60 protein-coding genes (1 of these 60 running past the window's edge) are annotated in these 54,549 nt (G+C 72.0%); 24 read left to right on the top strand and 36 right to left on the bottom strand.

The window, feature by feature from the left end; translation table 11 throughout:
• The 4 genes from ABTY04_RS05850 to ABTY04_RS05865 all read left to right on the top strand — a co-directional run.
• A protein-coding gene (locus ABTY04_RS05850) for an alpha/beta fold hydrolase (protein ID WP_352212066.1) crosses the window boundary here: on the top strand, positions 1–289 show its final stretch. 563 nt of this gene lie to the left of the window's left edge; the window shows 289 of its 852 coding nt (coding positions 564–852); its start codon lies beyond the left edge, outside the window; the stop codon is at positions 287–289.
• 115 nt (positions 290–404) lie between these two features.
• Positions 405–1,991, top strand: a complete 1,587-nt coding sequence (locus tag ABTY04_RS05855; protein ID WP_352212067.1) for an alkaline phosphatase D family protein — start codon at positions 405–407, stop codon at positions 1,989–1,991.
• Between the two features lie 189 nt (positions 1,992–2,180).
• A complete protein-coding gene (locus tag ABTY04_RS05860; protein WP_352212068.1) occupies positions 2,181–3,623 on the top strand; it encodes a GNAT family N-acetyltransferase in 1,443 nt (480 codons plus the stop codon).
• A 159-nt stretch (positions 3,624–3,782) separates the two neighbouring features.
• Positions 3,783–5,492, top strand: a complete 1,710-nt coding sequence (locus tag ABTY04_RS05865) for a DUF885 domain-containing protein (RefSeq protein ID WP_352212069.1) — start codon at positions 3,783–3,785, stop codon at positions 5,490–5,492.
• Between the two features lie 75 nt (positions 5,493–5,567).
• Here ABTY04_RS05865 and ABTY04_RS05870 read toward each other — a convergent pair whose 3' ends face one another.
• Complete coding sequence (locus tag ABTY04_RS05870; RefSeq protein ID WP_352212070.1) at positions 5,568–6,086, bottom strand: rhodanese-like domain-containing protein; 519 nt, start codon at positions 6,084–6,086, stop codon at positions 5,568–5,570.
• A gap of 94 nt (positions 6,087–6,180) precedes the next feature.
• On the opposite strand from ABTY04_RS05870, the gene ABTY04_RS05875 reads away from it, so the two are divergent.
• Positions 6,181–6,627, top strand: a complete 447-nt coding sequence (locus ABTY04_RS05875) for an Lrp/AsnC family transcriptional regulator (protein WP_352212071.1) — start codon at positions 6,181–6,183, stop codon at positions 6,625–6,627.
• On the opposite strand, the gene ABTY04_RS05880 is transcribed toward ABTY04_RS05875, so the two are convergent.
• The 3 genes from ABTY04_RS05880 to ABTY04_RS05890 all read right to left on the bottom strand — a co-directional run bounded on the left by ABTY04_RS05880 (position 6,617) and on the right by ABTY04_RS05890 (position 11,527).
• The gene (locus ABTY04_RS05880; protein WP_352212072.1) at positions 6,617–9,628 is read right to left on the bottom strand and encodes an AAA family ATPase; all 3,012 of its coding nucleotides are present in this window, start codon (positions 9,626–9,628) and stop codon (positions 6,617–6,619) included. The two genes, ABTY04_RS05875 and ABTY04_RS05880, sit on opposite strands and share 11 nt — an antisense overlap.
• Positions 9,625–10,788, bottom strand: a complete 1,164-nt coding sequence (locus ABTY04_RS05885) for an exonuclease SbcCD subunit D (protein ID WP_352212073.1) — start codon at positions 10,786–10,788, stop codon at positions 9,625–9,627. Before ABTY04_RS05885 ends, ABTY04_RS05880 begins: the two co-directional genes overlap by 4 nt.
• Positions 10,789–10,900: 112 nt before the next feature.
• Positions 10,901–11,527 (bottom strand): YigZ family protein, encoded by a 627-nt coding sequence (locus ABTY04_RS05890; RefSeq protein ID WP_352212074.1) that lies wholly within the window; start codon positions 11,525–11,527, stop codon positions 10,901–10,903.
• A gap of 84 nt (positions 11,528–11,611) precedes the next feature.
• On the opposite strand from ABTY04_RS05890, the gene ABTY04_RS05895 reads away from it, so the two are divergent.
• On the top strand, positions 11,612–12,019 hold the full coding sequence (locus ABTY04_RS05895) for a CoA-binding protein (RefSeq protein WP_352212075.1): 408 nt from the start codon (positions 11,612–11,614) through the stop codon (positions 12,017–12,019).
• A gap of 50 nt (positions 12,020–12,069) precedes the next feature.
• Here the strand turns inward: ABTY04_RS05895 and ABTY04_RS05900 are convergent, their stop codons facing one another.
• On the bottom strand, positions 12,070–12,666 hold the full coding sequence (locus ABTY04_RS05900) for a helix-turn-helix domain-containing protein (RefSeq protein ID WP_352212160.1): 597 nt from the start codon (positions 12,664–12,666) through the stop codon (positions 12,070–12,072).
• A gap of 129 nt (positions 12,667–12,795) precedes the next feature.
• Here ABTY04_RS05900 and ABTY04_RS05905 point away from each other — a divergent pair, with 129 nt between their 5' ends.
• Positions 12,796–13,662: an EamA family transporter gene (locus ABTY04_RS05905; protein WP_352212076.1), complete on the top strand. Its 867-nt coding sequence runs from the start codon at positions 12,796–12,798 to the stop codon at positions 13,660–13,662.
• 40 nt (positions 13,663–13,702) lie between these two features.
• On the opposite strand, the gene ABTY04_RS05910 is transcribed toward ABTY04_RS05905, so the two are convergent.
• Complete coding sequence (locus ABTY04_RS05910) at positions 13,703–14,503, bottom strand: acyltransferase (RefSeq protein WP_352212077.1); 801 nt, start codon at positions 14,501–14,503, stop codon at positions 13,703–13,705.
• 147 nt (positions 14,504–14,650) lie between these two features.
• Between ABTY04_RS05910 and ABTY04_RS05915 the strand changes: the two genes are divergently transcribed.
• Positions 14,651–15,202 carry a gamma carbonic anhydrase family protein gene (locus ABTY04_RS05915; RefSeq protein WP_352212078.1) on the top strand — a complete coding sequence of 184 codons (552 nt, stop codon included), beginning with the start codon at positions 14,651–14,653 and terminating at the stop codon, positions 15,200–15,202.
• Positions 15,203–15,247: 45 nt separating this feature from the next.
• Here ABTY04_RS05915 and ABTY04_RS05920 read toward each other — a convergent pair whose 3' ends face one another.
• From ABTY04_RS05920 to ABTY04_RS05935, 4 genes are all read right to left on the bottom strand, one after another.
• Positions 15,248–15,874 carry a DedA family protein gene (locus ABTY04_RS05920; protein ID WP_352212079.1) on the bottom strand — a complete coding sequence of 209 codons (627 nt, stop codon included), beginning with the start codon at positions 15,872–15,874 and terminating at the stop codon, positions 15,248–15,250.
• A 57-nt stretch (positions 15,875–15,931) separates the two neighbouring features.
• Positions 15,932–16,159 carry a hypothetical protein gene (locus tag ABTY04_RS05925; RefSeq protein ID WP_352212080.1) on the bottom strand — a complete coding sequence of 76 codons (228 nt, stop codon included), beginning with the start codon at positions 16,157–16,159 and terminating at the stop codon, positions 15,932–15,934.
• Between the two features lie 96 nt (positions 16,160–16,255).
• Entirely contained in the window at positions 16,256–16,456 is a 201-nt protein-coding gene (locus ABTY04_RS05930) for a DUF2191 domain-containing protein (protein ID WP_352212081.1), read from the bottom strand.
• Between the two features lie 217 nt (positions 16,457–16,673).
• Positions 16,674–17,126, bottom strand: coding sequence for a DUF4442 domain-containing protein (locus ABTY04_RS05935; protein WP_189973593.1), 453 nt, complete (start codon positions 17,124–17,126; stop codon positions 16,674–16,676).
• Positions 17,127–17,222: 96 nt separating this feature from the next.
• Between ABTY04_RS05935 and ABTY04_RS05940 the strand changes: the two genes are divergently transcribed.
• Together ABTY04_RS05940 and ABTY04_RS05945 are read left to right on the top strand one after the other, a co-directional pair.
• A complete protein-coding gene (locus ABTY04_RS05940; RefSeq protein WP_352212082.1) occupies positions 17,223–18,260 on the top strand; it encodes a DUF8017 domain-containing protein in 1,038 nt (345 codons plus the stop codon).
• A gap of 96 nt (positions 18,261–18,356) precedes the next feature.
• Complete coding sequence (locus ABTY04_RS05945) at positions 18,357–19,694, top strand: MFS transporter (protein WP_352212083.1); 1,338 nt, start codon at positions 18,357–18,359, stop codon at positions 19,692–19,694.
• On the opposite strand, the gene ABTY04_RS05950 is transcribed toward ABTY04_RS05945, so the two are convergent.
• From ABTY04_RS05950 to ABTY04_RS05970, 5 genes are all read right to left on the bottom strand, one after another.
• Complete coding sequence (locus ABTY04_RS05950) at positions 19,681–20,472, bottom strand: spermidine synthase (protein ID WP_352212161.1); 792 nt, start codon at positions 20,470–20,472, stop codon at positions 19,681–19,683. The two genes, ABTY04_RS05945 and ABTY04_RS05950, sit on opposite strands and share 14 nt — an antisense overlap.
• Before the next feature lie 91 nt (positions 20,473–20,563).
• Positions 20,564–21,409: a patatin-like phospholipase family protein gene (locus tag ABTY04_RS05955; RefSeq protein ID WP_352212084.1), complete on the bottom strand. Its 846-nt coding sequence runs from the start codon at positions 21,407–21,409 to the stop codon at positions 20,564–20,566.
• Between the two features lie 95 nt (positions 21,410–21,504).
• Entirely contained in the window at positions 21,505–22,686 is a 1,182-nt protein-coding gene (gene tuf / locus ABTY04_RS05960; RefSeq protein WP_352212085.1) for an elongation factor Tu, read from the bottom strand.
• A gap of 101 nt (positions 22,687–22,787) precedes the next feature.
• The gene (locus ABTY04_RS05965) at positions 22,788–22,919 is read right to left on the bottom strand and encodes a hypothetical protein (protein ID WP_352212086.1); all 132 of its coding nucleotides are present in this window, start codon (positions 22,917–22,919) and stop codon (positions 22,788–22,790) included.
• Between the two features lie 52 nt (positions 22,920–22,971).
• Positions 22,972–23,688: a DNA alkylation repair protein gene (locus ABTY04_RS05970; RefSeq protein ID WP_352212087.1), complete on the bottom strand. Its 717-nt coding sequence runs from the start codon at positions 23,686–23,688 to the stop codon at positions 22,972–22,974.
• A gap of 49 nt (positions 23,689–23,737) precedes the next feature.
• Here ABTY04_RS05970 and ABTY04_RS05975 point away from each other — a divergent pair, with 49 nt between their 5' ends.
• From ABTY04_RS05975 to lnt, 5 genes are all read left to right on the top strand, one after another.
• Entirely contained in the window at positions 23,738–24,463 is a 726-nt protein-coding gene (locus ABTY04_RS05975) for a TVP38/TMEM64 family protein (protein ID WP_352212088.1), read from the top strand.
• 48 nt (positions 24,464–24,511) lie between these two features.
• On the top strand, positions 24,512–25,390 hold the full coding sequence (locus ABTY04_RS05980; RefSeq protein ID WP_352212089.1) for an undecaprenyl-diphosphate phosphatase: 879 nt from the start codon (positions 24,512–24,514) through the stop codon (positions 25,388–25,390).
• 114 nt (positions 25,391–25,504) lie between these two features.
• Positions 25,505–25,681 (top strand): DUF8839 family protein, encoded by a 177-nt coding sequence (locus ABTY04_RS05985; protein ID WP_099893904.1) that lies wholly within the window; start codon positions 25,505–25,507, stop codon positions 25,679–25,681.
• 71 nt (positions 25,682–25,752) lie between these two features.
• Entirely contained in the window at positions 25,753–26,223 is a 471-nt protein-coding gene (locus tag ABTY04_RS05990) for a nuclear transport factor 2 family protein (RefSeq protein ID WP_352212090.1), read from the top strand.
• Between the two features lie 71 nt (positions 26,224–26,294).
• The gene (lnt, locus tag ABTY04_RS05995) at positions 26,295–27,899 is read left to right on the top strand and encodes an apolipoprotein N-acyltransferase (RefSeq protein WP_352212091.1); all 1,605 of its coding nucleotides are present in this window, start codon (positions 26,295–26,297) and stop codon (positions 27,897–27,899) included.
• Here the strand turns inward: lnt and ABTY04_RS06000 are convergent.
• Positions 27,844–28,749 carry a Gfo/Idh/MocA family protein gene (locus tag ABTY04_RS06000; protein ID WP_352212092.1) on the bottom strand — a complete coding sequence of 302 codons (906 nt, stop codon included), beginning with the start codon at positions 28,747–28,749 and terminating at the stop codon, positions 27,844–27,846. The genes lnt and ABTY04_RS06000 overlap by 56 nt on opposite strands.
• 83 nt (positions 28,750–28,832) lie before the next feature.
• Here ABTY04_RS06000 and ABTY04_RS06005 point away from each other — a divergent pair, with 83 nt between their 5' ends.
• Entirely contained in the window at positions 28,833–29,357 is a 525-nt protein-coding gene (locus tag ABTY04_RS06005) for a DinB family protein (protein ID WP_352212093.1), read from the top strand.
• A gap of 117 nt (positions 29,358–29,474) precedes the next feature.
• On the top strand, positions 29,475–30,020 hold the full coding sequence (locus ABTY04_RS06010; RefSeq protein ID WP_352212094.1) for a hypothetical protein: 546 nt from the start codon (positions 29,475–29,477) through the stop codon (positions 30,018–30,020).
• 5 nt (positions 30,021–30,025) lie between these two features.
• Here ABTY04_RS06010 and ABTY04_RS06015 read toward each other — a convergent pair whose 3' ends face one another.
• From ABTY04_RS06015 to ABTY04_RS06045, 7 genes are all read right to left on the bottom strand, one after another.
• A complete protein-coding gene (locus ABTY04_RS06015; protein WP_352212162.1) occupies positions 30,026–30,550 on the bottom strand; it encodes a hypothetical protein in 525 nt (174 codons plus the stop codon).
• 95 nt (positions 30,551–30,645) lie between these two features.
• Positions 30,646–31,314: a uracil-DNA glycosylase gene (locus ABTY04_RS06020; RefSeq protein WP_352212163.1), complete on the bottom strand. Its 669-nt coding sequence runs from the start codon at positions 31,312–31,314 to the stop codon at positions 30,646–30,648.
• Between the two features lie 123 nt (positions 31,315–31,437).
• On the bottom strand, positions 31,438–33,021 hold the full coding sequence (locus tag ABTY04_RS06025; protein WP_352212095.1) for an ABC transporter substrate-binding protein: 1,584 nt from the start codon (positions 33,019–33,021) through the stop codon (positions 31,438–31,440).
• 152 nt (positions 33,022–33,173) lie between these two features.
• Positions 33,174–33,944 carry an SDR family oxidoreductase gene (locus ABTY04_RS06030; protein ID WP_352212096.1) on the bottom strand — a complete coding sequence of 257 codons (771 nt, stop codon included), beginning with the start codon at positions 33,942–33,944 and terminating at the stop codon, positions 33,174–33,176.
• Between the two features lie 19 nt (positions 33,945–33,963).
• Entirely contained in the window at positions 33,964–34,725 is a 762-nt protein-coding gene (gene fabG, locus ABTY04_RS06035; RefSeq protein WP_053789712.1) for a 3-oxoacyl-ACP reductase FabG, read from the bottom strand.
• A gap of 168 nt (positions 34,726–34,893) precedes the next feature.
• Positions 34,894–35,277 (bottom strand): DUF3037 domain-containing protein, encoded by a 384-nt coding sequence (locus ABTY04_RS06040; RefSeq protein ID WP_352212097.1) that lies wholly within the window; start codon positions 35,275–35,277, stop codon positions 34,894–34,896.
• Positions 35,274–36,119 carry a HipA family kinase gene (locus tag ABTY04_RS06045; RefSeq protein WP_352212098.1) on the bottom strand — a complete coding sequence of 282 codons (846 nt, stop codon included), beginning with the start codon at positions 36,117–36,119 and terminating at the stop codon, positions 35,274–35,276. The genes ABTY04_RS06040 and ABTY04_RS06045 overlap by 4 nt, the downstream gene beginning before the upstream one ends.
• 369 nt (positions 36,120–36,488) lie before the next feature.
• Here ABTY04_RS06045 and ABTY04_RS06050 point away from each other — a divergent pair, with 369 nt between their 5' ends.
• The 4 genes from ABTY04_RS06050 (at position 36,489) to ABTY04_RS06065 (ending at position 37,525) form a co-directional block, all read left to right on the top strand.
• Entirely contained in the window at positions 36,489–36,668 is a 180-nt protein-coding gene (locus tag ABTY04_RS06050) for a hypothetical protein (RefSeq protein ID WP_352212099.1), read from the top strand.
• Positions 36,669–36,774: 106 nt separating this feature from the next.
• Positions 36,775–37,158: an ATP-binding protein gene (locus ABTY04_RS06055; protein WP_352212100.1), complete on the top strand. Its 384-nt coding sequence runs from the start codon at positions 36,775–36,777 to the stop codon at positions 37,156–37,158.
• A 26-nt stretch (positions 37,159–37,184) separates the two neighbouring features.
• Positions 37,185–37,370 carry a hypothetical protein gene (locus ABTY04_RS06060; RefSeq protein ID WP_352212101.1) on the top strand — a complete coding sequence of 62 codons (186 nt, stop codon included), beginning with the start codon at positions 37,185–37,187 and terminating at the stop codon, positions 37,368–37,370.
• Positions 37,367–37,525 carry a DUF6126 family protein gene (locus ABTY04_RS06065; protein WP_352212102.1) on the top strand — a complete coding sequence of 53 codons (159 nt, stop codon included), beginning with the start codon at positions 37,367–37,369 and terminating at the stop codon, positions 37,523–37,525. Before ABTY04_RS06060 ends, ABTY04_RS06065 begins: the two co-directional genes overlap by 4 nt.
• Before the next feature lie 260 nt (positions 37,526–37,785).
• On the opposite strand, the gene ABTY04_RS06070 is transcribed toward ABTY04_RS06065, so the two are convergent.
• From ABTY04_RS06070 to ABTY04_RS06100, 7 genes are all read right to left on the bottom strand, one after another.
• Entirely contained in the window at positions 37,786–38,166 is a 381-nt protein-coding gene (locus ABTY04_RS06070; RefSeq protein WP_352212103.1) for an ArsR/SmtB family transcription factor, read from the bottom strand.
• Between the two features lie 187 nt (positions 38,167–38,353).
• Entirely contained in the window at positions 38,354–38,800 is a 447-nt protein-coding gene (locus ABTY04_RS06075; protein WP_352212104.1) for an STAS domain-containing protein, read from the bottom strand.
• Positions 38,801–38,816: 16 nt separating this feature from the next.
• Entirely contained in the window at positions 38,817–39,245 is a 429-nt protein-coding gene (locus tag ABTY04_RS06080) for an ATP-binding protein (protein WP_352212105.1), read from the bottom strand.
• The gene (locus ABTY04_RS06085; RefSeq protein ID WP_352212106.1) at positions 39,242–39,664 is read right to left on the bottom strand and encodes a pyridoxamine 5'-phosphate oxidase family protein; all 423 of its coding nucleotides are present in this window, start codon (positions 39,662–39,664) and stop codon (positions 39,242–39,244) included. The genes ABTY04_RS06080 and ABTY04_RS06085 overlap by 4 nt, the downstream gene beginning before the upstream one ends.
• Positions 39,661–41,316: a SulP family inorganic anion transporter gene (locus ABTY04_RS06090; RefSeq protein WP_352212164.1), complete on the bottom strand. Its 1,656-nt coding sequence runs from the start codon at positions 41,314–41,316 to the stop codon at positions 39,661–39,663. The genes ABTY04_RS06085 and ABTY04_RS06090 overlap by 4 nt, the downstream gene beginning before the upstream one ends.
• 74 nt (positions 41,317–41,390) lie before the next feature.
• Positions 41,391–41,732 (bottom strand): ArsR/SmtB family transcription factor, encoded by a 342-nt coding sequence (locus tag ABTY04_RS06095; protein ID WP_352212107.1) that lies wholly within the window; start codon positions 41,730–41,732, stop codon positions 41,391–41,393.
• Between the two features lie 306 nt (positions 41,733–42,038).
• Positions 42,039–42,938 (bottom strand): S1 family peptidase, encoded by a 900-nt coding sequence (locus tag ABTY04_RS06100; protein WP_352212108.1) that lies wholly within the window; start codon positions 42,936–42,938, stop codon positions 42,039–42,041.
• A gap of 413 nt (positions 42,939–43,351) precedes the next feature.
• Between ABTY04_RS06100 and ABTY04_RS06105 the strand changes: the two genes are divergently transcribed.
• Complete coding sequence (locus ABTY04_RS06105; RefSeq protein WP_352212109.1) at positions 43,352–43,558, top strand: hypothetical protein; 207 nt, start codon at positions 43,352–43,354, stop codon at positions 43,556–43,558.
• A gap of 34 nt (positions 43,559–43,592) precedes the next feature.
• Complete coding sequence (locus tag ABTY04_RS06110) at positions 43,593–45,254, top strand: DUF6895 family protein (RefSeq protein ID WP_502996562.1); 1,662 nt, start codon at positions 43,593–43,595, stop codon at positions 45,252–45,254.
• Positions 45,255–45,357: 103 nt separating this feature from the next.
• Here ABTY04_RS06110 and ABTY04_RS06115 read toward each other — a convergent pair whose 3' ends face one another.
• Entirely contained in the window at positions 45,358–46,644 is a 1,287-nt protein-coding gene (locus ABTY04_RS06115; protein ID WP_352212111.1) for a phthiocerol/phthiodiolone dimycocerosyl transferase family protein, read from the bottom strand.
• 190 nt (positions 46,645–46,834) lie between these two features.
• Here ABTY04_RS06115 and ABTY04_RS06120 point away from each other — a divergent pair, with 190 nt between their 5' ends.
• Positions 46,835–48,031, top strand: a complete 1,197-nt coding sequence (locus tag ABTY04_RS06120; RefSeq protein WP_352212112.1) for a cytochrome P450 family protein — start codon at positions 46,835–46,837, stop codon at positions 48,029–48,031.
• A gap of 45 nt (positions 48,032–48,076) precedes the next feature.
• Here ABTY04_RS06120 and ABTY04_RS06125 read toward each other — a convergent pair whose 3' ends face one another.
• From ABTY04_RS06125 to ABTY04_RS06145, 5 genes are all read right to left on the bottom strand, one after another.
• Positions 48,077–49,435, bottom strand: coding sequence for a cytochrome P450 (locus ABTY04_RS06125; RefSeq protein WP_352212113.1), 1,359 nt, complete (start codon positions 49,433–49,435; stop codon positions 48,077–48,079).
• A 117-nt stretch (positions 49,436–49,552) separates the two neighbouring features.
• Positions 49,553–50,971 (bottom strand): cytochrome P450, encoded by a 1,419-nt coding sequence (locus ABTY04_RS06130; RefSeq protein WP_352212114.1) that lies wholly within the window; start codon positions 50,969–50,971, stop codon positions 49,553–49,555.
• Positions 50,972–50,985: 14 nt separating this feature from the next.
• Positions 50,986–51,927, bottom strand: coding sequence for a terpene synthase family protein (locus ABTY04_RS06135; protein ID WP_352212115.1), 942 nt, complete (start codon positions 51,925–51,927; stop codon positions 50,986–50,988).
• Positions 51,924–52,988 (bottom strand): polyprenyl synthetase family protein, encoded by a 1,065-nt coding sequence (locus tag ABTY04_RS06140; RefSeq protein ID WP_352212116.1) that lies wholly within the window; start codon positions 52,986–52,988, stop codon positions 51,924–51,926. The genes ABTY04_RS06135 and ABTY04_RS06140 overlap by 4 nt, the downstream gene beginning before the upstream one ends.
• Positions 52,989–53,230: 242 nt before the next feature.
• A complete protein-coding gene (locus ABTY04_RS06145; protein WP_352212117.1) occupies positions 53,231–54,445 on the bottom strand; it encodes a cytochrome P450 in 1,215 nt (404 codons plus the stop codon).
• Between the last annotated feature and the right edge of the window lie 104 nt (positions 54,446–54,549).

Consider the following 54,549-nt stretch of genomic DNA (forward strand, 5'->3'; position numbering starts at 1 on the left):
CGCCGAGACCGTGGCCCTGCGCGAGGCCACCGGATTCGAGGAGACCCTGGCCGCGGGCCGCTCCGTACGTTTCACCTCGGACGTGCCCGGCCTGCCGGTCACCATCGCGTGGGGCTCCCGCGACCGGCTGCTCCTGCCCCGGCAGGGTGTACGCGCCAAGCACGCCGTCCCCGACGCCCGGCTGATCCGGCTCCGGGGATGCGGTCACGTCCCGATGAACGACGACCCGGCGCTGGTATCCCGTGTGGTTCTGGACACCGTACGGGCCACAACCGGCCAGAGTTGCTGAGCGGCTGACGGCTGTTCATCCACGGTTCCCTTGCGCGACGCGGGCGGGCCGGTGTACGGCGGCACACTGGTCCGACCCGTCCCCGCCGGCCCCTGGAGACGCTCCGATGACACCGATGCCGCACACCCGACGGTCCCTGCTCGGCGGTTCACTCGCCGTTCCGGTGGGCCTTGCCCTGTCCGGCGCAATCGCCGGACCCGCGATCGCCGCGCCCGCCACCGCCCCGGCGTTCACCCGCTCCGGCCGCCCCGGCGCGCCCTGGGGGCCCCAGTCCGGTGAGATCACCGCGCACTCGGCCACCATCTGGACGCGCTCCGACCGGCCGGCGCGGATGTACGTCGAGACCTCCCCGAGCGAATCGTTCCGCTACGGCGTCCGGCGCCACGGCGGCCCGTTCCTCGGCCCCGCCACCGACTTCACGGGCACCACCACCCTGCGCGACCTCCCGCCCGGGCAGCAGATCCACTACCGGGTGGTCCTGTCCGACCCGGACGACCCGCGCCGCACCGGCGAACCGGTCCACGGCACCTTCCGGACCACCCCCGTGTCCCGCCGCCACACCGTGCGCTTCCTGTGGTCGGGAGACCTCGCGGGCCAGGGCTGGGGCATCAACCCGGATCTCGGCGGCTACCGCGTCTTCGACGAGATGCGCCGGCTCGACCCCGACTTCTTCCTCTTCAGCGGGGACACGATCTACGCCGACGGGCCGATCCAGGCCTCGGTCCCGCTGCGCGACGGCAGCATCTGGCGCAATGTCACCACCGAGGAGAAGGCCAAGGTCGCCGAGACCCTCGACGAGTTCCGCGGGAACTTCCGCTACAACCTGCTCGATCGCAACCTGCGCGACTTCAACGCCCAGGTGCCGGTCCTCGCCCAGTGGGACGACCACGAGGTGCGCAACAACTGGTACCCCGGCCAGGTGATCGAGGACCCTCGCTACACCGTGCGGGACATCGACACCCTCGCCGCCCACGCCCGCCAGGCCTTCGGCGAGTACTTCCCCGTCACCGACCTCCGGGGCGGCCGCGCCGAGGGCCGGATGTACCGGGTGATGCGGTACGGGCCACTCCTCGACGTCTTCGTCCTCGACATGCGCACCTACCGGAACGTCAACTCCCCCGACCGCCAGACCGTGGACCCCATCGGCATCCTCGGGCAGGAACAGCTGGCCTGGCTCAAGCGCGAGCTGTCGCGCTCGCGCGCCACGTGGAAGGTCATCGCCTCCGACATGCCGCTGGGCATCGTCGTGGCCGACGGCACCGCGAACTTCGAGGCCGTGGCCCAGGGCGACCCGGGCGCGCCGCTCGGCCGCGAGCTGCAGATCGCCGAACTCCTGCGCCACATCAAGCACCAGCGCATCACGGGCACCCTCTGGCTCACCGCAGACGTGCACTACACGGCCGCGAACCACTACGCCCCCGAGCGGGCCGCCTTCACCGACTTCGCACCGTTCTGGGAGTTCGTCTCCGGTCCCGTCGGCGCGGGCGGGTTCCCGGCCGGCAAGCTCGACGCCACCTTCGGCCCCGAGACCGCGTACGTCCAGTCGGCCCCGCTGGCCAACATGTCACCGTCCGAGAACCCTCCGTACTACGGAGAGGTCGAGATCGACGGCGAGCGCGGGGAGCTCACCGTCCGGTTGCGACGCCAGGGAGGCGGCGTACTCTTCACCACGACGCTCCAGCCCGGGCGCGTGGGCCAGTAGGGACACCCCGGCACCCCGGCACCCCAGGACCCCGGGGCCGCACGGCTCCGGGCCGCACGGCTCTGGGGCCGCAGCACCCACACCCGCACCCGCACCGGAAAACAGGGCGAAATCGGCCAGACGGACACTTAACCAGTCGGTCACAGATCGTTCGTGATCACGCAACACCCCTGCGTCACAGTGGCATGCATGACTGAACGCAACCACGCCCCCGCACCCCGCCACCACCGCCACCACTGGCGCCGCGACATCGTCGAACTGGCCGCGCTGTTCTGCGCCGTCGCGGTCGCCGACGGCATCGCCAATCTCGTCGCGCACGGACCCAAGGGCCCGGTCCTGCTCATCGCCTCCGCCGTCGCACTCCTGGTCACGGCGGCGTTCCACACCTGGTGGGCACGCCGCCACAGCCATGCACCCCCGCCGCCGCCCGGCGCAGCGCCCTCCGATCCGGCCCCGGGCGCTGCGCCGGCCGAGTCCTCCTCGGAGACCGCGTCCGCCACCACCACCTCCCTGTGGCGGATGAGGACGACCGTACGGGACGAGCCCGGCAGCCTGGCCGCGATCTGCACCGCGCTGGCCCACCACGCCGTGGACATCCTGACCCTCCAGACCCACCCGCTCCCCGAGGGCGGCACCGTCGACGAGTTCCTGCTGCGCTCCCCGCAGAAGCTGCCCTCCGCCGACCTCGCCCGAGCCATCGCCGGAGCGGGCGGCCGCAGCACCTGGATCGAGCGTGCCGACGCGCACGACCTGGTCGACACTCCGACCCGCGTGCTGGGCCTGGCCACCCGCACCGCCCTGGACGCCGCCGAACTGCCCCTCGCGCTGCGCCAGCTGCTCGGCCGCTGCACCATCCACTCGATCCCGGCAACCACACTCTCCGGCCGCCCCAACGCGGGCGCCGACGCCCCGGTCGAGGGCGTCCTGGAGGCAACGGTGATGCGGCTGCGCGACCCCTCGGGCGGTGCCATCACCGTGGAGCGCCCCTATCTGCCCTTCACCCCGACCGAGTTCGCCCGGGCCCGCGCCCTCGTCGAGCTCGACGCCCGGCTCGGGCCGCGCGTCCCGCGCAGCCAGGACGTGCTGACCCTGCCCGAGGGCAACGAGATCACCGTGCGCCGCGCCGACGGCTCCGACCTCGCGGCCGCCCGCGCCATGCACGACCGCTGCTCCGAGCGCACCCTCGGCCTGCGCTACCACGGGCCCGTCGCCGACGCCGACCGCTACCTCGCCCATCTGCTGAGCCCCCGGTTCGGCCGCACCCTCGCCGCCACCACCGCGTCCGGCAAGCTCGTCGCCCTCGGCCACCTGCTGTGGGACGGGGACGAGACCGAGGTCGCGCTCCTGATCGAGGACGACTGGCAGCGCCGCGGAATAGGCTCCGAGCTGCTGGGCCGCCTGATCGCGATGGCCGTCGAGGCCGGCTGCGACAGCGTGTACGCCGTCACCCAGGCCGCCAACACCGGCATGGTCGCGGCCATGCGCGGCCTCGGCCTCCCCCTCGACTACCAGATCGAGGAGGGCACCTTGGTGATCACGGCCCGGCTGGACGCCACACCGGTCGTCTCCCGGGTTCCGTACGAGCTGCCCCGCGCGCAGCACCCGTACGGGCCGCAGCAGCACCGGCGCTGAGCCGGGCGCACCGGAATCCGGCCGGGGCGGCGGGAAGTCGCCCCGGCCGGACCGGTGATGGTGCCGGTGCGGGAGCCCGGTCCGCCGCTCCCCTGCACGTCAGGAGGCTGACAGCGAACGGTGATGACGCGGGGGCGTCCCCCGTACGAAGATGGCCGCATGTCAGAGACCCTTCGCAGCGACAGTGCTTCCCGGCTGCCCCGCCAGGTCGCCGACGCATACGTCGACGACCTCATCGCCATCGACCCGATCACGGGCACCTATCTCGGTGTCGCCGCGAGCTCCAGCCGGCTCCCGGACTTCTCCCCGGCCGGCCGCGCGGCCGCCGCCGACCTGTCCCGCTCCACCCTCGCCCGCCTCGACGCCGCCGAGCGGCTGCCCGGCGCGGACAGCGACGCCGAGCGCCGCTGCGCCCGCCTGCTGCGTGAGCGCCTCACCGCCGAACTCGCGGTGTACGAGGCGGACGAGGACCTGCGGGCCGTCAGCAACATCCACTCGCCCGCGCACGCCGTCCGCGACGTCTTCACCCTGACCCCGGCCGACACGGACGAGGAATGGGCCGCGATCGCCGAGCGGCTGCGCGTGGTACCCGCCGCCCTCGCCGGCTACCGCGAGAGCCTCGCACTCGGTCTGGACCGCGGCCTGTACGGAGGTCCGCGCGCCACCGCCACCTTCATCGGCCAGCTCACCACCTGGGCGGGCGAGGACGACGACAGCGACGGCCAGGGCTTCTTCGGCGAATTCGCGTCCCGCGGCCCGGATGCGCAGCGCGCCGGGCTGGAGGAGGCGGCCGCCGGTGCGACGGCGGCCGTGGCCGGGCTCCGCGACTGGATGCGCGACGTGTACGCGCCCGCCGTGGCCGACGCTCCGGACCCGGTGGGCCGCGAGCGCTACGCCCGCTGGTCGCGGTACTTCAACGGCACGGACCTGGACCTGGACGAGGCGTACGCCTACGGCTGGTCGGAGTACCACCGGCTGCTCTCCGAGATGAAGACCGAGGCGGCCAAGATCCTGCCGGGCGCGGGCCCTTGGGAGGCGCTGGGGCACCTCGACCAGCACGGCACCCACATCGAGGGCGTCGAGGAGGTCCAGGCCTGGCTGCAGGGGATCATGGACGAGGCCATCGAGAACCTGGACGGCACCCACTTCGAGCTCGCCGAGCGTGTGAAGCGGGTGGAGTCCATGATCGCCCCGCCGGGCGGCGCGGCGGCCCCGTACTACACCAACCCCTCGGAGGACTTCTCCCGCCCGGGGCGCACCTGGCTGCCGACGATGGGCCAGACCCGCTTCCCGGTGTACGACCTGGTCTCCACCTGGTACCACGAGGGCGTTCCGGGCCACCACCTGCAGCTCGCGCAGTGGGCTCACGTCGCGGACCAGCTCTCCCGCTACCAGGCCAGCGTCGGCCTCGTCAGCGCCAACGTCGAGGGCTGGGCGCTGTACGCTGAGCGCCTGATGGACGAGCTGGGCTACCTCAAGGACGCCGAGCAGCGCCTGGGTTACCTGGACTGCCAGATGATGCGTGCCGCGCGGGTCATCGTGGACATCGGCATGCACCTGGGGCTGGAGATCCCGGCGGACTCGCCGTTCCACCCGGGCGAGCGCTGGACGGTGGACCTGGCGCAGGAATTCTTCGGCCTGCACAGCGGCCGGCCGGCGGACTTCATCGAGAGCGAGCTGACCCGCTACCTGTCGATGCCGGGACAGGCGATCGGCTACAAGCTGGGCGAGCGGGCCTGGCTGCTCGGGCGGGACAACGCCCGCGCCGCGCACGGCGACTCCTTCGATCTGAAGGCGTGGCACATGGCGGCGCTGTCGCAGGGCTCGCTGGGCCTGGACGACCTGGTGGACGAGCTGTCGAAGCTCTGATCAGGGGCAGCCATGCGTACGGGCCGCTCGTCTCCTGCGCGGAGCGAGCGGCCCGTACGGTGTTCCGGCGCGGCTTCAGCAGCCGCAGTCGTCGGAGTCGGTCGGCGCGGTCAGCGGGTCCGCCTCGGCGCGCTGCCGGCCGCCCTGCCAGGTCTCGACCTCGAAGCCCTCGCGGATCCAGTACTCGATGCCGCCGAGCATCTCCTTGACCTGGAATCCGAGCTGGGCCAGGGCGAGGGCGGAGCGGGTGCCTCCGTTGCAGCCGGGACCCCAGCAGTACGTGACGACCGGAACGGCCTTGTCGAGGAGCCGCTCGGCCTGCTCCGGGATGAGGGCCGTCGGGAGGTGGATCGCGCCGGGTACGTGGGCCTGGTCCCAGGCCGGGGTCGAGCGGGAGTCGATCAGCTGGAAGCCGAGTTCGGCGCCCTGCTCGCGGTGGGCCTTGAAGGCGGCGGCGACATCGGAGACATCCGCGTGGAAGGCGAGGCTCGCGGCGAAGTAGGCGGCGGCCGCGGCCGGGGTGGCCGGGGGGACCCGGAGTACCGGGTTGGCGGTGGCAGCGGCCTGGGCGGCGGTGTTCTGTGTCGTCGTCATGGCTCAGAATCTACGAGCCACTGATCATCTCCGGAAGTGCCTTTCCCCGGCCTTCCTCTTGTTCGGCCGGGGATTCCCCTGCTACATCTGCACCATGACCGATTATTCCCCTGACGCCACCGACTGGCGCATCCTGACGGCCCTCCAGGAGGACGGCCGGGCCAGCTTCGCCGAACTCGCGCGCGCCGTCTCCATGTCCGCGAGCGCGGTCACCGAGCGGGTGCGCCGCCTGGAGGAGGCGGGCGTGATCACCGGGTACACCGCCGTGGTGGATCCGGAGAAACTGGGCAAGTCCATCCTGGCGCTGGTCCGGCTGCGCTATCCGCACGGCAACTACAAGCCGTTCCACGACCTGCTGGAGGCCACCCCGGAGATCCTGGAGGCCCATCACGTCACGGGCGACGACTGCTTCGTGCTCAAGGTCGCCGCCCGCTCGATGAAGCACCTGGAGGAGGTCGCCGGCCGGATAGCCGGCCTCGGCGCCGTCACCACCAGCATCGTGTACTCCTCGCCGCTGTCCCGCCGCCCGCTCAGTCCCTGAGGGCAGCGGTGCGGTGGCGCACCACCGAGCCGCCGCGCTGCTTGACGATCTCCAACTGGGCCTGGACGCGGGTCCGCAGGTCGGCGACGTGGCTCACGATGCCGACGCTGCGGTCCCGTTCGCGCAGCGAGTCCAGTACGTCGAGCACCTCGTCGAGCGCCTGGTCGTCGAGGCTGCCGAAGCCCTCGTCGATGAACAGGGTGTCGAGGCGCATGCCGCCCGCCTCGTCGGTGACCACGTCGGCCAGGCCGAGGGCCAGGGCGAGCGAGGCGAAGAAGGTCTCGCCGCCCGACAGGGTGGCCGTGTCCCGCTCGCTGCCGGTCCATGCGTCCACCACGTGCAGCCCGAGGCCGGAACGCCCGCGTCCACCGGCCCTGGCGTCGGAGTGCACGAGCGTGTAGCGGCCGCCCGACATCCGCAGCAGCCGAACCGTCGCGGCAGCTGCGACCTGCTCCAGGCGGGCGGCCAGGACGTACGCCTCCAGCCGCATCTTGCGCTCGTTGTCCGCGGAGGTGCCCGCGGTGAGCCCGGCCAGCCGGGCCACCCGGTCGTACGCCTCGCGCAGCGGGCCCAGCGCCCGCAGCTCCTGCTCCGCCTGCCGGGACAGCCGGTCCAGCTCCGCGCAGCGCACCCGGGCGGCGTCGAAGGCCGATCCCGCCGTGCGCAGCCGGGCCGCGGCCCGCTCGGCGCCGGCTTCGGCGGTGTCCGGGGCGGCAGGGGGCAGGGCCGCCGCGGCGGCGGTGTCGCGTTCGCCGCGCCGGTCGGCGAGCATGGCCTCCTCGGCCTGCCAGGCGTCCAGCCGGTGCTGGAGCGCGCTGCGCTCGTAGTCCGGGAGGACCGCGTCGGCGGCGGCCTCGGTGGTGTCGAAGCCGGCCTTGAAGGCGGCGTCGGCGAGCTGGTCGTCGGCCTCCTTGAGCCGGGCGGCGGTGACCTCGGCCCGGCGCAGCGCCGCGGCGGCGCCGGTGACCATCCGGACCCGGTCCTCCAGGATCCGGGCGCGGGCCGCGACCGTGGGCGCGTCGCCCCGTACGAGGGCCAGCTCGGCCTCCAGAGAGGCCTGCTCCTGGTCCAGGGCCTCGCGCCGGGAGGCCCTGCCCGCGGCCCGGCGCTCCGCGTCGAGCCGGTCGGAGCTGCGTACGGCGTGCTCCCGTTCGGCGCGGGCGAGGTGCTCCCGGGCCGCGTGCAGCCCGGCGGCCGCGGCGTGGGCGGCGGCGTGCCGGGAGCTCAGGTCCGAGGTCAACGCGAGGAGTTCCGCGGTGGTGGCCTCCCCGGCGGCGGCCGCGGCCTCGGCCCGGGCCTCCTGGACGGCGGCGCGTTTGCGCTCGACGGCGGCCCTGCGCTCCTCGGCCTGCTCGTAGCGGGCGTGGGCGGCGTCCTCGGCGGCCCGGTCCACGTGCCCGGGCGCCGGGCGCGCCGGAGCAGGGTGCTCCGCCGATCCGCACACCGTGCACGCCTCCCCCGCCACCAGCGCCTCGGCGAGCTCGGCGGCGATCCCGCGCAGCCGGGCTTCCTTGAGCTCCAGCCAGCGCTCCCGGGCGGCGGTCGACTCCTCGCGTACGGAGAGCAGTTCGCCCTCGGCCCGCTGCGCGTCGGCATCCAGCGCATCCCGGCGGCGGGCCGCATTCAGGTGCAGGCGGGCCGGCTCCAGCCGCCCCGCGAGCTGTTCGGCCAGTGTCGCGGCCTGCTGGGCGGCGTCCACCCGCTCGGCCAGTGCGGTCCGGGTGGCCTCCCAGCGGGCGAGCCAGTCGGCGGACTCCCGCAGCTGCTCCTCGGCGTCGCGGGCCTCGCGCTCCAGGGTGGCCCGCTCGCGGCCGATCTCGGCGCTGCGCTGCTCGGACCGCTGGGCGGCGCCGAGCGCGCCGAGGTCCTCGCGCAGCCGCTGCTCCACGGCGGACAGCTGCTCGGTGCCCGCCTCGGCGAGGGCCGGCGGGAGCTGCGAGCGGGCGGCGGCCTCGGCGTGGGCTGCGGACAGGTGGGCTGCGGACGCGGCACCGCGCAGTTCCAGTGCGGGGGCCACCAGCGCGCCCCGGCGGGCCCCGTCGAGCAGGGCGCGGACCCGCTCCTGTTCGGGCTCCGCCTCGGCGAGCAGGGCGGCCCGCCGGAGCGTCTCGGCGTGCCGGCGCTGGAGGCGGTCGAGCTCGCGCGCCTCCTCGGCGGCCCGCCGGGCGGCTGCGTGCCGGCTCTCGACGGCCGCCAGCGCGTACTCGGCGACCGTCAGCTGCTCCCGGGCCGCACAGCGTGCGACGGCGGCCCAGGCCCGGATCGCCCCGGCCAGCCCGGGATCGCCCGGCTGGTGCCCGGGCAGCGGCCAGGCCCGCAGGTCGGCGCTGTCCCCGGCGGCCTGGGCGAGCCGCTGGGCCGTGCCGAGCACCTTCTCGTCGCCGGCCCGGACCTTGGCCTCGGCGGCGCGGCGGCGCTCGGCGAGGAGCGCTTCGACGGCGGCGAAGCGGCGGGTGTCGAAGAGCCGGCCCAGCAGCCGGCCCCGCGCTGCCTCGTCGGCCCGCAGGAACCGGGCGAACTCGCCCTGTGGCAGGAGCACGACCTGGCAGAACTGCTCGCGGCTCATGCCGAGCAGCTGCTCGATCTCCTCGCCGATCTCCTGATGGGAACGGCTGAGCGCGAGCCAGCGTTCCCCGTCGTACTCGCGCAGCCAGCTCTGCGCCTTGTCCTTGGTGGTGCCGGTGCCGCGCTTCTTCGGCCGGTCCTGCTCGGGGCGCCGGGTGATCTCCAGGCGCCGCCCGCCCGCGGTGAGTTCGAGGGTGACCTCGGTCGGGGTCCCGGCATCGGCGTGGTCGCTGCGCAGCGTGGTGCCCGGGGCCTGGCGGGAGCCGGGCACCGATCCGTACAGGGCGTAGCAGACGGCGTCGAGGACGGACGTCTTGCCCGCGCCGGTGGGGCCGTGGAGCAGGAAGATCCCGGCGCCGGACAGTGCGTCGAAGTCGATCTGCTGGGGTTCGGCGAAGGGCCCGAAGGCGGTGATCCTGAGCCGGTGCAGCCTCATCGGCGGGCCTCCTGCCGGCTGTCGTCCGCCCGTACGTCCTCGAAGGCGCCCCGAAGCACGGCTCGTTCGGCCTCGTCCGCGACGCCGCCGCGCACGTGCGCGACGAAGTCCTCGGCGATCTCCTGGTCGCTGCGCCCCTTGAGGCGCTGGGCGTACGACGCTCCGCCGTCCTCCTCGCGGCCCTCGGGGTCGAAGGCGAGGCTGAGGGTGTGCGGGAAGCGGGCGGTGAGCCGGGCCATTGGATCCTCGGGCCGGACCGGGTCGGTGAGGGTGGCCTCGATCCAGGAGTTCTCGTACACGGCGTACGAGGACTCCTCCAGCAGCGCTTCGAGGCGCCCCCGGAGCCGGGCGAGCGGACGCGGCACGGGGGTGTCGACGCGCTCGGCGGTGATCTCACCGGCCGCGCCGAGTTCGATCAGCCACATGCTCTTGCGGTGGTCGGCCTCGGAGAAGGAGTAGGCGAGCGGGGAACCGGAGTAGCGGACCCGTTCGTTGATCGTCTGACAGCCGTGGAGGTGGCCGAGGGCAGCGTAGTCCACCCCGTCGAAGACGGAGGCGGGCACGGCCTCGACCCCGCCGACGGCGATGTCGCGCTCGCTGTCGCTGGCCTGCCCGCCGGTGACGAAGGCGTGGGCGAGGACGACGGAGCGGGTGCCGGGGGCCCGGTCGGCGAGATCGGCCCGGACGAGGTCCATGGCCGCGCCCAGCACGGCCTCGTGGCTCGCCTTCTCCGCGCCGAACCGGTCCTTGACCAGGGCGGGCTCGAGGTACGGCAGTCCGTACAGGGCCACGTCGCCGTGTACGTCGGCCAGCACCACGGGGTCGGCGCAGCCCTCGGGGTCGGTCCGCAGGTGGATCCCGGCCCGGCCGATCAGCCCGGCGCCGACGCCGAGCCGGCGGGCGGAGTCGTGGTTCCCGGAGATCATCACGGTGGGGACGCCGAGGTCGGCGAGCCGGTGCAGGGCCCGGTCGTACAGTTCGACGGCGGGCAGCGGGGGCACGGCCCGGTCGTAGACGTCGCCTGCGACGAGGACGGCGTCGACCTCGTGCTCGCGGACGGTCTCGACCAGGTGGTCGACGAAGGCGGCCTGGGCCCCGAGCAGGTTCACGCGGTGGAAGGACCGGCCGAGATGCCAGTCGGAGGTGTGCAGGAGCCTCACTCGCCGGCCCCGCCGGACGTCTCTCCGCACATGTTCTTCCGTCCCCCTGGTGGTCTCCCGCTCGCTGAACCCCTCTACGCTAACGCGTCGCCGGGAGCCGCAGGTCTCGTCCTCAGGACGCGTAGGTCTCCCCGCCGAGGGTGAGGGTGGCACTGCCGGCCGTGCTGTCGGCGAGCCAGGCCTCGAAGGCGGGCAGGTCCGCCTCCGGCAGGGCGACCTCGATCTCGACGGCGGCCCCGTAGCGCAGGTCCACCACGGTCCGGCCGGTGGAGCGCAGGTCGTTCTGGGTCTTGCCGGCCCGCTGGTGGTCCACGGTGACGGTGGCCAGCCGGTAGCGGCGACGGGTGAGGGTGCCGAGCGCGTCGAGGGCCTCGCCGACGACACCGCCGTAGGCCCGGATCAGGCCGCCGGCACCGAGCTTCACGCCGCCGTAGTAGCGGGTGACGACCGCCACCGCGTACCGGATGTCGCGGCGCATCAGCATCTGGAGCATGGGCACCCCGGCGGTGCCGCCGGGCTCGCCGTCGTCGCTGGCCTTCTGGACGGAGGCGTCGGCCCCGATGACGTACGCGAAGCAGTTGTGCGTGGCGGTGGGGTGCTCCTTGCGGATGCGCGCGATGAACTCCTGCGCCTCCTGCTCGGTCGCGGCGGGCGCGAGCGAGCACAGGAAGCGCGAGCGGTTGATCTCGGACTCGTGCGCACCTTCGCGGGCCACCGTCACGTACTGGTCTGACTTCACCGCTCCACCCTACGGGGAATCGGACATGCGTCCTTTCGGTTGATCCCGGGTGGAAGGCAGCGAAGGCAACAGGAGGCGGCACCCGTGTACGGCGACCCGGCAACCATCCGCAAGATCCTCACCGAGCTCGGCGACACCTGGGCCGTGGTCGGCCTGTCCAACAACCGGGACCGCGCGGCCTACGGCGTGGCCCGCACGCTCCAGAGGTTCGGCAAGCGGGTGGTCCCCGTCCACCCGAAGGCGGAGACGGTGCACGGCGAGCAGGGGTACGCCTCGCTCGCGGAGATCCCGTTCAAGGTGGACGTGGTGGACGTCTTCGTGAACGAGACCCTCGCCGGGGCGGTCGCCGACGAGGCCGTGGCCGCGGGGGCGGACGCCGTCTGGTTCCAGCTGGATGTGATCGACGAGGCCGCCTTCGCCCGGACCCGCGAGGCGGGCCTGGAGATGGTGATGGACCGCTGCCCCGCCATCGAGATCCCGGCGCTGCGGTAGTCGGCGGCGCCGCGGGCCGCCGTCCCGGCGTCGGCCCGCGGCGCCGTCCGTCAGTGCTGTACCGGTGCCTCGCGCCCGGTCATCGGCGGGACCGACACCGCGAGGGTCATCTCCATCGGCACGGAGCCGTCGTTGCGGTAGGCGTGCGCGAGGTTCGCCTCGAAGGTGGCGGCGGCCCCGGCGGGCACCCGGAACTCCTCGGAACCCACGACCAGCGTCAGCTCACCCGCCGTGACGTGCAGCATCTCGATGGTGCCGGAGGGGTGCGGGGCGGACTCCGTGGCTTCTCCGGGCACGAGGTACCAGGTCCACAGTTCCATCGGGCCGCGTTCGTCCGTGCCGATCAGCAGCGTCGTGGAACTGCCGGCGTCGGTGGACCAGATCCGGGCGGATTCCGCCGGGAGCACGATCCTGACCTGCGAGCCGCGGTCGTAGTCGAGGAGCGTGGAGATGCTGACGCCGAGTGCGTCGGCCAGCCGCACGGTGGTGCCCACGCTGGGGTTGGTCCGGGCCTGCTCGATCTGGACGATCATGCCGCGGCTGACACCGGACCGTGCCGCCAGCCCGTCCAGTGTGAAACCGCGCTCACCGCGCCAGCGCTTGAGGTTCGCTGCCAGCGACTGTGTGAGCTTTTCCAGGTCCGCCACGGAGTCCGGCTCCCTTCGCTTCGACATTCAGTCCAATATTCTGACTGGCTTGGTTAAAGATATTGAACTAACGTACAGGATAGCCAACTACACTTCACCGTTCACTGCACTGTACTGCGAGGCCCCGTCATGACCGCCCTCTTCGCCCTGGCCACAGCCGCGCTATGGGGCCTCGCCGACTTCGGCGGCGGGCTGCTGACCCGCCGGCTGCCGGCACTCACGGTGGTCGTCGTCTCCCAGATCCTCGCCGTCGTCGCACTCGGTGCGGTCGTCCTGGGCACCGGGGCCTGGCGGGAGGCCGGACCGCAGCTGTGGTTCGCGGTCGCCGCCGGCCTGGTCGGGCCGGTCGCCATGCTCAGCTTCTACAAGGCACTGGCCCTCGGGCCGATGGGCGTGGTCTCGCCGCTGGGCTCGCTGGGGGTGGTCGTGCCCGTCGCGGCGGGGCTGGCACTGGGCGAACGGCCCGGACTCGGCCAGTTCGCGGGGATCGCGGTGGCCGTCGTGGGCATCGTCCTCGCGGGCGGCCCGGAGCTGCGCGGTGCGCCCGTACAGCGGCGGGCCGTGATGCTCACCCTGACCGCCGCCTTCGGGTTCGGCGCGGTGATGGCCCTGATCGCGCACGCCTCCGACAGCATCACCGGGCTCTTCCTCGCCCTGTTCGTCCAGCGGGTCACCAACGTGGCCGCGGGCGGCGCGGCCCTGTGGGCCGGGACCCGGCGCGGCACCCCCGCGCTGCCGGCGGGGACGAGCCCCCGGATCCTGTGGGGGCTCCTGCCCGCGCTGGCCTTCGTCGGCCTGGCCGACGTCGCGGCGAACGGCACGTACTCCATCGCCGCCCAGAACGGTCCTGTGACCGTGGCCGCCGTGCTGTCCTCGCTCTACCCGGTCATCACCGCGCTCGCCGCCTTCGTCGTGCTCAAGGAGCGGCTGCGGACCGTCCAGGCGGCCGGCGCCGGCCTGGCCCTCGCGGGTACGGTCCTGCTCGCGGCGGGCTAGCCGGTCCGGCAGTCCGGGCGGGTCAAGCGGTCCGGGCGGGCTACGCCCGCTCTACGGCCGAGACCGTCCCGGCCGCCCCGGGAGTACGCCGCTCCGCCTCCGCCTCGGCTTCGGCCAGCTGTGCCACCGCGCGCAGCTGCTCCGGCGTCACCCCCTCCGGGATCGGCACCGGCGCCGGGGTCCGCAGCGGCGGCTGCCAGCCCGTCTCCGGCTGCCAGCGCCGGACGATCCGCGCGGGAGCCCCGGCGACCACGGCGTGGTCCGGTACCTCGCCCCGTACGACGGCCCCCGCCGCCACCACCACGTTGCGGCCCAGCCGGGCCCCCGGCAGGATCACCGAGCCCGTGCCGAGCCAGCAGCCCGGGCCTATCTCCACCGGGGCGCTGCGCGGCCACTGCCTGCCGACCGGCTCGTGCGGATCGTCGTAGCTGTGGTTCGTGGAGGTGATGTACACCCCGGGCCCGCAGAAGGTGTCGTTCCCGATGGTGATCCGGGTGTCGGCTATGACATGGGTGTCCCGGCCGAGCACGACGCCGTTGCCGAGGATCAGCACCGGCTCGGTCCCGAGGTCGAGGCCGGGCATCATCCCGGCGGTCAGCGTGACCTGCTCGGCGATGATGCAGTGGTCGCCGAGGCGTATCCACGGCTCGCCGAAGACCGTGCCCTGGGGGAAGGCGAGGCGGGTGCCGTGCCCGATCGCGCCGAAGCGCAGCCGCCCGGGGGTCTGCGCGGTGAGCGCACCCGCCTGCTGCATCCAGCGCCAGCCGGCGTGCACCGCGCGGTTGGCGAGCCTGCGGCGCAGGGCCGTCAGGGATGAGAACGTGTTCTGGTTCTTCGGCACCGGGCCACCGTAACGCGCCGGGCGCCCCGAGCGCGCCGTGATCTTCACCCCATCGCCGGTCGCAGGGGGTGCGTGCCCTACCGTGCCGGTAGCGCGGCACGACACGACATGGCACGGCACGGCAGACACAGGACTGAGGAACAGAACATGACGTATCACGCGGCCCAGGGCCAGGCACTCGTCGCGGGCGTGGGCGGCAAGAGCCCGCAGATCGACCCCACGGCCTTCACCGCGCCGACCTCGGTCGTGGTCGGCGACGTCACGATGGCCCCGGGCGCGAGCATCTGGTACTCGGCGGTGCTGCGCGCCGACTGCGGCCCGATCTCGCTCGGCGCGGACAGCAACGTGCAGGACAACTGCACGCTGCACGTCGACCCCGGGTTCCCGGTCTCCATCGGCGAGCGCGTCTCCATCGGCCACAACGCGGTGGTGCACGGCTGCACGGTCGAGGACGACTGCCTGATCGGGATGGGCGCCACCGTCCTCAACGGCGCAGTGATCGGTGCCGGCTCGCTGGTCGCCGCGCAAGCGCTGGTCCCGCAGGGCATGGTGGTCCCGCCCGGTTCGCTGGTCGCGGGCGTGCCGGCCAAGGTGCGGCGCGAGCTGACCGACGAAGAGCGCGAGGGCATCAAGGTGAACGCCCTCATGTACGCGGACCTGGCCCAGCAGCACCGCGCCGCCGTCCAGCCCCCGCAGTAGCCGTACGGCCCGCGGCCGGAGGGGATCCGGCCGCGCGGCGGCCGGCTACTCGGCCGCGGCCGCGGCTGCGGCCGCCTTCTTCATGCGGCTGCGCAGGACCATCGTCACCGTGAGGCCGATCAGCAGGGCCACCACGAGGGCGACCCAGGAGAATCCCTTCAGCCACGGCTCCGCGACGATGCCGATGGAGTAGATGACGGCCGTGGTGCCGCCGGCCCAGACGATTCCGCCGAGGACGTTCGCGATCAGGAACCGCCAGTACGGCATGTGCAGCACGCCCGCCAGGGGACCGGCGAAGATCCGCAGCAGGGCCACGAACCGCCCGAAGAAGACGGCCCACATGCCCCACTTCTCGAAGGAGCGTTCCGCCTGGGCGACGTGCTCCGGCCCGAAGTGCCGGGGGAAGCGCCGGCCCAGCCGCTCCAGCAGCGGCTTGCCGCCCCTGCGTCCGATCGCGTAGCCGATCGAATCGCCGACGATCGCCCCGGTGGACGCGCAGATCCCCAGGACCACGGGGTCGATCTCGCCGTGCTGCGAGGCCAGCAGCGCCGCGCTGACCAGGATGATCTCTCCCGGCAGTGGGATGCCGAGGCTCTCCAGCCCGATGACCAGACCCACCAGGAGATAGATGCTGACCGCCGGAATCGTCTCCAGCCATTCCTGGATGTGCACCGGTACGTCCTCCCGAATCACGGCGGCGCGTCCCCTGTGACACGCCGAACGGGCAGCCTATCTGCTCTTCACCACAGCCTTTGCCCTCAGGTGGAGTTCACGGGAGGAACGGCCCGCGAACACTTCACGACGGCCTGAACCCAGCACCCAGGCGTGCCGTTCCACGCCCCCGATGGGGATGCCGGCGGTGGCCGCCGCGCCCTCCTGGCCCGGGCAGTACACCTGGAGGACCGCTCCGGTACGGGAGAGCCACGGCATGGTCGTACCGGAGGAGGTGTCGGGCACGACCGGCAGGAGCGGCCCGCGCCGGACCGCTCCCGCACCCACTGTGCGCCGCCGGCCGGACGGGCCCGCTCGGACGCGCCACCGCTGCACGGAGGTTCAGCCCTGCGGCGGCGGCTCCAGGGCGTCGGCGTCGCGGCGGGGCCCGTACTGCGCCTGCACGCGCGCCTCGGTGCGGTGCCCGCGCGCGATGTAGTCCCGTACGACGGCCTCCACCGCGTCCTGGGGCGAACCGATCCCGGCGAGGACCATCACTTCCACCACGAGCTCGGCGTCGAGACTGATGTCGACCTTGGCCACAGCCACCTCCTGTCCGTCGCCCGGGGACTCTAGCCGTCCGCCGCACCCGGCGGCACCGGTATGCAACTCCCCATGCCCCGGCGCGCATCGCCGCGGCACGCCCGGCGCGGCCCGGCACCCGTCTGCATCCGCGTCCGGCGCCGGCAGAAAACACGGAACCCGCCCGGGACGGCGGTTTCCCTCGTCCTCGGGCGGGTTCTCGGCCTGCGGCGGCCAGCTACGCGTTGGGGCGCAGCGTCCACACAACGGTCATCTCGCCCGTCACGGCCTCGTCCTCGCGCTGGATGGCGATGGTGACGGGGAACTCGGGGCGGCCGCCCGCGTCGAGTTCGGCGACGACCTCGGCGGCCGGGCGGCCGAGGGTGGCGGTGGCCGTCACGACGCCCTTGGCGAGCTTCTTGTAACCGATCTCGGCCTTGACGGCGAGGGGCACCGCGCGCGAGAGCTGGTCGCCGAAGGCGGCCAGGACGATCGCGCCGCTCGCGGACTCGGCGAGGGTGAACATGGCGCCGGCGTGCGGGCCGCCCACGTGGTTGTGGTAGTCGGGCTGGTCCGGCAGCCGTACGACCGCGCGCTCGGGGGTGGTCTCCAGGAACTGGAGATTCAGGGTCCGGGCCATCGGCACCGTCGCGGCGAGCAGTTCGCCCACGTTCATCTGATCTGCGCTCATGAAACGCGATGTTACCCGTGAGTAGATGCGCTTGGCCAGACCTCGCACGGGGGCGGCCGTGGCCCCTTGCAACCGCTCCCACTATCGTTACCGGCCATGTGGCCAGGACAGCAGCAGCCGCCCGGGGGAGAACAGAACCCTCAGGACGCGCATCAGAACCCCTACCAGCAGCAGCCGGGACAGCCGGGGCAGCCGAACCCGTACCAGCAGCAGCCCGGCTACGGATACCCGCAGGCGGGCTACCAGACGCCCCCGCCCGTCCAGCCGTGGGGCCAGCCCCAGCAGGCCGTACAGCCGCAGCCGCAGGGCGGCGGCGGGAGCCCGTACGCGACGAAGACCGTGGCCATCGTCGCGGCGGCCGCGGTCGTCGTGGTCGCCGCCGCCGCCGGCGCGTTCGTACTGACCCGGGACGACAAGAAGAAGGACGAGGCCGACAACAAGCCGGCCGCCTCCTCTTCGGCGCCCTCCTCCGCCGCGCCGGCCGCGCCCGCCTCGCCCGGCGCCAACCCGCGCGCCGGCGGCGACCTCAAGCCGGTGATCCCGGGCTGGAAGGTCGTCGTCAACCCGAAGTACGGCACCGCCTTCGACGTCCCGCCGGAGTGGAACGTCGCGGGTGCCGGCACCATCGCCGGGTTCTCGGACCACTCCAAGAACGACGGCATGCCCATGATCAGTTTCACCGCGCCGGCCTTCCTCAAGGAGGACTGGTGCAAGGTGGACAGCAACAAGGACGGCCGCGAGGAGTCGACCGAGCTCGCCGGCACCGGCACCAAGGGCGGCCAGGGAGCCAAGGACACCGCCGAGGCCGTCAAGAACGAGGCCGGCAACTGGGCGTTCGCCGCGTACGCGCAGACGGCGCCGAAGGGGACCGTCAAGGTCTCCGACCCCAAGGAGTACACCACCTCCTCAGGGCTCAAGGGGCACATGGCGACCGCCACCGCGATCGGCGTGCCCAAGGAGAACAAGTGCTCCACCGACGGCAAGTCCATCGCGTTCAGCTTCAAGACCGCCAACGGTGACTTCTCCACCTGGGTCCTCTACAGCGTCGCGGGCGTGCCCGGCGAGGTCCCGCAGGAGACCATGGACAAGGTCCTCAGCTCGGTGCGCCTCAACGGCACCGGCAGCAGCAGCTGACCCAGCGGTCCGCCCTGTTCGCACCGATCCGTCCGGCTCCGCGCCCCGGTCCGTAATCCGTTTGGATTCTCGGCCCGGGGCGTGGATAGTCCGGGGGTGAGCTCTCCCCCCGCCGCCCCGTCCGGTACCACCGTGCACCGCCGCAGGCCCGCCTGGGCCGGCCGCAACTACACCCTGCTGACGGGTGCCGCGGTCGTGACGAACCTCGGCAGCCACGGAGCGCTCATCGCGTCGGCCTTCGCCGTCCTGGAGGCGGGCGGGTCCGGCGGCGACGTCGGCCTGGTGGCCGCAGCCCGCACCCTCCCGCTCGTCCTCTTCCTGCTCATCGGCGGCGCCCTCGCCGACCGGCTGCCGCGGCACCGTGTGATGGTCGCGGCCAACGCCCTCAACTGCGTCTCGCAGGCAGCCTTCGCCGCCCTTGTCCTCACCGGGCACCCGCAGCTGTGGCAGATGATGCTGCTCACCGCGCTCTGCGGGACCGGCACTGCCTTCTTCAACCCGGCCGCCGAGGGCATGCTGCTCTCCACCGTCTCCGGCGAGCACGCCAACCGCGCCTTCGCCCTCTTCCGGATGGCCATGAACGGCGCCGGCATCGGTGGTGCGGCCCTCGGCGGAGCCATGATCGCCGCGATCGGCCCGGGCTGGGTCCTGGCCGTGGACGCCGCCGCGTTCGCACTCGCCGGCGTCCTGCGCGCCTTCCTGGACGTCGGCCACGTCGCCGACCGGGCTCCCGGCGGCGGGCTGCTGGCGGACCTGCGCGAGGGCTGGGTGGAGTTCCGGACCAGGCCCTGGCTGTGGAGCATCGTGCTCCAGTTCTCCGTGGTCGTCGCCGTCGTCGGTGCGGCCGAGGCGGTCTACGGTCCGCTCGTCGCCCGCGACCAGCTGGGCGGGCCCGCCCCCTGGGGCCTGGCGCTGGCCTTCTTCGGGATCGGCACCATCGCCGGGGCGGTCCTGATGATGGTGTGGAATCCGCGCCGACTGCTGCTGGTCGGCACCCTGTGCGTGTTCCCGCTGGCGTTGCCCTCGGCGGGTCTGGCAGTCCCGCTGCCGGTGTGGGGCCTGTGCGCGGTGATGTTCGTCAGCGGCACGGCCATCGAGGTGTTCGGCGTGAACTGGATGACGACCATGCACCAGGAGATCCCGGAGGAGAAGTTCTCCCGGGTCTCCGCGTACGACTGGTTCGGCTCGGTGTCGATGCTCCCGCTGGCCACCGCCGTGGCCGGCTCGGTCGAGTCGGCCTTCGGCCGCACCTCGGCCCTGTGGGGCTGCGCCGCGCTGGTCGTGCTGGGCACCGGGGCGGTCCTCCTCGTCCCGGACGTCCGCCGGCTGACCCGCAGGCCCGCTCCCCCGAAGGCCTCTTCGATCCCGGCGGCCACGCCCGCCCCGGCCACCGCTCCCGACCCGACCGTGGCCGCCGGGGTCAGCCCAGGCTGAACGCACCCTCCGGCGGCTCCGGCGAGGCCACGGCATCCGTGTCCCCTACCGGCACGGCTCCCCTCATGAACCGGGCCAGGGCCGCCCCCTCCTCGACCCGCGCCGGAAACGCGTCCGCCGCGCACCGCCGCGACAGCGCGGCCACCGGCAGCTCGGCGTCCGAGGCGAGCAGCACCGCGTTCCCGAACCGCCGCCCGCGCAGCACACCCGGCTCCGCGACGAGCGCGAGTTCCCCGAACACCGCACCGAAATTGGCGAGCTGGGCCCGCAGGAAGCCGAACGGCGCCCCGTCGGCCAGGTTCGCCGCGTACACGCCTCCCGGCCGCAGCACCCGCGCCGCCTCCCGCGCATACTCGACGGAGGTGAGCTGCGCCGGCACCCGCGAGCCGCCGAACACGTCGGCGACCAGGACGTCCGCGCTGTCGGCGGCGGCGCACTCCAGCCAGGCCCGCGCATCTGCGGCGTGCACCGTGACGTCCGCACCGGCCGGCAGCGGCAGGTGCTCCGCCACCAGCTCCACCAGAGCGGCGTCGAACTCCACCACCGCCTGCCGGGAGCCCGGCCGGGTCGCCGCCGCGTAGCGGGGCAGCGTCAGCGCGCCGCCGCCGAGGTGCAGCAGGTCCAGGGCGGTCCCGGGCTGCGCCACGCAGTCCAGGACGTGTGCGAGCCGGCGTACGTACTCGAACTCCAGGTGCCCGGGATCGTCGAGGTCGACGTACGACTGCGGGGCGCCGTCGACGGTCAGCAGCCACGCCCGCTCCCTGTCCACGTCCGGCATCAGCTTGGCGGTGCCCTGGCCCACGTCCCGGACGACCGGGATCTGTTCGTCGCTCACCGCACCATTGTCCGGCAGCCGGGCACCCCGGCCGTCAGGCCGCCCAGACGGCGGCCGTCTCGGCCGCGTGCTCCGCGGCCTGCGCGAGCCCGGCACGCGCCGCCGGGTCCCGCCGGGCCGGGTCCAGGACGTTGCGCCCGAAGGCCTTGCGGGCCTGCGCGGACGGCGTGATCAGCAGGACCCGCGCCCCCGCCTCCCGCAGCCGCGCCGCCTGGGCGGCCGGCGAGGGGACGAGCCCGGATCCGAGCGCCATCGGCGCGAGGATCACCACCCGCTCGCAGCCGGAGGCCAGGTCGGCGTTGGCCACGGACCGGATCCCGCCGTCGATGAACCGGCGCCCGCCCACGGTGACCGGCGGCCACACCCCGGGCACCGCGCAGCTCGCCGCGACCGCGTCGACCAGTCCGGCCCCGCTCTCCCGGTCGAAGGCGGCCAGCTCGCCCGTGAGCGCGTCGACGGCGGTGACGACGAGCCTGCGATCGGGCCACGCGTGCGAGACCAGCCGGGCCTCCAGCACCTTGCGCCGCTCCGCCTCCCTGCCGGTGTCGGCGGCGAGCGCGAGGGCGCCGACCCGCCTGCGGTAGCTCTCCGGGGCCCGTGAGCGCATCATCGCCGCGGCGTACCGGGCGACGAGCCCGGCGCCGAACCGGGCCGCCGCCTCCCCCGCGGGGTCGCCGAGCTGGCGCTCGTAGAGCTCCTGCGGGGTGAGCAGCCCGGAGGTGAGCTGGGCGCCCACCACCGAGCCGGCCGAGGTGCCGACGACGAGGTCGGCGGCGGCCAGGTCCACGCCCGCCTGCGCGAGCCCGTACAGGATCCCGGACTCCCAGCCGATGCCCGTCAGTCCCCCGCCGCCCAGCACCAGCGCCGTACCGCTGCTCATCCCGGCCCACCCCGTTTCTCACGCCCTTGGTGACGGCAGTCTGGCGCAGCCGGACCGCCGCCACCACGGCGGGGTGGCGCCCCCGCCGACGGGGTTCAGCCGAGCACGGCCGTGACCGTCCCCGCGCCGACGGTCCGCCCGCCCTCGCGGATCGCGAAGCCGAGCCCCGCCTCCAGCGGAACGTCCCGCCCGAGCTCGACGGTCATCGCGACCGTCTCCCCCGGCCGGGCCACCCCGGCCCCGCCCAGGTCCACGTCCCCGACCACGTCGGCGGTGCGGATGTAGAACTGAGGCCGGTACCCGGACGCCAGCGTGGTCGTACGCCCGCCCTCCCGCGCGGAGAGCACGTACACCTGCGCGGTGAAGCGGCGTCGCGGCACGACGCTCCCGGGCGCGGCGACCACCTGCCCGCGGCGTACGCCGTCGCGCGGCACGCCGCGCAGCAGCAGCGCGACGTTGTCCCCGGCCTCCGCGGACTCCATCGGCTTGCCGAAGGTCTCCAGGCCGGTCACCACCGTCTCGACGGGCTCGCCGTCCCCGCCGAGCACGCTGACGCGGTCGCCCGTGCGGACGCTCCCGCGCTCGACGGCGCCGGTCACGACCGTGCCGCGCCCGGTGATGGTCAGCACGTTCTCCACCGGCAGCAGGAACGGCGCGTCCGTGTACCGCACCGGCATCGGCACGTACGTGTCCACGGCGTCGAGCAGTGCCTCGATCGCCCCGGTCCAGCGCGGGTCGCCCTCCAGCGCCCCGAGTCCCGAGACCCGTACGACCGGCGCCTCGTCCCCGCCGTATCCGTTGGCGGTGAGCAGCTCGCGGACCTCCAGCTCGACCAGGTCGGTGAGCTCGGGGTCCCCGGCGTCGGCCTTGTTGAGCGCGACGACGATGTGGTCCACGCCGACCTGCCGGGCGAGGAGCACGTGCTCGGCGGTCTGCGGCATGACCCCGTCGAGCGCGGAGACGACGAGGATCGCCCCGTCGAGCTGGGCGGCGCCGGTGACCATGTTCTTGACGTAGTCGGCGTGTCCGGGCATGTCCACGTGGGCGTAGTGCCGGGTGTCGGTCTCGTACTCGACGTGCGTGAGGTTGATGGTGATGCCGCGCCGGGCCTCCTCCGGAGCCCGGTCGATGCGGTCGAACGGCACGAAGGAGGCGCCGCCGCGCTCGGCGAGGACCTTGGTGATGGCGGCGGTGAGGGTGGTCTTGCCGTGGTCGACGTGACCCATGGTGCCGATGTTGAGGTGCGGCTTGGTGCGCACGAAGGCCGTCTTGGCCATGATGTCTTTTCCCGTTGATTCGATGATCCGAAGCTGCGACGGGACCCCTGGGACCGAGCCGACCCTCCCCCTGCGGGGTCCGCCGGACTGTCCGGGAAGGGTCAGCTTCGTGCGCCGTCGAATGCGGCGGAGGCGAATGCCTCGAACGCCGCGAATGCCTCGGAGAGGAGAACGGCAGCCTTCGGCGCGTCCGCGACTGCGGACGGCGCTGCGGGGAAGGCGTACCGGGACATGCCCCTGATCCTGCCGGACGGCCCGCGGCGCGTCGAATGAATTTCCTTGCGGTCAGAGGTTCTTGAGCGCCTCGCGCACGGACAGCGGGGACAGGGCGTCCCCTTCCGCGGCGACGAACGCCCGGACCGCCTCCGGGTCCGTCTTGGCGTATTCGCGCAGCGCCCACCCGATGGCCTTGCGCACGAAGAAGTCCGGGTGGCCGCCCTGACGGCGGCAGTAGGCGAAGAGGCGCCCGGCGTCCGTCGCGGACTTGTAGCGCAGCTGGTGGAGGAGGGCGGTGCGGGCGAGCCAGAGGTCCTCGTCCCCGATCCACTCGTCCGTCACGGCGGTGAGCGCCGGGTCGGCGGCCACGAGCGGGCCGACCGCGTGGGCCGCGAGATGGTCGACGGTGTCCCACCAGGGGACGGTCACGATCAGGTGCCGGACCACCGGCAGGAAGCCGGAGGAACAGGCCCGGACGTGGCCGCGCAGGTAGTCCACCGCGAAGTAGTGGTACTCGCGCTCCGGGAGCTCCCAGCACCGCAGCACGAGGGCCGCCAGGTCCGCCTCCGCGGGCTTCGGGGTACGCGCGGTCACGGCTTTCGTCAGCTCGCGCCGCAGCGGGGTGCGGATGCCGAGGAAGGGCGCGACGTCCTTCATGTACGCGGCCATGGACCGGGCCTGCACCGGGTCGGCGGCCGCTCCGTACGCCGTCGTGAGGCGCTCCAGGAGGGTGTCCGCGAGGGCGCTGCGCGGGGTCTTCACAGGACGCCGGTCGTTCGGCCGCATGAGGCCCAGATTACGGCGCGACGCCGTATTCGTCGGCTAGTCTCCCCGGATGTCCCTCCTCCTCGCGCCGTGGACCCGGCTGTCGCTGCTCGTCGTGCTGCTGGTCGCGGCCGGCGTGTGCGTCGTGCTGTACGAGCCCCAGCGCATCCTGTCGGAGGGCCGGCCCCCGGGTCTCCCGGTGGGCTCGGCGGCCCTGCTGTTCGCCGCCGCGTACGGGGTGGGCACGGCGGCCCTGGTCCCGCGCCCGCTGCTCAACCTGGCGGCGGGGGCCGTCTTCGGCATCCCCTTGGGCTTGGCCGCGGCGGTCGGCGGCTCGGTCATCGGGGCCGGGATCTCCTTCGGGCTGGGCCGGATGATGGGCCGCGACGCCGTACGGCCGCTGCTGCGCGGACGCTGGCTCCAGGCGGCCGACGACCAGCTGGCCCGGCACGGTTTCCGTTCGATGCTCGCGGTCCGGATCTTCCCGGGCCTGCCCTTCGCGGTCGCCAACTACTGTGCCTCGGTGTCCCGCTGCGGATGGGGCCCTTTCCTCCTCGCGACGGCCGTCGGGGTCGTCCCGAACACCGCTGCGTACGTGGTCGCGGGCGCGAGCGCCTCCTCTCCGGACTCTCCCGCCTTCCTCGTCTCCTTCGCCTTCATCGCCCTCTCCGCGGTGGCGGCCGCAATCGTCGGGTGGCGCAAGCGGCACCGGCTGATGTCCGTACCGGCGTGCGAAACGCACGATCCTGCGCCCGGGCACCCCCCTGTGGTCGGCGCCGCTTCCCACGGGCCCTAGCATCGGACCCGAACTGCCCGACGATCACAAGGACGAGCGCACCCCGACATGAGCTGGTTCGAATCCCTAATCCTCGGTCTCGTCCAGGGGCTTACGGAGTTCCTCCCGATCTCCTCCAGCGCCCACCTCCGGCTGACCGCGGCATTCGCCGGCTGGCAGGACCCGGGCGCGGCCTTCACCGCGATCACGCAGATCGGCACCGAGGCCGCCGTGCTGATCTACTTCCGCAAGGACATCGCGCGGATCATCTCGACCTGGTTCCGCTCACTGTTCGCCAAGGCGCTGCGCTCGGAGCAGGACGCCAAAATGGGCTGGCTGGTGATCGTCGGGTCGATCCCGATCGGTGTCCTCGGCATCGCGTTCAAGGACCAGATCACGGGCCCGGCCCGTGATCTTCGCCTGACCGCCACCACCCTGATCGTGATGGGCGTCATTCTCGGCATCGCGGACCGGCTGGCCGCCCGTGACGAGGAGGGGGGCCGGCACCGCGCCATCCGCGAGCGCAAGACGCTCAAGGAACTGGGCGTCAAGGACGGCCTGATCTTCGGTCTCTGCCAGGCGATGGCCCTGATCCCGGGCGTCTCCCGCTCCGGTGCCACGATCTCCGGCGGTCTGCTGCTGGGCTTCACGCGTGAGGCCGCCGCCCGTTACTCGTTCCTCCTCGCCATCCCGGCCGTACTGGCCTCGGGTGCGTTCGAGATCAAGGACGTGGTCGAGAGCCCGGGCCACATCTCCTGGGGCCCGACGATCTTCGCCACGGTCATCGCCTTCATCGTGGGCTACGTCGTCATTGCGTGGTTCATGAAATTCATCTCCAGCAAGAGCTTCATGCCCTTCGTGGTCTACCGGATCGCCCTGGGCATCGCGCTGTTCGTGCTGATCGGCATGGGTGCGCTCAGCCCCTACGCCGCCCAGTCGGCCGGCTGACACCGCTGCCGCTCACCGCTTCGCGTGAACCGGAGGCCGCTCGGGAACGTTCCCGGGCGGCCTCTGCGTCGTTGTGCCTGAAGAGACCGGAAGGCAAGCAGCAGGGGGTGTCCGATGGGTCGAGTAGTGCTGGAGCGGTTTCCGGCCGGAAGTCCGAGGGGAAGCTGGCCCGCCGAGGAGTACGCCGCCGAGCGGATGCGCGAGGGCGTGCCGGCCGAGGTGGTGATGGACCTGGCCACCGACGCGTTCCTCGTCGTGGTCAGGCAGCGGGAGGCGCATTCCGGTCATTGATCCACCGTGCGGGGATCCCCGTGCGCGCACGCCCCTTGGCCTCGCCACCCCGCGCCCCCCACACTGACCCGATGACGCAGCGTGTGGACCTCGCCACGGTCATGGACCGGCTGGCGATCGACGAGGTGGTCACGGGGTACGCGGTGGCCGTGGACGACGGCGACTGGGCGGCGTACCGCGCGCTGTTCACGCCGGGCGGGCGGGCCGACTACAGCTCGGCGGGCGGGATCGAGGGCCCGGCCGCCGAGGTCGCGGACTGGCTCGCGGAGACCATGGGGCTGTTCCCGGTCCGCCAGCACCTCATCGTCAACCGGCTGATCCGGCTGGAGGACCGGGGCGGCTGGCCCGGCGACCGGGCCGAGGTGCTGGCGGACTTCCTCAATCCGATGCGGCTCGCCGGGCCGGGGTCCGACGGGGCGGTGACCGCGCCGAACTTCGTCGCCGCCGGCCGCTACACCTTCGCCGTCGCCCGTACCGCCCGCGACGGCTGGCGGCTCACCCGCGTCACCGTTCACGAGAAATGGCGGCACGTGTCCGCCTAGACCCCACGCCGGACCTTGCCCGGACGGCCGTCCGGACGGCCCTGTTCCACACTGGAAGCGGAGGGCGCGTCATGGTCTCGAAGCGGACCCGGTACATGCGTGCGGCGGCCGCGGCCGCCGCCGGAGCGCTGCCGTGCCTCGCGTTCCCCGCACCCGCGCTCTGGTGGTTCGCGTACGTCGCCCTCGTGCCCTGGATGCTGCTGCTGAGGTCGGCGCCGACGGGACGGCGCGCGGCCCTGGAGGGCTGGCTCGGCGGCGCCGGTTTCATCGTCGCCGTCCACCACTGGCTGCTGCCCAGCCTGCACGTGTTCCTGCTGCCGCTGGCAGCCCTGCTGGGGCTGCTCTGGATCCCCTGGGCCCTGCTCGTGCGGGAATTCCTCGGCGGAGCCCCCGATCCGGGCCGGGCGGCGGCCGCGATGCTCCTCGTACCGGCGGGCTGGCTGCTGTCCGAACTGGTCCGGTCGTGGCAGGGGCTGGGCGGGCCGTGGGGGCTGCTGGGGGCGAGCCAGTGGCAGGTGCCGCCCGCGCTGCGGCTGGCCTCGGTGGGCGGGGTGTGGCTGGTGAGTCTGCTGGTGGTGGCGGTGAACTGCGCGGTGGTGCTGCTGATCGCGGTCCCGGGGGCCCGGGTTCCGGCAGTGGCCGGGGTGACGGGGTGCGCGCTGCTGATCGGCGTGGTGTGGCTGTGGGTGCCGCGGCCCGCGGTGTCGGGCGCGCTGCGCGTCGCCGTCGTACAGCCGGGCCTGGTGGCGGACGGCCCGGACAGCACGGACGTCCGGTTCGCCGCCGGGGAGCGGCTGACCCGGACGCTGGCCGGGCAGCGGGTGGACCTCGTGGTGTGGGGCGAGAGCAGCGTCGGCGCTGATCTGGCCGCGCGCCCCGACCTGGCCGGGCGCCTGGCTTCGCTGTCCGCCGAGGTCGGGGCTCCGCTGCTGGTCAACGTCGACGCCCGGCGGCCGGCGGGCCCGGCTGCGGCGACTGCCGCCGCGCCCGCCGCCGTACCGGGCGCCACGCCCGGGGGCGGCATCTACAAGAGCTCCGTCCTCGTCGGCCCCCGCGGGCCGACCGGCGACCGGTACGACAAGATGCGCCTGGTCCCGTTCGGCGAGTACGTACCGGCCCGGTCCCTGCTCGGCTGGGCCTCCTCGGTCGGCAAGGCCGCGGGCGAGGACCGCCGGCGCGGCGTGAACCCGGTGCTGATGAGCCTGCCGGGGCGGCCCGGTGTCCGGATCGGCCCGCTGGTCTGCTTCGAGTCGGCCTTCCCCGACATGAGCCGCCGCCTGACCCGCGACGGGGCCGCCCTGCTGATCGCCCAGTCGGCCACCTCCAGCTTCCAGCACAGCTGGGCCCCGGCGCAGCACGCCTCGCTCGGCGCCCTGCGTGCCGCGGAGGACGGCCGCCCCATGGTGCACGCCACCCTCACCGGGATCAGCACGGTGTACGGCCCGTCGGGCGAGCGGATCGGCCCGGCCCTGCCCACCTCCGCGCGTACGGCGCAGGTGTACGAGGTCCCGCTCGCCCGCGGCACGACCTTCTACGTCCGCTTCGGGAGCTGGCCCGTCGGGGCCTGCCTCGCGCTGCTGGCGGTGTACTGCACCGTCGAGGGGGCCCGGTCGCTCGGCCTCAGGAAGCCTGTTCCAGAGCCGACGACACCACCCGCTCGCACAGCTCGTGGGTGAGCAGCGCGTCGCGGGCGCTGACGGTCCTGCCGGCCGCGACGGACTCCAGGAAGGCGTCCACGACCTGCTCGATGCCGCGCTGACGGGCGACCGGCACCCAGTCCCCGCGGCGGCGTACCGTCGGCTGGCCGCGGTGGTCGATGATCTCGGCGAGGTTGACGACCTGCCGCTTGGAGTCCTGCCCGGACACCTCCAGGATCTCCTCGGTGGAACCGGACAGCCGGTTCATGATGCCGAGCGCGGTGAATCCGGCGCCCGACATCTGGAGCACGACCTGGTGCATCAGCCCGTCGCGCACCCGGGCCCGTACGTCGATGTGGTCGGCCTCGCCGGGCAGCAGGAAGCGCAGGGTGTCCACGACGTGGATGAAGTCGTCGAGGACCAGGGTCCGCGGGTCCTCGGGGAGCCCGACCCGGTTCTTCTGCATGACGATCAGGTCGCGCGGGTGCTCGGCGCACTGCGTGTAGCCGGGCGCGTGGCGGCGGTTGAAGCCGACGGCGAGCGAGACCCCGCGCTCCTCGGCCAGTTCCACCAGCCGCCGGGAATCGTCGAGCGCGTAGGCGAGCGGCTTGTCCACGTACGTCGGCACGCCCGCTTCGAGCAGCCGGGTCACGATCTCGGGGTGAACTGCCGTCGGGGCGTGGACGAATGCCGCGTCGAGGCCCTGGGCCAGCAGCCCGTCGAGGCCGGTGTGCCGGCGCGCGGCAGGGATGTGGTGGATCTCCCCGATCCGCTCCAGCGTGGCAGAGGTACGGGTCTGCAGGTGCAGCTCCACGCCCGGGCGGGCGGTGAGGACGGGCAGGTACGCCTTCTGGGCGATGTCGCCGAGTCCGATGACGCCGACCTTCACCGGGAACCTCCAGGTTGATCCTTGCGGGACGTGCGCAGCTTAATCCCTGGTGGCGGGGGCCGTTTTCGCCGAGGATGGCGGCCATGACCACCACCTCCGGATCCCACCGCGCCGAGCCCTCCACCACCGCGAACGAGCGGGAGATGCTGGACGGCTGGCTCGACTACCACCGCGCCACCCTCGTCTGGAAGTGCGAGGGGCTCGGGGAGGAGGAGCTGGGCCGCGCCGTGCTCGCCCCGTCCGAACTGAGCCTGCTGGGGCTCGTACGGCACATGGCGGAGGTGGAGCGCTACTGGTTCCGGGAGGTCATGCTGGGCGAGGAGCTGCCCGAGCTGTACTGCACGCGGGAGGACCCGGACGGGGACTTCCACTTCGGCGCCGGGGACACCTGGGCCGAGGCCGAGCGGACCTGGCGGACCGAGGTCGGGCTGGCGCGGCAGGCCGCGGCGGGCCGTTCGCTGGATCTGCTGTCGGACCCGGCGAGCCACCACCGGGGCGAGACGTTCAGCCTGCGGTGGGTCTACACGCACATGATCGAGGAGTACGCGCGCCACAACGGGCACGCGGACCTGCTGCGCGAGCAGATCGACGGCGCCACGGGCGACTGACGCCGGCCGCTGCGAGCGGGTGTCCGGGCGGTGTCTGGCGGATGCCCGTCACCCGTGCGGGGTCAATATCGGCTCCGGGTTTTCACAACGGGGTGCTCGCACAGCAGAGTTGCGCGAGTGCATCCCACCCGAACCACGACGAAGCTGCTGCTCGGAGTCGCCTGCGCCGTCTCGGCCGTCTCCGGCTGCGTGAATGTGACCCCCGCCCCGATGCAGTCGGCGGCAGGCACCGGCACCACGGCGCCGCCGCCGCAGCACGGGCCGCGCGGCGGACCGGGGGCCGCGCCCGTACAGGTCCGGGCGCCCGCCCTGGAGGCGCTGAAGACGGTACCGGGGCAGTCAGCGCATCCGGCGGCCTCCGCCGGGGACCGGTCGCCCGCACGGCGCGGTGCGGCGGCTCCGGCGGGCGCGGCGGCCGGAGGGCCCTCACAGGCCGTTCCGCCGGTGCCGGACATCCCGGAGCCGCGCCGGCCCGCCGCCCGCGCCTCAGCGGGCAGGGGCGGCCGGACGGACCCGCCGGGGCCGGACGCGAAGCTGCCGCGCGAAGTGATGAACGAACTGCCGGTCCGGCCCGCCGACGTGTGCGCGCTGGGCCGCCGGCACGGCCGCTGGCCCCCGGACAGTCCGGAGGCCCGCATCTGCGCGGGCTTCCACGGCGACTGAGCCGCCTACGCGTGCTGCTCCGGGAACGGCCGGGACCCGCTGCCCGGTTCTGCGGCCAGCCGCCGCTCCAGCCGGGCGATGGCGGCCCGTACGCCGTTCCCGTACCCGTCGTCGGACAGGGCCCCGGTGGCGGCCCGGGCCCGGGCCAGGTGCACCCGCGCCGCCTCGGGCCGCCGGAGCTTCACGTAGTCGGCGGCCAGGTTGAGGTGCAGGGACGGGTAGAACACGCGCACGGCCGGGTGCGGCTCGTGCCGCGCGGGCCGCCCTTCCCTCTGCCCCCTCCCCGGCCCGTCCGCGGCGGTCAGGGCGCGCAGGTCCCAGGCCAGTTCGTCGGCGGGATCGTCCTGGGCGTCGGCCATGTAGTGCGCGAGCGTGCACCGGTGGAGGGAGTCGCCGTCCTCGCCGATCTCGGTCCAGATCTCGCCGAGGCGGTTGCGGGCCTCCTCCCGGTCACCGGCGTGCAGCAGGATGACGGCCTGGCCGATCCTCGTCATGACGGCGTCCTCCGACGCCTCCTGCTGCTCCGTCACTGCGGCCTCCGGCTTGCTCTGCCAGACCTGCTCCGGTCTGCTCGTCACGACGCTAACCGCAGGCACGGGCAATGGCGCCGAGGCGCGGTGGGACGTCAGCCCAGGTCCGGGATCCGCCAGTCGATCGGCTCATGGCCCTGCGCCGCGACGGCCTCGTTGATCTGGGTGAAGGGCCGGGAGCCGAAGAACTTCTTGGCCGACAGCGGGGAGGGGTGGGCGCCCTTGACGACCACGTGCCGCTCCTCGTCGATCAGCGGGAGCTTCTTCTGGGCGTAGGCGCCCCACAGCACGAAGACGGCAGGGTCGGGGCGCTCGGCCACCGCGCGGATCACCGCGTCGGTGAACTTCTCCCAGCCCTTGCCCTTGTGCGAGTTGGGCTCGGCCTCGCGGACGGTGAGGACCGCGTTGAGCAGCAGGACGCCCTGCTCGGCCCACGGCATCAGGTATCCGTTGTCCGGGATCGGCGTGCCCAGCTCCGCGTGCATCTCCTTGTAGATGTTGCGCAGCGAGGGCGGGGTCTTGACCCCGGGCCGCACGGAGAAGCACAGGCCGTGGCCCTGGCCGGCGCCGTGGTAGGGGTCCTGGCCGAGGACCAGGACCTTCACCTTGTCGAACGGCGTGGCCTCCAGGGCCGCGAAGACCTGCTCGCGGGGCGGGTAGACCGGCCCGTTCGCCCGCTCCTTCTCGACGAACTCGGTGAGCTCTTTGAAGTAGGGCTGGTCCAGCTCGTCGCCGAGGACGGGGAGCCAGGACTCGGGCAGCATCTGGGTCACGTCTACAACCTCCGGTACAAGTTCGTGCAACTGCTTGGTGCAACAGCTCCAGAACCTACCGGGGGCCACTGACAACGCCTCACCGCGGGCGCCCGTGGGCGCCCGCGGCAGGGGCTACCAGCTGGTCTTGCGGTACAGCTCCCACATCTGGAAGACGGTCTGCGGGTCGAGCGCCCGCTCGGAGCCGGCGATGTCCTCGCGGGCGGCGACGTACAGCTTGCCCTGCCACAGCGGCAGCAGCCGGACGTCGTCGGCGAAGATCTGCTGGGCCTCCTCGAACTCGCGGACGCCGGCCGACCGGTCGCTCTCCCGGCGGGACTTGGGCAGCAGGTCGGTGAGGATCTCGGCGGGCTCGTACGGGGTGCCGACCGCGTTCTCCTTGCCGACGAACGGCGCGATGAAGTTGTCCGGGTCCGGGAAGTCGGGGAACCAGCCGCGGCCGAAGACCGGGTACTCGCCGTTCTTGTAGCCGACCTGGAACACCTTCCAGGGCTGGCCGCGCAGGGTGATCTTGAAGAGCTGGCTCTCGTCCAGCTGGCGCTTGAGCTCGGTGAACTCGTCGGCGGTGGAGGCGCCGTAGCGGTCGGTGGTGTACCAGAAGGTCAGCTCGACCGGCTGGGTGATCCCGGCGTCCTTGAGGATCTTCTTGGCCTTCTCGACGTTGGCCTGGCCGTACTTGTCGTAGAAGGGCGTCTTGTGGCCCACCACGCCCTTGGGGACCATCGAGTACAGCGGTTCGGCGGTGCCCTGGTAGACCTTGGAGACGATCGCGCCGCGGTCGACGATCTGGGCGATGGCCTGGCGCACCGCGGGCTTGGCGACCTGGGGGTCCTTGGGGTTGAAGACCAGGTAGCGGATCTCGGCGCCGACGTTCTCGACGACCTGGACGCCCGCCGCGTGCGCCGCGGGGGTCTGCAGGTCCTTGATTTCGGGAGCCGACAGACCGCGGTAGGTGGCGTCGATCTCCTTGCCCTTGAGCGCGGCGATCATCTTGGTGGAGTCCGCGAAGTAGCGGATGGTCACCCCGTCGTTACGCCGGTTCGCGAAGCCGTTGTAGGTCCCGTTCTTGTTGAGGACCGCCTCGCTGCCCTCCTTGTAGGAGTCGAGCACGAACGGGCCGGAGCCGGTGACCTTGCCGTCCTCCCGCACCTTGTCGGCCGGGTAGTCCTTGGGCGCGACCAGCGAGGCGGCCGGCGAGCCGAGGACGAAGGGGAACGTGGCGTCCGGGGTCTTCAGGTGGAAGACGACCGTCAGCGCGTCCGGGGTCTCGATCTTGTCCAGGCTGCCGAAGAGGCCCTGCGGACCGGTCTGGGAGTTGATCGTCCGGATCCGGTCGAGCGAGTGCTTGACGGCCTTGGAGTCGAGCGGCTCCCCGTTGGAGAACTTCAGGCCCTTCTTCAGGGTGCACCGGTAGGACTCGTTCGCCGAGTCGGTGAACTCGCAGTTCTGGGCCGCGTCGGGCTGGGGCTTGGTGGAGCCCGTCGGGAACGCCAGGAGGGTCTGGTAGACGTTCCTGTACAGCTCCCAGGAGCCGTCCCAGGCCGCGGCGGGATCGAGGGTGCTCGGGGCGCTCGTCGTGCCGACGACGATTCTCTTCGCGGCGTCGCTGCTGTCGTCCGAAAGCAGACCGCATCCGGCGAGCAGGGATATGGACGCAAGGGCCGCAGTGAACTGCAGGCATCTGGTCCGGATGAACACGTGCACGCTCCTCGATCAGCCAGGGGTGCGGCAGACCCTACCGCAGTGCCTCACAAATCCAATGGGCAGGTTTCATGTGAGGCTTGACCGATTTCGTGCAGATTAGGTACGCATTTGCCTCCCCTCGGGAGGCAAATGCGTCCGGTTATCGATCAGTGCACTCCGGCATTCAGGAACATTCCTCCGTCAACGACAAGAGTTTGACCCGTGATCCATTCCGCTTGTGCAGATGTAAGAAAAGCCGCCGCCCCGCCGATGTCCTCCGGGAGCCCGAGGCGCCCGAGCGGATAGGCGGCCGCGGCCTCCTGCTCCCGGCCCTCGTAGAGCGCCTGGGCGAACTTCGTCTTGACCACCGCGGGGGCGATCGCGTTCACCCGGACCCCCGGCGCCATCTCGTGGGCGAGCTGCAGGGTGAGGTTGACCATGGCGGCCTTGCTCATCCCGTAGGCCCCGATGAAGGGCGAGGCGGAGACGCCGGCGATGGACGCGATGTTCACGATCGCACCGCCGTTGTCCTTCTGCCACGCGTGCCAGGTCCGCTGGGCGAACCCGAGCGCCGAGATCACGTTCGTCTCGAAGACCTTGCGCGCGACACCGAGGTCCAGGTCCGCGATCGGACCGAAGACCGGGTTGGTGCCCGCATTGTTGATCAGGAAGTCGACCCGCCCGAAGGCCTCCATCGTCCGCTCGACGGCGACGGCCTGGTGGGCCTCGTCGTGCGCCTTGCCGGCGACCCCGATCACCCGGTCCGCCCCGAGCGCCTCGACGGCCTCCTTGAGGGCGTCCTCGTTGCGCCCGGTGATGCACACCCGGTCGCCGCGGGCGACGAGCGCCTCGGCGATGCCGTAGCCGATGCCCCGGCTCGCTCCGGTGATCAGCGCGACCCTGCCGCTGTCCGTGCCGTTCCTGCTGCTGTTCGCCATGACGTGCGCCTGCCTCTCGTCAGTTGAGCGGGCCGCCGGCCACGTACATGACCTGGCCGGAGACGAAGCCGGCGGCCTCGCCCGTGAAGAAGGCGATCGCGTTGGCGATGTCGTCCGGGCGGCCTACGCGCTGGACGGGGATCTGGGTGGCCGCGGCGGCCTGGAAGTCCTCGAAGCCCATCCCCACGCGTGCGGCCGTCTGGGCGGTCATCTCCGTGACGATGAAGCCGGGGGCGACGGCGTTGGCGGTGACGCCGAACTTGCCGAGCTCGATGGCCAGGGTCTTGGTGAAGCCCTGCAAGCCGGCCTTGGCCGCGGAGTAGTTGACCTGGCCGCGGTTGCCCAGCGCCGAGCTGCTGGAGAGGTTGACGATACGGCCGAACTTGGCCTCCACCATGTACTTCTGACAGGCCTTCGACATCAGGAACGCACCGCGCAGGTGGACGTTCATGACGGTGTCCCAGTCGTTCTCGCTCATCTTGAAGAGCAGGTTGTCGCGCAGCACGCCCGCGTTGTTGACCAGGATGGTGGGGGCGCCCAGGGTGCTCGCGACGCGCTCGACGGCCGCCTCCACCTGCGCCGCGTCGGAGACGTCGCAGCCGACCGCCAGGGCCTTCCCGCCGGCCGCCGTGATCGCCTCGACGGTGTCCTTGCAGGCCGCCTCGTCGAGATCGAGTACGGCGACGGCCCGGCCCTCGGCGGCCAGGCGCACGGCGGTGGCCGCGCCGATGCCCCGGGCCGCCCCGGTCACGATCGCGACGCGCTGCTCGGTGGTGGACATGGTGGATCTCCTCGCCCTCGGAATCCTCGACAGCGGCTCCTCATTGGTGAGCAACCGCTTAGTAGCTTCAGCTGAGGAGACGCTAGGAGCCCTGGCACCCGGTGTCAACGGCACTGGGTGCCAGGGCTTCTCACGTCGTGGCGACCGCCGTGCGGATCGTCGTACGGATCAGCGGACCAGCAGGTCGAGCAGCCGTTCCACCTCGGCCTCGGGGTCGGCCGTCAGGCCGGTGTGCACAGGCCCGGGCTGCACGACCGTGCTGCGCGGGGCGATCAGCCAGCGGAACCGGCGGCCCGCGTCGTCGCCCGCCGCCTGGCCGGCCCGTTCGCCGCCGGTGCACACGCCCTCGACCCCGTGCAGGGCGGCGCGTACGCCGGCCACGTCGGCCCCGGGGTCCAGGGCGAGGAGCTTGGCCTCGTCCAGGTGGGTGCGCGCGGCCACGTACGCACGCGCCCGGCAGTAGACGATCACGCCGGCGTTGAAGCACTCGCCGCGCTCCATCCGGGGCACCACGCGCACCAGCGCGTACTCGAACACGTCCCGCTTGGTCACTCGCCGTCGCTCTTCTTCTTGGTCTTGTGGGGCCATTCGGTCAGGTGGTCGGTCAGCCACCCGGGCGGCTTCGAGGGAGCCTTCACCTCGGGCGCCATCGAGATCCTGTCGTGGATCGTGGCCGCGCGCGGCAGTAGCGCCTCCACATAGGCGCGACGCACCCCGTCGGCCGAGTCGAAGCCGGGCTCGTCGACGAGCCACTCGTCGGGCACGTCGGCGACGACGTCTTCGAGCAGCTCCCGTGTCACCAGGGGCGCGAGCGCGGCGGCGGCGGCCGCGATGTCCGGGCCGACCGGGGCCAGGACATGGTCGGAGGCGTTGTACGGCTTGGCCGCGGCGCTCTCGGCGGTGGGCCAGTTGTGGTGCCAGATCATGGTGGCGCCGTGGTCGATGAGCCAGAGGTCCCCGTGCCAGACCAGCATGTTCGGGTTGCGCCACGACCGGTCGACGTTGTTGATCAGTGCGTCGAACCAGACCACGCGCCCCGCCTCGGCGGGGTCCACCTGGTACGCGAGCGGGTCGAAGCCGATCGACCCGGGCAGGTAGTCCATCCCGAGGTTGAGTCCGCCGCTGGCCTTCAGCAGCTCCTGGACCTCCTGGTCGGGCTCGCCGAGCCCGATCACGGGATCGAGCTGCATCTGCACCAGCCGGGGGACCCGCAGGCCCAGCCGCTGCGCCAGGCGTCCGCAGACGACCTCGGCGACAAGGGTCTTGCGACCCTGGCCGGCTCCGGTGAATTTCATGACGTAGGTCCCGAGGTCGTCGGCCTCGACGATCCCGGGGAGTGAACCGCCCTCACGCAAGGGCGTCACATAGCGGGTCGCGATCACTTCTGTGAGCATTTTCCCAGGGTATCCATTCACCAAGCCTTGCAATCAAAGGGACACTCTCCTCCTGCATGTCCCTCCGGCCTGACAGCCTGGGGCCCTGGGGAGAATCTGGGGAGTCAGCCGGCGCCCCGCTCCCCGACGGGTGTCGAGGAGCTCCCCCGCCAGGGTAGGCGTCGTGATCGTCACGCCCTACCGGGATTCCGGAGGCGCGACGTGCCAGGTCCGGGAGGGGGACAAACCAGAGACGGGACAGGTTGACCAGCCGGCGGATCCACTGACTGCAGGCAGGCCCGTATACGGCTTTCCCGGAGGGCGGCGAACAGGGCTAGACTTGCAGAGTTATGCAATTTACTAGTTCTGGATATGGGCGGGGGTTGTGGTGTGGCCGGGTTCGCGGAGGCGGCGTTGGAACGGGTCCGGGTGGCGCGGGCTCGCCTGGCGGCTGCGCATGAGGCCGGCGACGCCTTCGAGGAGGCGCAGGCCGCCGAGGAACTGGAGGACGCTCTCCGCGTGGCCCACGATCACGGCGTGGACACCGACGTCCCGACGGAAGGACCGTGACCCGTATGACGACCCCCTGCCGGCCGGGCGTGAGGTAGTGGACCGGCATCCCAGCGGGCAGCCGCGAACCCGCCCGGCACTGCAGGAACGTCGGCACACCTGGACGGTGCCGCTGGTGCCGGGCTCGGTGCGGGCCGCGCGCGAGCGTACGGAACGGTCGCTCGCGCTGTTCGGCCTCACGGCCGGCTCCTCGCTGTCCGGGGCCGTCCTTCTGGTGGTCAGCGAGCTGGTCGCCAATGCCGTACGCCACGCCCACGAATCCCCGGACGCGGAGGTCACCCTCACGATGACCGATCACCTGCTGGTGGTCGGCGTCGGCGACCTGGACCCCCGCCCGGTGACGCTCCCGCACCGCTGCGCGGGCGAGGGCCTGCGGACGGTCGCCGAGCTCGCGCGGGTCTTCGGCGGCGATGTGCGGGTGGAGCCCGCGGCCGGCGGGCGGGGCAAGACGGTCGTGGTCCGTTTCATCCTTCCGGAGGGAACGCCGTGACCCGCAGCGACCAAGAGGAGGACCGGATGTACGAAATCACCTACCTGGACGCCAGCCGCGAGCCCGTCACCCATGTGGCAGGTGCCGGCGAGGTCGGCGACGTGGTGGCCTGGGCGGGCAGCCACGGGGTGAAGATCCGCGTCCGCCCGTACACCCGCCCCAAGGGCGAACCGGCATCCGGGAGTGCCGGGAAGGGAGACGAACAAAGGTGACGGACGAGCCTGAGGACACCGCTGCGGCGGCGAAGCACGAGAAGTGGCTGGAGAAGGGCGTCGCGCTGCGCGCCTTCTTCTACATCTTCGGCACTCACCTGGTCGCCGGGTTCGTGTGGCTCCTGTTCTACCTGGGGCAGCACGCCCAAAAGTAGAGGCCGCATGCGCACACCGTCAGGTGGGAGGCGCGGCGCTTGCCGCGGCTCTGAGCACGCCGCTGGTCCTCTGGGCCGGATCCCGGCGACCCCGGAGAAGAACGCGCGCTCGGGGCTCAGTTCCTGATCGACAGGATCCGTCTTTCGAGGCGGGCGCGATGTCGGCCGCCCGCAGGAAGGAAGACGGCCGTCTCCCGTTGTCAGAAGCGCAAGTGAACCCGCGCTACGGGAGACGGCCGCCGCTCAAGGGGCGCCCCGGCCTACTTGGGGCCGGTGGCGCGCAGGTCGGCCAGGAGTTCGGCCTGGCCTTGCAGGACGCCGGAGAGGATGCTGCGCGCGACGCGCAGGAGTTCGGCGACCTCGGGGCTGGTGAGCCGGTAGTACACGTTCGAGCCCTCCCGGCGGGTGAGGACGAGGTTGGCCTTGCGCAGGACCGCGAGCTGCTGGGAGAGGCTGGCCGCTTCGATGTCGACCTCGGCGAGCATCTCGGCGACCGCGTGCTCGCGCTCGCTCAGGAGCTCAAGGACGCGGATGCGGACCGGGTGGCCGAGGGTTTTGAAGAACTCCGCCTTGAGCTGGTAGAGCGGCGCCTGACCACCGCCGGCGTCGCCCGCTTTGCCCGTCGCGCGTGTACTGCGCACCTGATCCACCCAACGCTCATCATCCCGGGGACAGCTCCTTGCGTCCCCGCACACAGTGTGTGACCTCCACAATTGCAGATTCCTGCAATTCCCGAACCCCTGCAGGCCCACGTCTGGACGTTTTGGCCCGATATGGGGTACTGCGGCCGTACTGCTGCGGTGCGGGTCAGGCCTTCTGACCACGACATCACACAGGGATCAGGGCGGGTGCGGCCGGGTTCGGGGTGTCGGGCCAGTCGTCACTGCGCCACTCCCGGGGCGCTCCCCGTCCCCGGCTGGGGGCGGGGAGTTCTCCGCCGCGGTGGTGGGCGGCGAGGGCGGCCGGGAGGTCGCAGTGGACGGGGACGGCCGGACCGTGGGCGTCGGGGACGAGGGAGCCGTCGGCGGGGATCGCGGCCAGTTCCAGGTGGCGTCCGCTCGCGGCGAGCCTTCGGGCGGCCTGGGCGACGGCGAGCTGTCCGCCGGCCGACCAGCCCAGCAGTTCTGTCAGGTCCAGGATCACCGGGCCGGTGCCGCGGGCCTCGGCCCAGCCGACTGCGCCGGTGAAGCGGGCAGTCGCGTCCGCGCCGAGGTATCCGGCCAGGGACAGCACGCCCAGGTTGTCGTGGGTGGTGTAGCGCCATTCGATCGTCATCGTCGGTTCCTCGGCTTCACAGGGGCAGGGTGATCCAGATGCTTTTGCCGCGCCCGTCCGCGTCTGCGCGGATGACGGCGGTGCCGCCGAGCTCCATGGTCATCTCGACGACCGTGGCCAGTCCGCTGCCGGGCGCCGTGGCCATGGCGCCGAACAGCGGTGGCTGGTAGGGGTGGCGGTCATGGACGGCGAAGGCGAGTACGCCGGGCCCGTGTGCGTAGGTGACCGTGATCACCGGGGACACGGCGGCGGCGTGGCGGACCGCATTGGTGACCAGCTCCGCCAGGATCAGCAGCGCCGGCCCGGTGCTCGGGTGGCGCAGGCCGACCCCGCACTCGACCAGGACGAGCTCCGTGGTCTCGCGGGCGATCCGGACGGCCGATCCCGTGGCGGGCACCGTGAGGACGTGCCGGTACGGCAACGTCGCCAGCTGTGTCGTCGTCACCGGGCCGCCCCGTGGACGGGGCGGGCGAGACGGAACCCGGACACCGACTGGGGGTGCACGCGCAGCAGGGTGTCGTGGGGGCCGTGTGACCAGCCGGGCAGGGTGCGCCGGTAGTGGGCGGCCTCGTCCGGGTCGGCAACAACGTCGGCCGGGCCGTGCGCGCTGACCGTCCAGCCGGTCCCGGCCGGGGTGCGAATCTCATCGACCTGGTAGGTCAGTAGCGCCCGGCCGGGGATGGCGGCGGCCTGGACGGGGGCTCGGACGACGAGGCGTCCGTGCTCCATGACGTGTGCGGCGGGGCGGACGACGGCGAGGTCTCGCTGGATGTATATGAGCCGGCCCTGGGCGGAGCCTTCGAGGAGCCACAGGGCTTCGGTGCCGGAGACCTCGATGAGGCGGCGGTCGGCGGGGACGGTCATCGTGCTGCCTTCCGGATGCGGTGCGGTCGGTGATGCGTTCGGGGCAGCAGGCCCGCCTGCTCCAGGTACTTGCGGGCCCCGGCGATCGCCTCCGGCGTAGTGGCGTACTCGCGGCCCTCCAGGCGCAGCAGCTCCAGGGCGCCGACGGCCTCCAGAGCCTGGCGCTGGCCGGCCCGGATGCCGGAGGTCATCACCGCGATGCCGCGCCGGTTCAGCTTCTCCACGGCGTCTTTCAGGACGAGGGCGCCGGTGGCGTCCAGGGTGCTCACCCTCGCCATGCGCAGGATGACCACCTTGACGTCGGAGACCTCGGAGAGTTCGAGGAGGAAGCGGTGGGCGCCGGCGAAGAACAGCGGACCGTCGATCCGGTACGCGACGATGTGCTCGGCGAGGAGGGCGTGCTCCTCGTCGCTGTGCTCGCCGGGCAGGTCCGGCCGGAAGTCGACTTGTTCCATCCGGGCCTGACTCGCCACGGCCTTCAGGGCGAGGGCTCCGGCGACGACCAGGCCGATGATCACCGCGTACACGAGGTCGAGGACCAGGGTGGCGGTGGCGGTCAGGACGAGGACGACGGCGTCGGAGCGGGTGGCCTTCGCCATCGCGAGCAGCGAGCCGACCTCCACCATGCGGATCGCCGTCGCCAGCAGCACGCCGGCAAGGGCGGCGAGGGGGATTTCCGAGACCAGGGGGGCGGCGGCGAACACGATCACCGCGAGTACCGCGGCGTGGGTGAGCGCGGCCAGCCGGGAAGAGGCGCCGGTGCGGACGTTGACCGCCGTACGGGCGATCGCGGCGGTGGCGGGAACGCCGCCGAACAGCGGGGCGGCCAGGTTGGCGATGCCCTGCCCGAACAGTTCCTTGTCCGGGTCGTGCCGCTGCCCCACCGTCATCCCGTCGGCCACGGTCGCCGACAGCAAGGACTCCAGCGCGGCGAGCGCCGCGACCGCGACCGCCGGGGCCAGCAGCGAGCCGAACGCGGAAGCATCGAGGAAGGCGAGGGAGGGCGCGGGGAGCCCGGAAGGCAGGTCACCGATCGGGGCCGCCGCGTCAAGACGGAAGAGCTGCGCGATCACGGTCGCGGCGATCACTGCGACGATCGAGAACGGGACCGTTGGCTTCCACCGTGCCCCGGCCAGCATCACCGCCGCTGCACCGGCCGAGAGGCCGATCGCCGTCCAGTTCGGGAAGGCCACGAACTCGACGAGGGCCCGCCACGCCACCAGCAGGACCTTCTCGCCCTCCGGCTTCTCGACTCCGAGCGCGTTGGGTATCTGCTGGAGGCCGATCACGCACGCGATCCCGAGGGTGAACCCCTCCACCACCGGCGCCGGCACGTACCGCATGTACTGGCCGGCCCGCAGCAGGGCGAGACCGATCAGGAACGCTCCGGCCATCAGCCCAACGGTGAGGACACCGCCGGGCCCGTACCGGGCGACGATCGGCACCAGGACCACCGTCATCGCACCGGTCGGGCCGGACACCTGGAGGTTCGATCCACCGAACAGTGCGGCCAGCGCGCCCGCGACCACCGCGGTGGCCAGCCCCGCCTCCGCGCCCAGACCGGAAGAGACCCCGAATCCGAGCGCGAGGGGAAGGGCGACGATCGCCACGGTGAGGCCGGCCAGGAGGTCGCGCCGGGGGCTGCGAGCCATGACCGCGTAGTCGGCCCGGGCGGGCAAGACGGAGCCGATCCGCCCGAGCACGGCTGTCAGCGCAGTGTTCGCGGTCACGACGCCGGGACCTCGGACTCGCGCAGTTCCTCAAGCAGCTCGCTCTGCCCGGTCAGGACCTCGGTCAGGATCCGCCTCGCCGCCAGCATCAGCTGCGCGACGTCCCCGCCCGCCAGCTCGTAGACGACCGTCGCGCCGTTACGGGTGGAGGTGACGATCCCCGAGCGGCGCAGGACCGCGAGCTGCTGGGACAGGGCGGAGGGCTCGACCTCGATCGCGGCCAGCAGCTCCCGCACCGGCATCGGCCCGTCCTGCAGCAGCTCCAGAACCCGTATCCGCACCGGGTGCCCGAGCATCCGGAAGAACTCGGCCTTGGCCTGGTACAGCGGAACCGGCACGGTCTCGCACCCTTCTCACCACCCCGAACGGGGCAAACGCCTGGTGCTGTGCCCGCGGCTACCTACGGGCACAGCAATCACAGCATCTATGAAATTGCAGACTTCTGCAATTCGCAGATATTGCGATCCGGGCCCGGCTGCGGCGGCAGCGTGACCCGCGGCACGATCGGCCGGCGCGCGCCACGGCATTCACCACGCCCTGGCGCACACCGAAGGTGTGCTGCGTCGCTGACCTGTCGGCAGGGACGACCGAGCCTCCGGCCGCGTCGGGCCGGGGGCTCGTCCGCCGTCGTCGGGAGCGAAGGCTCAGTACACGCTGACGCCGTAGGCGTTGAGCGCCTCCACGACGGGCTGGTAGTACGTCACGCCGCCCGTGGTGCAGTTTCCGCTTCCGCCGGAGGTGAGGCCGAGGGCCGTGCTGCCGGAGTAGAGGGAACCGCCGGAGTCGCCGGGTTCGGCGCAGATGTTGGTGCGGATCATGCCGTAGACGATGTTGCCGCCGCCGTAGTTCACGGTGGCGTTGAGGCCTGTGACGCTGCCGCATCGGATGCCGGTGGTGGAGCCGCGGCGACAGGCCGACTGGCCGACCAACGGGTCGGCGGCGGAGGTGATGTCCTGGCTGCCGACGGTACCCGGATTCACGACCAGCAGGTTGGAGTAGCGGACGAGGCCGTAGTCGTTCACCGGGAAGCTGGAGCCGGCCGTGGGGCCGAGCACCGCAGTGTGTTGCGCATTGGAGTACCAGGTGCCCGCGCCGTTGGTGCAGTGTCCGGCGGTCAGGAAGTAGAAGGTGGCGCCGCTGCGGACGTTGAAGCCGAGCGAACAGCGCCAGTTGTTCGCGTAGATGGCGTCGCCGCCGGAGATGAGCGTCGTGAGCTTTCCGGGGGTGTGCTCGATCTGCAAGGCGCCGGCGTCGGTCCCCGCGGCCTCCCAGATCCGGGAGAACTCCGCAGCCGAGACGGTGCTGTCGACAGTGAGGACGAGCCGGTTGGCCTCCCGGTCGATGTGCCAGGCGGTTCCGGCCACGTCGGCTGCCAGGACGGTATCGCCCAAGCGGGTGAGCACGGAGTCGTCGTACCGGGTGGGGGAGGGTTGGGCGTTCGCCTGGGGGACAGCGAGTCCGACGGCGGCCAGGAGTCCGGACGCCATGGCGAGGAGCCAGGCACGTCTCGCGAGACCGCTGCCGGTCGTGCGCTTGATCCTCACTTCTTTTCCTTCCGAAGGGAATTCGTGGCCCGTCATGACGTGGGGGAGCCTGTGAGGCGTGGCGAGGAGCAGGACCCGTCCAAGTCGGCGGCCTGCTGCCCGCCGGTACCGGGGCATTCCGGCAGCCCGCCCGTAAGACGCATGAGGCGTCGTCCGGCCAGGTCGTACGGAATGCGGAGACGGGGCACTCACATTAGCGGCCGGTGTGCCGTTCACCCCGTCATGACGCTCCGTTCGCCTGCCGCTGTGCAGGTGGCCGCCGTGTTGCCGGCCCGGGCGGTGGGAACGGGCAGATGAAACGATCGGTTACAAGACAAATGTGACTGTATGAGTTATTTCTTTTGTATTCCACCATCTAGGTGATTTGGTAGACACTTAACAGGAAATACTGGACTCCGAACAGGAGGTTCGTCATGTCCGTCCCACCACCCGTTGATGCGCGTAAGGCGCTGGATTTCCTGAGGACCAGTGGTCTGGTCGATCTCACCCTCCCTCTGGAGCGCGTCGTCGGCCAGGTCAGTCAACTCGACGATGTCGCAGGCTACGTGCTGGCCTGGGAACGGTACGTCCTGGTCGTCGCCAACGAGGTAGCGGACGATTGCCCGCCCGCGGGCCACTGATCCACACATCAAGGTGACTGCCGGGAGGACCACGGTGAAAACAGAGCACCCCGGCGTCCGGTCATCTCGAAGGCGCGCAGTAGAGGACCAGGCAGTCGCCTGGCTCGCTGCGCGCCGGGCCATGCTGGACCCGCGCAACGCCCGGCCGGACACGGTGCTTTTCGCCCGTAAAGCATTGATCGAAACAGCGTTCTTGGTAGGGCTTCGAGCCCGCCTCGACGAGGCCCCCCTTGCCGGCGATTATGCGACCATTCTCGAGCTGGTTGAGGACATCGCCCGGCAGCCCTCGTACCGGGAACTCATCGCACGGGACGAATCCGCCCTTCTGCTGTACGCAGGAACGTATGCAGCGCTGCGTCTCTGTGGCCGCGACGACCCCGAATTCCGGCGCATCATCCAGCAAGCCGCTGCCGGCGGGTACGCAGCGGCATTCGAGCGGGTCCCCTACCGGCAGCTGGACCTGCTCCACACACTGCATCTGTGTGGGATCGAGCATGGCATGCCCGCCATGGATGACGTCCTGCCCTTCACGGTCCTCTGCAGTCACCCGAACGTACTCAAACTGCCCGACCGCGATATCTACGCCATCACCCACACCGTCTTCTACGTCACGGACTTCGGCCAGCGCGATCCGGTATGGCCCCGCGGCTACGACCTCGGCGAAGCCGTCGAACTCCTCGAAGCACTCCTCGTCCTCGCCGAGGCCCGTGCGAACGCCGACCTGGTCGGGGAACTGCTGTGCTGCCTTCTCTGCCTCGGTATCACCGACTCCGAAGCAGCGGACCAGGGATGGAGGTTCCTGGAATCCGTTCAGGAGGACAACGGCCGAGTGAACGGACCCGATGGCGTTGTTCATCCCGGACTCAAGAGTGAGGACGACGAGTTCCGGCACTGGGCAGAGGGATACCACACCACCATCGTCGTCGCCCTGACCGGTCTGCTGGACCGGAGCCCCCGACGAGTCGCGAGACCACGCCCGGATATGCCGGTAACGGACGTCGCGCTGGTGGAACCGCTTCGACGCGCCGTCCTGTGGCTGTGCGACAGGAGCATGATGCAAGATCCAGGTGCCGGCCTGCCCGGAGTCACGGCCGCCGCCATCGGGGCTGCGGCAATCGGGGAACACCGACTCGTCCGACCGGCTCTCGAGCACTATGCCGAGCGCCTCTCTGATGCGGACCCGTACGTCTGGCAGGAGCAGGGCATGGAAATCGCAGGAGAGTTCGCCATGGCTCTCCGTACGGCTGGCGTCGGCTGTCCCTCCCTGGAAGAGTTCCTCAAAGCCACAGCTGCTGTCGTCAACTCACTCGACAGCGTCCCCGCCGACGTCATGGGCAACGTGCAACGGCTCATCAGCCTCGGCCTCACGCCCTCGCCGGCCATAGCCCTTCCTCAGCAGCCCACGCCACGCGGCCACCGTGCATACCCCCTTCATGCCGCCACCTCCCTCTGTGAAGCCAGGGAGAGCTACCAGCTCGGCCAGTTGGCCGCCACCGTACGTGATCTCGTCCAGGACGGATGGCGCGGGCACCGCATCACCCGAGACGCCATCTCGTTCCTCATCGGACAGCAGAACGGTGAAGGCGCATTTGGGTATCCCGCTTCCGACGACCAGGCGAAGCGTGATCAGGCCCATTTCTCCTGGACCCGGAGCGTGGTAACAGCCCTGGCCTCCGCGACCGGGAGCTGTGAGTGACGTTCCCCCGTATCCCGCAGGAGGCCCGGGCCGTGAGGGAGACGGTCCACGGCCCGGGCCCGGGCCTGCGCCGTCCGCGGGGAGCGCAGAGCGAACCGGACCCTCAGCGGGTGAGTTCCTCCAAGGACGTGCGCAGGGTCTCGCGCAGGCGGGCCATCTGCTCAGCGCCGTAGGTCCAGCTGTCGTACTCGTTCTGAATCAGCAGGCGCCCGCCGAAGCTGGCGGCGGCGATCTTCGGGGGCATGCCCGCCGCGTTCGCGGTGCCGCCGAAGCGCAGCAGTCGCACGCCTTCCGGAACCGGGTGGCCCGGGATCCGTCCCACGTTGGAGATGCCGTAGCTGACGACCGGGACCGGGAGCGCCACTCCGCGGGACCCGGCGCGGAGCGCGGCGAGGAGGAAGCGCTCGGGCTCGCGCCGGGCCAGGGCGGCGGCGACCAGGTCGTCGGCCTCGGCTCCGATGACGTCGGGGTGGTCGCCGTGCGAGACCTTCAGCGTGGTCTGCATTCCGGTGATGCAGTTCAGCACGGTGTCCAGCGACAGTTCCGGGGTCAGCCGGGTGCGCAGGTCGACTCCGTGGCCGCACACCATCGCGAGCGGTCCCGTCGCAGGGCTGAGCTGGGCGCGTACCGCGCTGAGCAGCAGGCCGGTGACCACGCTGTTGACGGTGACGCCACGATCGCGGGCGGCCGCGACGAAGGCCTCGGTGGCCTCCCGTTCGAACTCCAGCCGGTCGACGACGAACCGGCGCGAGGCCGCGGGGCGGTCGGGGTGGTCCAGGCCCTCGGGGACGAGGGTTTCGGGCGGGAGGACCTTCTCGTCGGCGGCCCGGGCCAGGGCGTCGGCCAGGGCGTCGATCTCTCGGTCCGGGAAGGCACCCGCCAGCCGGACGTCGATGGCCTCGGGCAGCCCGTCGCGCCGCTCGACCGCCAGGGCCGCGCCGGCCGCGAGCGCGGTGTAGTACCGCCAGAACTCGGCCAGCAGCGCGAAGGCGGAGCGGCCGTCGGCGACGCCGTGGTGCACGCCGAGTACGACCCGGTGGTGTTCGCCGTCGCTGATCAGCCAGGCGTGCAGCATGCTCTCGGTCCAGTCGGGCCGGGTATTGATCAGTTCCGCGAAGGAGTCGTCGCCGCCGTCGACCACCGCGAGCGGCGGCTGGACCCGGTCGCGGACGCTGAACAGGAGCCCTGCGTCGCCGGCGACGACCTCGGACCGCAGGATCGGATGACGGTCCGTCAGCATCCCGAGCGCCCGGGACATCAGGGCCGGGTCCATCGGGCCGCGGACCTCGGATTCGACGTAGGCGGGCATGTCGTACAGCGGAAGGCCGGCGGCCCCCAGGTCGAGGAAGTAGATGCTCTCGAAAGGCGATATGAGGCGCTGGCTCGTCATGTTGTGTGGGTCTCCCGTGTGCATGGTGAGCGGGCCGGCGGCCCGCGCGTCGCGGCGACACCAGCTTCCCCGGCGCTCACCGAGATGCGCTCAAGATGCCCTGGAAGGCGGCTTCAACGGGCTCGGCTCGGACCGCGGACCAGAGGTAGAAAGTGGCGTTGCCGACGCCGCTCGAACACGAGGGATGCCCATGTCCACACCGCTCATCGAAGATCTGTCAGCACTCGGCCAGGACTTCGTCGACAACCCGCATCCGGTCTACGCGCAGCTGCGCGCCAGGGGGCCGGTCCACCGGGCACGCAGCGCCGCCTCGGGCGAGTTCTGGCTCGTCGTCGGTTACGAGGAGGCGCGCGCCGCACTCACCGACACCCGGCTGTCGAACGACATCCGGCATTCGTCCGGCTGGAAGGACGACGGCGGCAATTCCATCGGTCTCAACATGGTCCAGACCGACCCGCCGCAGCACACCCGGCTGCGCAAGCTGGTCGCCAAGGACTTCACCGCCCGGCGCATCGAGGCGCTGCGTCCGCGCGTGCAGCAGATCACGGACGAACTCCTGGACGCCATGATCCCGTCGGGCCGCGCGGACCTGGTCGACGCGTTCGCGCTCCCGCTGCCACTGGCCGTCATCTGTGAGCTGCTCGGCGTCCCGGCCACCGACCGCAAGACCTTCCACGACTGGTACCTGGCGAGCACCGACTTCTCCGAGCCCGCCGCGGCCATGGCCGCGGCGCAGGCCATGACCGGCTACCTCGCGCAGCTCCTCGATGCCAAGCGGCGCGAGCCCGGCGACGACCTGCTGAGCGCCCTCGCCGGGTCCGTGAACGATGCGGACGAGGAAACCGACCGGCTCTCCACCGAGGAGATGCTGGGCATGGCCTTCCTGCTCCTGGTGGCCGGGTATGAGACCGCTGCCAACCTGTTGTCCAGCGGCACCCTCGCGCTCCTGCGCCACCCCGAGCAGCTGGCGGCCCTGCGCGCCGACTGGTCGCTTCTGGACAACGCGGTGGAGGAGATGCTGCGGTACGAGGGTCCGGTGGAGACCACGGCGTTCCGCTACACCAAGGAGCCGGTGGAGATCGGCGGCATGACCATCCCTCAGGGCGAGTCGGTGGCCGTCGTGCTCGCAGCCGCCTCGCGCGACCCTCAGCGCTTCGCCGAACCCGACCGCTTCGACATCCACCGCGACGCCCGCGGCCACATGGCGTTCGGCCACGGCATCCACCACTGCCTCGGCGCGCCGCTGGCCCGCATGCAGGCCGTCATCGCCTTCCGGACGCTGCTCGAACGCTGCCCCGGCCTGGCCCTGGACACCGATCCGGCCGTTCTCACCTGGCGCCCCAGCATGATGCTGCGCGGACTGCACCAGCTCCCCGTCACCTGGTGACGGCGGGTGTCCCCCGGCCGGCCCGCCCGGGGACACCGTCCGCCGTCAGCGCTGTTCGGGCACCATCGGCAGCGGTCCCGCGGTCAGGCTCATCTGCGCCCGGGGCCGGACGGCGGCACCCGGGACGGACCGCAGCCGCCAGCGGGAGGCGATCGCGGCGAGGGCCAGGGTCGCCTCCGTCATCCCGAAGACGTCGCCGATGCACTTGCGGCTGCCCGCGCCGAACGGCAGGTACGAACCGCGGGTGACGTCCTTGGCCCGCTCCGGCAGCCACCGGTCCGGGTCGAAGGTCTCCGGGTCTGCGAACAGGTCCGGGCTGCGGTGGATGACGTACGGGCTGATCAGCACGTCGGTGCCGGCGGGCAGCGGGTGTCCGCCCAGCTCGGTGTCCTGGGTGGTCATCCTGGTGTACATCCAGGCCGGCGGATAAAGCCTCAGTGTCTCGGTGAAGATCCGCTGGGTGTGGACCAGCTTCGGGACGTCGGCGTACGTCGGGGTCCGGCCGCCCAGTACCTCGTCGACCTCTGCGTGCAGCCGCCGCTCCACCTCGGGCGAGCCGGCCAGCAGGTGCCAGGCCCAGGTCAGCGCGCTGGCCGTGGTCTCCACCCCGGCCAGCAGCAGGGTCATGACCTGGTCGTGGACCTCCTGGTCCGTCATCTGCCCGCCGTCCTCGTCGTCGCGGGCGGCGAGCAGCGCCGACAGCAGGTCTCCGCGGTCCTCGCCGGCCCTGCGGTAGTCGCCGATGATGCCGTCGATGAGCGCGTGCAGCCGGCCGAGGGCCTCCTCGAACTCGCGGTTGGCCGCCAGCGGCAGCTTGGCCAGCAGCCCGGTCGGGTCCAGCGCCCGCCGGTAGGCGCCCTCCACCATGAGGGGCAGGCAGCGCTGGATCTCGGAGACGGAGTGCGGGGCCATCTCGGTGGAGAACAGCGCGCGGGCCGTCACCCGGGCGGTCAGCCCCTGCATCGCGTCGCTGATGTCGACCGGCTTCCCGGTCTCCCAGGAGGCCGCGTGCACCGCGCACTCCTCCTGCATGACCTCGGCGTACGCGGCGACGCGCGCGGTGTGGAACGCCGGCTGCACCATGCGCCGCTGGCGGCGGTGGTCGGCCCAGTCGGAGGTGATGAGGCCGTTGCCCAGGATGGCGCGCGCCTTCTCCTTCACCGGACCCCCGGTGTCGTAGACCCGTGCGTTCAGCAGCACCTGCTGAACCAGCTCGGGGTGGCAGGGCAGGTACGCCGGCTTGGTGCCGATCCGTACTTCGACGAGGTCGCCCAGCGCCGGCAGGGAACTCAGGAACGCCAGCGGGTCGCGGCCCATGAGCAGGGCGTGGCCCACGAGCGGGAGCCGGCGGGGTGCCGCGGTCACCCGCCAGGTGCGCTTGGCCGTCTCGCGGGTGGTCTTCATGGGTGGGGTGTCCTTCGGTGGTGGGTGACGGGTGACGGGTGATGGCGACGTGACGGGCCGTGCCGGCGTGCCCGGGCGTACGGGGCGCGGGGATGCACGCGGTCCACGGGGGAGCGGTCAGCGCCGCTCGCAGACCATCGGGAGCGGACCCGCTTCCAAGGTGGCCTTCGGCACGGGCCGCAGCCGCGTCCCCGGTACCGGGCGCAGCCGCCAGCGTGCCGCGATGGTCGCGACGATGAGGGCCGTCTCGGTCAGGGCCAGGACATCGCCGATGCACTTGTGGCTGCCCGCGCCGAAGGGCAGCAGCGCACCGCGTGGCACCTCCCCGATCCGGTCGCCGTCCCAGCGTCCGGGGTCGAAGGTCTCCGGGTCGGGAAAGAGTTCGGGGTTGTGGTGCAGGGCGTAGGCGCTGTAGAGGATCATCGTCCCGGCGGGGACGGTCAGGCCGCCGAGTGCGACGTCCTCGGCAGCCACCCGCATCGACATCCAGGACGGCGGGTACAGGCGCAGTGCCTCGGTGATGACGTTGCGGGTGTACGGCAGGGAGGGCAGGTCCTCGTAGACCGGGGTCCGGCCGCCTAGCGCCGCGTCGACCTCCGCGTGCACCCGCTGTTCGACCTCCGGCAGGGTGCCCATCAGGTGGAAGACGAACGCGAGGGTGGAGGCGGTCGTCTCGCTGCCGGCGACCAGGAAGGTCACGACCTGGTCGAGGACCTGCCGGTCGCTGAGCCTCTCCCCCGTCTCGGGGTGCTCGGCGCACAGCAGCGTGGACAGCAGGTCTCCCTCGCCTGCCTCGGACTGCCGCCGCCGGGCGATCAGTTCCTCCACGATCTGCCGGAGGCGGGCGTTGGCACGGTCGTATGCCCGGTTGCCGGGGGTCGGCAGCTTCTCCATGATCCCGAGGGGGGCCACGGTCCGCTTGTAGATGCCCTGCGAGACGGTCCGCAGGCACTGCCGGGCCTCCTCGATGGTCTCCTCGTCGAGATCGGTGGAGAACAGGGTCCGCGCGGCGACGCGCATCAGCAGCGCGTGCATCGCGTCGCCGATGTCCCGGGTCTCTCCCGGCTGCCAGGACTCGGTGGCCGTTCGGGTGTCGTCGGCGACGGCGTTGGTGTAGGCGGCGATCCGGGTCGAGTGGAAGGCCGGCTGGATGAGGCGGCGCTGGGAGCGGTGCTCCTCGCCGCGCGAGACCGACAGACTGTTGCCGAGCAGCTGGCGCGCCTTGTCGAAGACCCCGCCCTTGTCGAAGACGCGCGGGTTGAGCAGGACGTGCCGCACCAGCTCGGGGTGGGCGGCGAGGTAGGCGCGGCTGGGGCCGAGCCGGACCTCGACGAGGTCGCCGTACGCGGGCAGCGAGGCGAGGAAGTCCAGCGGGCGGCGCCACAGGGAGAGCACGTGGCCCAGCAGGGGCAGGGCGCCGGGGGCGGTACCGGTCCGCCAGGACCGGTCCGCCGGGGAGACCTTGGCGGGAGTCGTCCTCGCGCCGTTCGTCTTCTCCTCGACCGTGTTCGCGACGGCCGTCTTCACGGATGACATGTGATCATCGCCCTCTACTGGATGCGCGAGTTGACGTCGTTGACGGCCGCGCGGTAGCGCCGGTCGCGCGTGGTCCAGACGAAGTTGCCGTGGATCAGGTCCAGCAGCACGTCCCGGGTGATGTCGTCGAAGGCCGAGATGCACTCCATGTCCTCGGTCATGTCGTCGAGGCGGGCCTGGAAGAAGCGCCGGAAGTCGGCCTGGTCCGTCATGTCGCACAGCCCGAAGCAGTTGGTTATCTGGCCGAGCTCGTACTCCCGGTCGTAGGAGTAGAAGTCGTTGACGATGGCCAGCCCGCGTGCGGTCATCCGCGCGGCCAGGCCCGTCTTGGAGTGCTCGGTGAGCTCGGGGTGGCGGTAGATCGGGTAGGACATCTTCATCCAGAAGTCCACGCCCACGTCGGTCACCCGGAACCGGAAGTACTGCTCGGGCGACGTGGTGCAGAGGACCTGCTTGATCGGCGAGTCGCGGAACATGTGGTCGCTCGTGACGAAGGCCCGGGCGCCCTCGTAGGCGAACGCCGCGTCCTCGGCGTCGTAGTAGCGGTCGCACACCGCGCGCAGCTGGGGCAGGAAGAGGTCGAAGTCGTGGAGCGCGGGATCCATGTCGTCCCACACGAAGGTCACGCAGTTCAGGATGCAGACGGCCTTGAAGGCTTCCATGTCCTTGATGTGCCGGGCGCTCTGGGCCCAGCGGACGACGTCCATGTACGAGATCCAGCGCTTGTCGGACACCTTCTTGCCCAGCGGCGCGACCGCGCGGTTGCAGGCGTCGATGACCTCGCGCAGTTCGGCGTCCGTCATCGGGACCTTCTGCGGCTCGTAGCCGGCCCCGAGCTGCCGGGCGAACATTCCGGCGAAGCTGTCGGTGCACTCCTGCCAGTAGCGTGCAGTGCCTGCCGGGGCGGCCGGGGTGACGGCAGCGGGCCGGGCGAGTGTGATCAGGTCAGCGGTCACGAGTTCCTCCTCGTCGCCTTGCGGGCGAGGTACTTCAGAGTGGTGGTCGCCTCCGCGGTGAACGGGGCGGTGTCCAGGGCGCGCAGCGCCTCCCAGTAGCGGTCGTCGATCATCCGCTCCACGGCCTCGCGGGCACCGGTGGCCTCGAAGACGGCGCGTACCTCCTCGGCTCCCGACTCGTCCAGGAAGGGGTCGCCGATCAGCGTGTGCAGCAGGGCGGACTGCGCACCGTCGCTCGCGCGCAGGGCGAGTGCGACGAGGGTGGTGTTCTTGCCCTCGCGCAGGTCGTCCAGGCGCGACTTGCCCGTGTCCTGCTCGTTCCCGTACACGCCGAGCAGGTCGTCGCGCAGCTGGAACGCCTCGCCGAGCGGAAGGGCGTACGCGGTGCAGGCGGCCATGACGTCGTCGCCGGCCCCCGCGAGGGCCGCGCCGATGTGCAGGGGGCGCTCGATCGTGTACTTCGCGGTCTTGTAGCGGATGACGTCCAAGGTTGCGTCGACGTCGTCGTGGAGTTCACCGGTCGCCCGCAGGTCGAGGTACTGTCCGCGCATCACCTCGGTGCGCATCTCGGTCACCAGGGGGAGCACCGTGCCCAACTGCGCGGGGGTGAGTCCTGCGGTGAAGAGGATTTCGTCCGACCACGTCAGGGCGAGATCCCCGAGGAGGATCGCCCCGCTGCGCCCGAACCTCTCCGCGCGGGAATCGCGCTGATGGTTCGCGAGCGTGCGGTGAATGGTGGGGTGGCCGCGCCGCGTGTCGCTGTCGTCCATGACGTCGTCGTGGATCAGGGCGAACGAGTGGAACATCTCCAGGGAGGCCGCCACTCGTACGACGGACTCGTCGGCCGGCAGCCCGGAGGCCGCCTGCCAGCCGGTCACGGCCAACAGCGGACGGATCCGCTTGCCGCCCGCGCCGAATTCCGCGAGCAGGCCCACCAGATGGGCCATGTGGGAATCCGCGGCCTGCGCCTTCTGCGCCAGGAATTCCTCGATGACTCCGTCGACGGCCTGCTGCAGGGCGCCGGCGTCGAATCGGGCCGGAGAGATCGTGTGCGTGCTCATGTTCCTTCCTCATCCCCCTCGTGAGACCCGCCGTGGAGAGCCCGTACGCGCACGCCGGGGGATCCCCCGGAGCGGGTCGCGCCGGAGTACCGGCGCGCCGCGGGGGCGGCGTTCGTACGGGTCCCGTGAACGGGTCGGATGCTGACGCTCAGTTCGGGAACGGCGGATGGCACCGCCGTGTGATGCGCGGATCCGACGGGCCGGCGCCGGGCGGGCAGCCTGGCGCGGCGGACGCGGGAGCGTCAGGACACGAGGTCCACGCGCAGCTCGCTGAGACCGCGGATGTTGACCTGCGGACGCCACACGACGTCCTCGTCGGTCAGCCTGATGTCGCGGTAGCGGCCGGCCAGCTCGGTGAAGACGAGGCGGGCCTCGGCCTTCGCCAGCATGGCGCCGATGCAGTAGTGCGGGCCGCCGCCGAAGGACAGCGGGTGGACGTCGCGGCGCGACAGGTCCAGTCGGTCCGGGTCGGGATAGCGCCGCGGATCGCGGTTGGCGGCTCCGAGCAGGATCATCACCTTCGAACCGGCCGGGATGGTGGTGTCGCCGACCTCGACGTCGCCGGTGGTGATGCGCGCCACGAGCTGGATCGGCGCGTCGTACCGCGCCAGTTCGTCGATCCCGTTCTGGATGAGACCGGGGTCCTCGCGCAGGGCCCGCAGCTGGTCCGGGTGGCGCAGGAGGCCCAGCATGCCGTTGCCGATGAGGTTCACGGTCGTCTCGTGGCCGCCCATGAAGAACATCAGCACGTTGGCGATGATCTCGTCGTCCGTGAGCTTCTCGCCGTCGAACTCCGCCAGCAGCAGTCGGGAGAGGAGGTCGTCACGCGGTGCGGCGCGGCGCACGGCGAGGTGCTCGGCCACGTAGTCGCCGAACTCCTGTGCGGCGTCGTTCATCAGCCGGCGGGTGGCCTCGTCGATGGACGGGTCGATGACGTGGCCCAGTGCGTCGGTCCACTTGCGGCACAGATCGGCGTCCTCGACGGGAAGACCGCCGAGCCCGCAGAAGACCGTGACGGGCACCCGGGCGGCGAGGGAGCCGATGAGGTCGACGTCCCGTCCGCTGCCCATCTCGTCCATGATCTCGTGAACGATGCCCTCGATCCGCGGGGCCAGCTCCTGGATGGCCCTGGTGGTGAACAGCGGGTTGGCGAGGCCGCGCAGTCTGCGGTGTCCGCCGCCGTCCCTCATGAGCATCCAGCGGCGGGTGGACTCCACGATCGGGCTGTCCCAGCCGCCGCGCTGCTCGGCCCACCGGGGGTCCTGCGGGTACTCGCTGCTCAACCGTGGGCTGCGGATGAGCGAGGCAACCTCGCTGTGCCCCGAGACGATCCAGAGCCCGTAGGGCGTGCGGTGGACGGGCTCCGCGTCACGCAGCTTCTGGTAGAGCGGATAGGGGTCGTCACGAAGACGCGGATCGCGTGCATCGAACAGAGCCTCCTTCTCCTTGAGTCGCATTGCTCTCTCCCCGTTGTGATGGCGCTCCCGCAGGGTCTTGCGCGACCCCACCGCCTTAAGCACTTGAAGCGCTGAGAGAAGAAAAACAACAGCCACTGGAGACT

The organism is Streptomyces sp. NPDC097981 (genome assembly GCF_040302565.1).
GTDB lineage: Bacteria > Actinomycetota > Actinomycetes > Streptomycetales > Streptomycetaceae > Streptomyces.

Bases quoted from the DNA above. Each gene is read 5' to 3' on its own strand.
- ABTY04_RS05855 (WP_352212067.1), top strand. From the start codon at position 405: ATGCCGCACACCCGACGGTCCCTGCTCGGCGGTTCACTCGCCGTTCCG.
- ABTY04_RS05860 (WP_352212068.1), top strand. From the start codon at position 2,181: ATGACTGAACGCAACCACGCCCCCGCACCCCGCCACCACCGCCACCAC.
- ABTY04_RS05865 (WP_352212069.1), top strand. From the start codon at position 3,783: ATGTCAGAGACCCTTCGCAGCGACAGTGCTTCCCGGCTGCCCCGCCAG.
- ABTY04_RS05870 (WP_352212070.1), bottom strand. From the start codon at position 6,086: ATGACGACGACACAGAACACCGCCGCCCAGGCCGCTGCCACCGCCAAC.
- ABTY04_RS05875 (WP_352212071.1), top strand. From the start codon at position 6,181: ATGACCGATTATTCCCCTGACGCCACCGACTGGCGCATCCTGACGGCC.
- ABTY04_RS05880 (WP_352212072.1), bottom strand. From the start codon at position 9,628: ATGAGGCTGCACCGGCTCAGGATCACCGCCTTCGGGCCCTTCGCCGAA.
- ABTY04_RS05905 (WP_352212076.1), top strand. From the start codon at position 12,796: ATGACCGCCCTCTTCGCCCTGGCCACAGCCGCGCTATGGGGCCTCGCC.
- ABTY04_RS05915 (WP_352212078.1), top strand. From the start codon at position 14,651: ATGACGTATCACGCGGCCCAGGGCCAGGCACTCGTCGCGGGCGTGGGC.
- ABTY04_RS05935 (WP_189973593.1), bottom strand. From the start codon at position 17,126: ATGAGCGCAGATCAGATGAACGTGGGCGAACTGCTCGCCGCGACGGTG.
- ABTY04_RS05940 (WP_352212082.1), top strand. From the start codon at position 17,223: ATGTGGCCAGGACAGCAGCAGCCGCCCGGGGGAGAACAGAACCCTCAG.
- ABTY04_RS05950 (WP_352212161.1), bottom strand. From the start codon at position 20,472: ATGCCGGACGTGGACAGGGAGCGGGCGTGGCTGCTGACCGTCGACGGC.
- ABTY04_RS05955 (WP_352212084.1), bottom strand. From the start codon at position 21,409: ATGAGCAGCGGTACGGCGCTGGTGCTGGGCGGCGGGGGACTGACGGGC.
- tuf (WP_352212085.1), bottom strand. From the start codon at position 22,686: ATGGCCAAGACGGCCTTCGTGCGCACCAAGCCGCACCTCAACATCGGC.
- ABTY04_RS05965 (WP_352212086.1), bottom strand. From the start codon at position 22,919: ATGTCCCGGTACGCCTTCCCCGCAGCGCCGTCCGCAGTCGCGGACGCG.
- ABTY04_RS05970 (WP_352212087.1), bottom strand. From the start codon at position 23,688: ATGCGGCCGAACGACCGGCGTCCTGTGAAGACCCCGCGCAGCGCCCTC.
- ABTY04_RS05975 (WP_352212088.1), top strand. From the start codon at position 23,738: ATGTCCCTCCTCCTCGCGCCGTGGACCCGGCTGTCGCTGCTCGTCGTG.
- ABTY04_RS05980 (WP_352212089.1), top strand. From the start codon at position 24,512: ATGAGCTGGTTCGAATCCCTAATCCTCGGTCTCGTCCAGGGGCTTACG.
- ABTY04_RS05985 (WP_099893904.1), top strand. From the start codon at position 25,505: ATGGGTCGAGTAGTGCTGGAGCGGTTTCCGGCCGGAAGTCCGAGGGGA.
- ABTY04_RS05990 (WP_352212090.1), top strand. From the start codon at position 25,753: ATGACGCAGCGTGTGGACCTCGCCACGGTCATGGACCGGCTGGCGATC.
- lnt (WP_352212091.1), top strand. From the start codon at position 26,295: ATGGTCTCGAAGCGGACCCGGTACATGCGTGCGGCGGCCGCGGCCGCC.
- ABTY04_RS06005 (WP_352212093.1), top strand. From the start codon at position 28,833: ATGACCACCACCTCCGGATCCCACCGCGCCGAGCCCTCCACCACCGCG.
- ABTY04_RS06020 (WP_352212163.1), bottom strand. From the start codon at position 31,314: ATGCTGCCCGAGTCCTGGCTCCCCGTCCTCGGCGACGAGCTGGACCAG.
- ABTY04_RS06030 (WP_352212096.1), bottom strand. From the start codon at position 33,944: ATGGCGAACAGCAGCAGGAACGGCACGGACAGCGGCAGGGTCGCGCTG.
- fabG (WP_053789712.1), bottom strand. From the start codon at position 34,725: ATGTCCACCACCGAGCAGCGCGTCGCGATCGTGACCGGGGCGGCCCGG.
- ABTY04_RS06045 (WP_352212098.1), bottom strand. From the start codon at position 36,119: ATGCTCACAGAAGTGATCGCGACCCGCTATGTGACGCCCTTGCGTGAG.
- ABTY04_RS06060 (WP_352212101.1), top strand. From the start codon at position 37,185: ATGTACGAAATCACCTACCTGGACGCCAGCCGCGAGCCCGTCACCCAT.
- ABTY04_RS06075 (WP_352212104.1), bottom strand. From the start codon at position 38,800: ATGACGATCGAATGGCGCTACACCACCCACGACAACCTGGGCGTGCTG.
- ABTY04_RS06085 (WP_352212106.1), bottom strand. From the start codon at position 39,664: ATGACCGTCCCCGCCGACCGCCGCCTCATCGAGGTCTCCGGCACCGAA.
- ABTY04_RS06090 (WP_352212164.1), bottom strand. From the start codon at position 41,316: ATGGCTCGCAGCCCCCGGCGCGACCTCCTGGCCGGCCTCACCGTGGCG.
- ABTY04_RS06105 (WP_352212109.1), top strand. From the start codon at position 43,352: ATGTCCGTCCCACCACCCGTTGATGCGCGTAAGGCGCTGGATTTCCTG.
- ABTY04_RS06115 (WP_352212111.1), bottom strand. From the start codon at position 46,644: ATGACGAGCCAGCGCCTCATATCGCCTTTCGAGAGCATCTACTTCCTC.
- ABTY04_RS06120 (WP_352212112.1), top strand. From the start codon at position 46,835: ATGTCCACACCGCTCATCGAAGATCTGTCAGCACTCGGCCAGGACTTC.
- ABTY04_RS06125 (WP_352212113.1), bottom strand. From the start codon at position 49,435: ATGAAGACCACCCGCGAGACGGCCAAGCGCACCTGGCGGGTGACCGCG.
- ABTY04_RS06130 (WP_352212114.1), bottom strand. From the start codon at position 50,971: ATGTCATCCGTGAAGACGGCCGTCGCGAACACGGTCGAGGAGAAGACG.
- ABTY04_RS06140 (WP_352212116.1), bottom strand. From the start codon at position 52,988: ATGAGCACGCACACGATCTCTCCGGCCCGATTCGACGCCGGCGCCCTG.
- ABTY04_RS06145 (WP_352212117.1), bottom strand. From the start codon at position 54,445: ATGCGACTCAAGGAGAAGGAGGCTCTGTTCGATGCACGCGATCCGCGT.